The organism is Neobacillus thermocopriae (genome assembly GCF_010975035.1).
Classification (GTDB): Bacteria; Bacillota; Bacilli; order Bacillales; family Cytobacillaceae; genus Neobacillus; species Neobacillus thermocopriae.
The window spans coordinates 1-57671 of sequence record NZ_JAAIUV010000009.1; the positions used below are offsets into that span (position 1 = coordinate 1).

At 35.7% G+C, this 57671-nt stretch carries 59 protein-coding genes, 4 pseudogenes and 3 riboswitches (1 of these 66 running past the window's edge); of the genes and pseudogenes, 51 read left to right on the plus strand and 12 right to left on the minus strand.

Going from position 1 to position 57671, the window contains the following annotated elements; translation table 11 throughout:
* The 3 genes from G4Z05_RS07320 to G4Z05_RS07330 all read right to left on the minus strand — a co-directional run.
* The coding region (locus G4Z05_RS07320; protein ID WP_205597402.1) for a transposase at positions 1-478 on the minus strand (478 nt) is incomplete at its 3' end.
* A 181-nt stretch (positions 479-659) separates the two neighbouring features.
* Positions 660-836, minus strand: coding sequence for a DUF2759 domain-containing protein (locus G4Z05_RS07325; protein WP_038536131.1), 177 nt, complete (start codon positions 834-836; stop codon positions 660-662).
* 87 nt (positions 837-923) lie between these two features.
* Positions 924-1415: a hypothetical protein gene (locus G4Z05_RS07330; protein WP_163251211.1), complete on the minus strand. Its 492-nt coding sequence runs from the start codon at positions 1413-1415 to the stop codon at positions 924-926.
* Between the two features lie 94 nt (positions 1416-1509).
* Here G4Z05_RS07330 and G4Z05_RS07335 point away from each other — a divergent pair, with 94 nt between their 5' ends.
* Positions 1510-2145 carry an MBL fold metallo-hydrolase gene (locus G4Z05_RS07335; protein ID WP_163251212.1) on the plus strand — a complete coding sequence of 212 codons (636 nt, stop codon included), beginning with the start codon at positions 1510-1512 and terminating at the stop codon, positions 2143-2145.
* Between the two features lie 214 nt (positions 2146-2359).
* Positions 2360-3454 carry a class I SAM-dependent methyltransferase gene (locus tag G4Z05_RS07340; RefSeq protein ID WP_163251213.1) on the plus strand — a complete coding sequence of 365 codons (1095 nt, stop codon included), beginning with the start codon at positions 2360-2362 and terminating at the stop codon, positions 3452-3454.
* Between the two features lie 128 nt (positions 3455-3582).
* Here the strand turns inward: G4Z05_RS07340 and G4Z05_RS07345 are convergent, their stop codons facing one another.
* Positions 3583-3831, minus strand: a complete 249-nt coding sequence (locus tag G4Z05_RS07345) for a DUF2626 domain-containing protein (protein ID WP_038536121.1) — start codon at positions 3829-3831, stop codon at positions 3583-3585.
* Positions 3832-3916: 85 nt separating this feature from the next.
* Positions 3917-4615, minus strand: coding sequence for a helix-turn-helix transcriptional regulator (locus G4Z05_RS07350; RefSeq protein WP_163251214.1), 699 nt, complete (start codon positions 4613-4615; stop codon positions 3917-3919).
* Between the two features lie 581 nt (positions 4616-5196).
* Between G4Z05_RS07350 and comGA the strand changes: the two genes are divergently transcribed.
* The 8 genes from comGA to G4Z05_RS07390 all read left to right on the plus strand — a co-directional run bounded on the left by comGA (position 5197) and on the right by G4Z05_RS07390 (position 9455).
* Positions 5197-6273, plus strand: a complete 1077-nt coding sequence (comGA, locus tag G4Z05_RS07355; protein ID WP_338036749.1) for a competence type IV pilus ATPase ComGA — start codon at positions 5197-5199, stop codon at positions 6271-6273.
* Complete coding sequence (gene comGB, locus G4Z05_RS07360) at positions 6263-7297, plus strand: competence type IV pilus assembly protein ComGB (RefSeq protein ID WP_327990089.1); 1035 nt, start codon at positions 6263-6265, stop codon at positions 7295-7297. Before comGA ends, comGB begins: the two co-directional genes overlap by 11 nt.
* A 16-nt stretch (positions 7298-7313) precedes the next feature.
* Entirely contained in the window at positions 7314-7652 is a 339-nt protein-coding gene (gene comGC / locus G4Z05_RS07365; protein ID WP_163251216.1) for a competence type IV pilus major pilin ComGC, read from the plus strand.
* Positions 7649-8089 carry a competence type IV pilus minor pilin ComGD gene (gene comGD, locus G4Z05_RS07370; RefSeq protein WP_163251217.1) on the plus strand — a complete coding sequence of 147 codons (441 nt, stop codon included), beginning with the start codon at positions 7649-7651 and terminating at the stop codon, positions 8087-8089. Before comGC ends, comGD begins: the two co-directional genes overlap by 4 nt.
* Positions 8073-8408, plus strand: a complete 336-nt coding sequence (gene comGE / locus G4Z05_RS07375) for a competence type IV pilus minor pilin ComGE (protein ID WP_163251218.1) — start codon at positions 8073-8075, stop codon at positions 8406-8408. Before comGD ends, comGE begins: the two co-directional genes overlap by 17 nt.
* Positions 8353-8832 (plus strand): competence type IV pilus minor pilin ComGF, encoded by a 480-nt coding sequence (gene comGF, locus G4Z05_RS07380; protein ID WP_240465342.1) that lies wholly within the window; start codon positions 8353-8355, stop codon positions 8830-8832. Before comGE ends, comGF begins: the two co-directional genes overlap by 56 nt.
* Positions 8829-9209, plus strand: a complete 381-nt coding sequence (gene comGG, locus G4Z05_RS07385) for a competence type IV pilus minor pilin ComGG (protein WP_163251219.1) — start codon at positions 8829-8831, stop codon at positions 9207-9209. Before comGF ends, comGG begins: the two co-directional genes overlap by 4 nt.
* Positions 9210-9272: 63 nt before the next feature.
* Entirely contained in the window at positions 9273-9455 is a 183-nt protein-coding gene (locus tag G4Z05_RS07390; protein ID WP_163251220.1) for a YqzE family protein, read from the plus strand.
* Positions 9456-9509: 54 nt separating this feature from the next.
* Here G4Z05_RS07390 and G4Z05_RS07395 read toward each other — a convergent pair whose 3' ends face one another.
* Both G4Z05_RS07395 and G4Z05_RS07400 read right to left on the minus strand, forming a co-directional pair.
* Positions 9510-10304 carry a YqhG family protein gene (locus tag G4Z05_RS07395; protein ID WP_163251221.1) on the minus strand — a complete coding sequence of 265 codons (795 nt, stop codon included), beginning with the start codon at positions 10302-10304 and terminating at the stop codon, positions 9510-9512.
* Positions 10282-11970 (minus strand): DEAD/DEAH box helicase, encoded by a 1689-nt coding sequence (locus G4Z05_RS07400; protein WP_163251222.1) that lies wholly within the window; start codon positions 11968-11970, stop codon positions 10282-10284. The genes G4Z05_RS07395 and G4Z05_RS07400 overlap by 23 nt, the downstream gene beginning before the upstream one ends.
* A gap of 150 nt (positions 11971-12120) precedes the next feature.
* A riboswitch (glycine riboswitch) is annotated at positions 12121-12209 on the plus strand.
* A 3-nt stretch (positions 12210-12212) separates the two neighbouring features.
* Positions 12213-12290: riboswitch (glycine riboswitch) on the plus strand.
* A 130-nt stretch (positions 12291-12420) separates the two neighbouring features.
* Between G4Z05_RS07400 and gcvT the strand changes: the two genes are divergently transcribed.
* From gcvT to gcvPB, 3 genes are read left to right on the plus strand one after another with little or no spacing between them, the layout of a single operon-like run.
* A complete protein-coding gene (gene gcvT / locus G4Z05_RS07405; RefSeq protein ID WP_163251223.1) occupies positions 12421-13527 on the plus strand; it encodes a glycine cleavage system aminomethyltransferase GcvT in 1107 nt (368 codons plus the stop codon).
* A 17-nt stretch (positions 13528-13544) separates the two neighbouring features.
* Entirely contained in the window at positions 13545-14891 is a 1347-nt protein-coding gene (gcvPA, locus tag G4Z05_RS07410) for an aminomethyl-transferring glycine dehydrogenase subunit GcvPA (RefSeq protein ID WP_163251224.1), read from the plus strand.
* Positions 14884-16347 (plus strand): aminomethyl-transferring glycine dehydrogenase subunit GcvPB, encoded by a 1464-nt coding sequence (gene gcvPB / locus G4Z05_RS07415; protein WP_163251225.1) that lies wholly within the window; start codon positions 14884-14886, stop codon positions 16345-16347. Before gcvPA ends, gcvPB begins: the two co-directional genes overlap by 8 nt.
* A gap of 264 nt (positions 16348-16611) precedes the next feature.
* Here gcvPB and G4Z05_RS07420 read toward each other — a convergent pair whose 3' ends face one another.
* Complete coding sequence (locus tag G4Z05_RS07420) at positions 16612-16995, minus strand: rhodanese-like domain-containing protein (RefSeq protein ID WP_163251226.1); 384 nt, start codon at positions 16993-16995, stop codon at positions 16612-16614.
* A 182-nt stretch (positions 16996-17177) separates the two neighbouring features.
* On the opposite strand from G4Z05_RS07420, the gene G4Z05_RS07425 reads away from it, so the two are divergent.
* From G4Z05_RS07425 to G4Z05_RS07480, 12 genes and pseudogenes are all read left to right on the plus strand, one after another.
* Positions 17178-18014 carry a lipoate--protein ligase family protein gene (locus G4Z05_RS07425; protein WP_163251227.1) on the plus strand — a complete coding sequence of 279 codons (837 nt, stop codon included), beginning with the start codon at positions 17178-17180 and terminating at the stop codon, positions 18012-18014.
* 354 nt (positions 18015-18368) lie between these two features.
* Positions 18369-19166 (plus strand): annotated as a pseudogene (locus tag G4Z05_RS07430) (ribonucleotide reductase N-terminal alpha domain-containing protein); the annotation flags it as partial.
* 319 nt (positions 19167-19485) lie between these two features.
* A pseudogene (locus G4Z05_RS07435) lies at positions 19486-20649 on the plus strand (vitamin B12-dependent ribonucleotide reductase); the annotation flags it as partial.
* Positions 20650-20989: 340 nt separating this feature from the next.
* Positions 20990-21592: pseudogene (locus G4Z05_RS07440) on the plus strand (hypothetical protein); the annotation flags it as partial.
* A 547-nt stretch (positions 21593-22139) separates the two neighbouring features.
* Positions 22140-22709 carry a nucleotidyltransferase family protein gene (locus G4Z05_RS07445; RefSeq protein WP_163251229.1) on the plus strand — a complete coding sequence of 190 codons (570 nt, stop codon included), beginning with the start codon at positions 22140-22142 and terminating at the stop codon, positions 22707-22709.
* Between the two features lie 538 nt (positions 22710-23247).
* The gene (locus G4Z05_RS07450; RefSeq protein ID WP_321175681.1) at positions 23248-23790 is read left to right on the plus strand and encodes a histidine phosphatase family protein; all 543 of its coding nucleotides are present in this window, start codon (positions 23248-23250) and stop codon (positions 23788-23790) included.
* A gap of 483 nt (positions 23791-24273) precedes the next feature.
* A riboswitch (cobalamin riboswitch) is annotated at positions 24274-24451 on the plus strand.
* A gap of 146 nt (positions 24452-24597) precedes the next feature.
* Positions 24598-26886, plus strand: a complete 2289-nt coding sequence (metE, locus tag G4Z05_RS07455; protein WP_163251230.1) for a 5-methyltetrahydropteroyltriglutamate--homocysteine S-methyltransferase — start codon at positions 24598-24600, stop codon at positions 26884-26886.
* Between the two features lie 360 nt (positions 26887-27246).
* Complete coding sequence (locus tag G4Z05_RS07460) at positions 27247-27948, plus strand: response regulator transcription factor (protein ID WP_163251231.1); 702 nt, start codon at positions 27247-27249, stop codon at positions 27946-27948.
* Positions 27945-28934 (plus strand): sensor histidine kinase, encoded by a 990-nt coding sequence (locus tag G4Z05_RS07465; protein WP_163251232.1) that lies wholly within the window; start codon positions 27945-27947, stop codon positions 28932-28934. The genes G4Z05_RS07460 and G4Z05_RS07465 overlap by 4 nt, the downstream gene beginning before the upstream one ends.
* A 164-nt stretch (positions 28935-29098) precedes the next feature.
* Positions 29099-29873, plus strand: a pseudogene (locus G4Z05_RS07470) (ABC transporter ATP-binding protein).
* Entirely contained in the window at positions 29848-31722 is a 1875-nt protein-coding gene (locus G4Z05_RS07475) for an FtsX-like permease family protein (RefSeq protein ID WP_163251234.1), read from the plus strand. The pseudogene G4Z05_RS07470 and the gene G4Z05_RS07475 overlap by 26 nt, the downstream one beginning before the upstream one ends.
* 27 nt (positions 31723-31749) lie before the next feature.
* On the plus strand, positions 31750-32091 hold the full coding sequence (locus G4Z05_RS07480) for a YxeA family protein (protein WP_163251235.1): 342 nt from the start codon (positions 31750-31752) through the stop codon (positions 32089-32091).
* Positions 32092-32415: 324 nt separating this feature from the next.
* Here the strand turns inward: G4Z05_RS07480 and G4Z05_RS07485 are convergent, their stop codons facing one another.
* Both G4Z05_RS07485 and G4Z05_RS07490 read right to left on the minus strand, forming a co-directional pair.
* Positions 32416-33756 (minus strand): HAMP domain-containing sensor histidine kinase, encoded by a 1341-nt coding sequence (locus G4Z05_RS07485; RefSeq protein ID WP_163251236.1) that lies wholly within the window; start codon positions 33754-33756, stop codon positions 32416-32418.
* Entirely contained in the window at positions 33753-34445 is a 693-nt protein-coding gene (locus G4Z05_RS07490) for a response regulator transcription factor (RefSeq protein WP_163251237.1), read from the minus strand. The genes G4Z05_RS07485 and G4Z05_RS07490 overlap by 4 nt, the downstream gene beginning before the upstream one ends.
* A 346-nt stretch (positions 34446-34791) precedes the next feature.
* Here G4Z05_RS07490 and G4Z05_RS07495 point away from each other — a divergent pair, with 346 nt between their 5' ends.
* The 8 genes from G4Z05_RS07495 to G4Z05_RS07530 all read left to right on the plus strand — a co-directional run bounded on the left by G4Z05_RS07495 (position 34792) and on the right by G4Z05_RS07530 (position 42033).
* Positions 34792-35583, plus strand: a complete 792-nt coding sequence (locus G4Z05_RS07495; protein ID WP_163251238.1) for an ABC transporter permease — start codon at positions 34792-34794, stop codon at positions 35581-35583.
* A gap of 26 nt (positions 35584-35609) precedes the next feature.
* Positions 35610-36653 (plus strand): taurine ABC transporter substrate-binding protein, encoded by a 1044-nt coding sequence (locus G4Z05_RS07500; RefSeq protein WP_395534575.1) that lies wholly within the window; start codon positions 35610-35612, stop codon positions 36651-36653.
* Positions 36654-36675: 22 nt separating this feature from the next.
* Entirely contained in the window at positions 36676-37509 is an 834-nt protein-coding gene (locus tag G4Z05_RS07505; RefSeq protein WP_163251240.1) for an ABC transporter ATP-binding protein, read from the plus strand.
* The gene (gene tauD, locus G4Z05_RS07510) at positions 37499-38428 is read left to right on the plus strand and encodes a taurine dioxygenase (RefSeq protein ID WP_163251241.1); all 930 of its coding nucleotides are present in this window, start codon (positions 37499-37501) and stop codon (positions 38426-38428) included. Before G4Z05_RS07505 ends, tauD begins: the two co-directional genes overlap by 11 nt.
* Before the next feature lie 13 nt (positions 38429-38441).
* A complete protein-coding gene (locus tag G4Z05_RS07515) occupies positions 38442-38804 on the plus strand; it encodes a DMT family transporter (protein ID WP_163251242.1) in 363 nt (120 codons plus the stop codon).
* Between the two features lie 868 nt (positions 38805-39672).
* Positions 39673-40179, plus strand: a complete 507-nt coding sequence (locus G4Z05_RS07520; RefSeq protein WP_163251243.1) for a hypothetical protein — start codon at positions 39673-39675, stop codon at positions 40177-40179.
* A gap of 33 nt (positions 40180-40212) precedes the next feature.
* Complete coding sequence (locus tag G4Z05_RS07525; RefSeq protein ID WP_163251244.1) at positions 40213-40623, plus strand: hypothetical protein; 411 nt, start codon at positions 40213-40215, stop codon at positions 40621-40623.
* Between the two features lie 525 nt (positions 40624-41148).
* Positions 41149-42033, plus strand: coding sequence for a patatin-like phospholipase family protein (locus G4Z05_RS07530; protein WP_163251245.1), 885 nt, complete (start codon positions 41149-41151; stop codon positions 42031-42033).
* 167 nt (positions 42034-42200) lie between these two features.
* Here the strand turns inward: G4Z05_RS07530 and G4Z05_RS07535 are convergent, their stop codons facing one another.
* Both G4Z05_RS07535 and G4Z05_RS07540 read right to left on the minus strand, forming a co-directional pair.
* Entirely contained in the window at positions 42201-42581 is a 381-nt protein-coding gene (locus G4Z05_RS07535; protein WP_163251246.1) for an SA1362 family protein, read from the minus strand.
* Between the two features lie 68 nt (positions 42582-42649).
* Entirely contained in the window at positions 42650-43594 is a 945-nt protein-coding gene (locus G4Z05_RS07540) for a DUF1385 domain-containing protein (RefSeq protein ID WP_163251247.1), read from the minus strand.
* A 256-nt stretch (positions 43595-43850) separates the two neighbouring features.
* On the opposite strand from G4Z05_RS07540, the gene G4Z05_RS07545 reads away from it, so the two are divergent.
* The 18 genes from G4Z05_RS07545 to xseA all read left to right on the plus strand — a co-directional run.
* Positions 43851-44348 carry a YqhR family membrane protein gene (locus G4Z05_RS07545; RefSeq protein ID WP_163251248.1) on the plus strand — a complete coding sequence of 166 codons (498 nt, stop codon included), beginning with the start codon at positions 43851-43853 and terminating at the stop codon, positions 44346-44348.
* A 77-nt stretch (positions 44349-44425) separates the two neighbouring features.
* A complete protein-coding gene (locus tag G4Z05_RS07550) occupies positions 44426-45487 on the plus strand; it encodes a M24 family metallopeptidase (protein WP_163251249.1) in 1062 nt (353 codons plus the stop codon).
* A 21-nt stretch (positions 45488-45508) separates the two neighbouring features.
* Positions 45509-46066 carry an elongation factor P gene (gene efp, locus G4Z05_RS07555; protein ID WP_038536074.1) on the plus strand — a complete coding sequence of 186 codons (558 nt, stop codon included), beginning with the start codon at positions 45509-45511 and terminating at the stop codon, positions 46064-46066.
* 456 nt (positions 46067-46522) lie between these two features.
* The gene (locus G4Z05_RS16610) at positions 46523-46969 is read left to right on the plus strand and encodes a PCYCGC motif-containing (lipo)protein (RefSeq protein ID WP_276207632.1); all 447 of its coding nucleotides are present in this window, start codon (positions 46523-46525) and stop codon (positions 46967-46969) included.
* A gap of 432 nt (positions 46970-47401) precedes the next feature.
* Positions 47402-48319 carry a stage III sporulation protein AA gene (spoIIIAA, locus tag G4Z05_RS07570; RefSeq protein WP_163251252.1) on the plus strand — a complete coding sequence of 306 codons (918 nt, stop codon included), beginning with the start codon at positions 47402-47404 and terminating at the stop codon, positions 48317-48319.
* Entirely contained in the window at positions 48320-48835 is a 516-nt protein-coding gene (gene spoIIIAB / locus G4Z05_RS07575) for a stage III sporulation protein SpoIIIAB (RefSeq protein ID WP_163251253.1), read from the plus strand. It begins immediately after the preceding gene.
* An 11-nt stretch (positions 48836-48846) separates the two neighbouring features.
* Positions 48847-49050, plus strand: a complete 204-nt coding sequence (gene spoIIIAC / locus G4Z05_RS07580; protein ID WP_007084610.1) for a stage III sporulation protein AC — start codon at positions 48847-48849, stop codon at positions 49048-49050.
* A gap of 26 nt (positions 49051-49076) precedes the next feature.
* Positions 49077-49457: a stage III sporulation protein AD gene (gene spoIIIAD, locus G4Z05_RS07585; protein WP_327989864.1), complete on the plus strand. Its 381-nt coding sequence runs from the start codon at positions 49077-49079 to the stop codon at positions 49455-49457.
* 30 nt (positions 49458-49487) lie between these two features.
* A complete protein-coding gene (spoIIIAE, locus tag G4Z05_RS07590; protein ID WP_163251254.1) occupies positions 49488-50687 on the plus strand; it encodes a stage III sporulation protein AE in 1200 nt (399 codons plus the stop codon).
* Between the two features lie 16 nt (positions 50688-50703).
* Entirely contained in the window at positions 50704-51324 is a 621-nt protein-coding gene (gene spoIIIAF / locus G4Z05_RS07595) for a stage III sporulation protein AF (RefSeq protein ID WP_163251255.1), read from the plus strand.
* Position 51325: 1 nt separating this feature from the next.
* Positions 51326-51985 carry a stage III sporulation protein AG gene (gene spoIIIAG / locus G4Z05_RS07600; protein ID WP_163251256.1) on the plus strand — a complete coding sequence of 220 codons (660 nt, stop codon included), beginning with the start codon at positions 51326-51328 and terminating at the stop codon, positions 51983-51985.
* A 14-nt stretch (positions 51986-51999) separates the two neighbouring features.
* Complete coding sequence (locus tag G4Z05_RS07605; protein ID WP_163251257.1) at positions 52000-52560, plus strand: SpoIIIAH-like family protein; 561 nt, start codon at positions 52000-52002, stop codon at positions 52558-52560.
* A gap of 251 nt (positions 52561-52811) precedes the next feature.
* Positions 52812-53327 carry an acetyl-CoA carboxylase biotin carboxyl carrier protein gene (accB, locus tag G4Z05_RS07610; RefSeq protein WP_163251258.1) on the plus strand — a complete coding sequence of 172 codons (516 nt, stop codon included), beginning with the start codon at positions 52812-52814 and terminating at the stop codon, positions 53325-53327.
* A 13-nt stretch (positions 53328-53340) separates the two neighbouring features.
* Positions 53341-54696 (plus strand): acetyl-CoA carboxylase biotin carboxylase subunit, encoded by a 1356-nt coding sequence (gene accC, locus G4Z05_RS07615; RefSeq protein ID WP_163251259.1) that lies wholly within the window; start codon positions 53341-53343, stop codon positions 54694-54696.
* A 21-nt stretch (positions 54697-54717) separates the two neighbouring features.
* On the plus strand, positions 54718-55125 hold the full coding sequence (locus tag G4Z05_RS07620) for an Asp23/Gls24 family envelope stress response protein (protein WP_163251260.1): 408 nt from the start codon (positions 54718-54720) through the stop codon (positions 55123-55125).
* Between the two features lie 171 nt (positions 55126-55296).
* Entirely contained in the window at positions 55297-55695 is a 399-nt protein-coding gene (gene nusB, locus G4Z05_RS07625) for a transcription antitermination factor NusB (protein ID WP_163251261.1), read from the plus strand.
* Positions 55696-55727: 32 nt separating this feature from the next.
* Positions 55728-56582 carry a bifunctional methylenetetrahydrofolate dehydrogenase/methenyltetrahydrofolate cyclohydrolase FolD gene (gene folD, locus G4Z05_RS07630; RefSeq protein WP_163251262.1) on the plus strand — a complete coding sequence of 285 codons (855 nt, stop codon included), beginning with the start codon at positions 55728-55730 and terminating at the stop codon, positions 56580-56582.
* 106 nt (positions 56583-56688) lie between these two features.
* On the plus strand, positions 56689-57671 hold the 5' portion of the coding sequence (gene xseA / locus G4Z05_RS07635) for an exodeoxyribonuclease VII large subunit (RefSeq protein ID WP_163251263.1). 376 nt of this gene lie beyond the right edge of the window; only the first 983 of its 1359 coding nucleotides appear in the window; it begins with the start codon at positions 56689-56691; its stop codon lies beyond the right edge, outside the window.

The window sequence follows — 57671 nt, forward strand, 5'->3', positions numbered from 1 at the left end:
ATTTACGTTTATTTGCACTTGCTTTAACATGCGTAGAATCAATAAATACATGTTCAGCACTAATCAACTTTTTATCAGAAGCTTCTTTTAGAATGCGGTAGAAGATTTTTTGAAATAGATCTGTATCCTTGAAACGTCTTTCATAGTTTTTTCCGAAGGTTGAGAAGTGGGGGACTTTATCATGAAACCCAAAACCTAAGAACCAACGATAAGCAAGGTTTGTTTCAATTTCTTCAATAGTTTTGCGCATAGAGCGAATACCGAAGGTATATTGAATAAAAGCCATCTTAATTAATACAACAGGGTCAATACTTGGACGACCACGTTCAGATGAATACATATTCTCAACTAATTTATATATAAATGAAAAATCAATAGCAGCTTCTATCTTACGAACCAAGTGATTTTCAGGAACCAGCTGGTCTAAAGTAATCATTTCTAATTGATCTCGATTTACTTGTGTATTTTTAGTAAGCATTTCAATATCACCTCGATATTCTATGACATAATTATACAAAAAATGTCGACAAAATCCTTTAAAAAAGGATTTTGTCGACAGTCTGAAACCTGTTTCATTACAGGTTTTTTTTCTTTTAAGGTAAGAAAGTAAAAATTCGTAAACTTTCCTTCTATAAAAAAAAGACTGTCTATTGACAGTCTTAGTGTGTACCAGTAGGGTAACCAGAATTAATGAAGGTCATAACTGTAAACCAGCCGAAAACTGCGAATGATGCTAACCCCCAAAATGCACCTAAAAGATTTTTATTTTTTAATGCACTGAATGTACCATATCCAGCTAGTAGAGTCACTAACGCAAAAATAATAACCAATCCCATGAATAGTCCCCCTTTTTTGTTAGTTGCAAATCGTTTAATCCTACTTTAGACCATTATGTATCATATTATTTACAATCCTATATTATTTTATATTTTTTTCTCTCGTTTGTCGAGGGTAAAAAAGATGTTGATATGATAGGCTATAGCAATATTTTGCATTAATTCTTTGTTATGTAATTCAATGAAAAAAATATCTTTGTCATTTTCAGATGTTGAAAATACTAAATGCTCTTCGAATTGGTACTTTGCCATTAAGAGTTCATTTTTATTTTTACCTGTTATGTAAAACGAAATCAAATCATCTGTAAACAAACAATACGTTTCACGATCAAGCTGAATTGCATAATCTTCAAAGTATGGGCCTTTCGTTCCTTTGGAAACAATTTGTGCTAGATGAAGATGTTCAAATAGATTGGTAGTATGCAAAATTTCTTTTGCGAGCAATGCTTCTTCCCTTTGTAGATAAATAAACATATTATTTGAATGCCAATCAATAGCTGTTTCCGAAAATAGTAAATGAATCAATTCCGGAAATTGTTCGATTTCTGCTTTCGCTTCAACTGCAATGGCTGATTTCATCTTATACAACCCTTTCAAACAAAGTGATTTCTTCTCTTAATCATAGGTAATGGTGTAAAATAATTGTAGCGCAATTAGTTTGGAGGTAAAAGAAATGAAATGGCAGCAAATACCTTTAGGAATTATTCAAACAAATTGTTACATAATTGAAGGCACGAATAAAACCTGCTTAATTGTGGATCCGGGCGATGAAGGGAATAAATTGATAAATCTTATAAAAAGCAAGGGGCTAACACCTTTGGCAATTCTGTTAACTCATGCTCATTTTGATCATATTGGTGCGGTTGATGACATTAGAAATACATACAAAATACCGGTTTATGTTCATAAGCTAGAGGAAAAATGGCTCGAAGATCCGATTCTGAATGCATCACAGTCTTTTCCATCAATTGGAACAGTAAAAATACATCCTGCTGATCATCTGATAATGGATGAAGGGGTTATGAAAATAGGAGATTTTGAATTCCAAGTTTTTCATACACCTGGTCATTCACCTGGCAGTGTATCCTATTATTTTGAGAAAGAAGGATTTGTGATTTCTGGGGATGCCTTATTTCAAGGGAGTATTGGCAGAACAGACCTACCAGGTGGTAATCAATCACAACTATTACAAAGCATCCATAATAAATTGCTAACCCTTCCAGAAGATACCTATGTATTATCGGGACATGGTCCAATTACTACGATTATCGATGAAATGGATAGTAACCCTTTTTTAAATGGTTATTAAAGTGGGTTTGAATAAATCGTTTATCATGGTCAACGGATAAATGGGTCCAAATGAGTGAGCGGGTTATAAAATAAAGAAAGTCTCTTCTCAGCGAGAAGAGACTTCCTGGGGGATGTTCTATTCATATAATGGGAGGGGATATTGTTAAGCTACTATACTAACAATATAATAAAGTTTACACTATGTCAATAGTGTTTAATCGTGAGGAGTTCATATGATTTCATATATTCATCAATTAATCACCAATTCACCGAACCAATTGATTACATATGCTGAATTTATTTATACCTCCCTATATCACCCTGAGTTTGGCTATTATATGAGGGATAGGAAAAAAATAGGAAAACAGGGGGATTTTATTACTACAAGTAATATTTCTGATATTTATGGTCGACAAGTAGCAAAGTGGGCCTCCGCGATATACCAAAAAACTGGCCTCCCAGCCGTCTTCTGTGAAATAGGAGCCGGTAACGGTCGGTTTGCTGAGGCATTTCTTCGTGAGTGGGAAGAATGTTCAAATGTACCATTAAAATATTATATGGTGGAAACGAGTCCCTATCATCGAGAACGGCAAAGAGAATTGCTCCGAAATAATCCAGTAATCGTACAGTTTGAGTCTCTTAAAGAAATGGGACCGATCGAAGGTATTGTATTTTCCAATGAACTTTTTGATGCACTGCCTGTGCATGTTATCGAAAAACATGATGACCGACTATTTGAAGTGATGATTGGGATAGATGAAAATGGACTTTATGAGAAAAAAATACCATTATCCAACCCATCGATTTTAACTTTTTTGCAAGAAAGCGGGATAACCTTAATGGATAATCAAAGGATTGAAATTCCGTTAGCCATGGAGAATTTACTCTTTGACATTTCTCAAAATCTGATCAGTGGTTTGGTCGTGACAGCAGATTATGGCTATACAAATGAGGAATGGATGGATCCAAGAAGGATGGAGGGAAGTTTAAGAGGATATTTCCAGCATAAAATGGTAGGAAATATTCTGCAAAACCCAGGAGAAATGGATATAACGACTCATATTCATTTTGATTCTTTTATTCAAAAAGGGGAAAAAGTGGACTTGCAATTTGTAACAAAGCTGAGACAGGATGAATTTTTGATAAAGACTGGAATTCTTCAGGAATTAGAAAATCATTACGATCCTAATCCTTTTTCAGAAATTAGTAAGCGAAACAGGGCGATACGAAGTTTAATTATGCCTTCCGGAATAAGTAGTTTTTTTCATATCATTATTCAAAAAAAACAGCTACCTGTCTCTGAACAACAATTATTTAATATAAAATAATGAAAAAAACGCCGAAATATTGACGGCGTTTTTTTAATGAAAAGATTTAGAGTACAACTTTTTGGTTCGCGCCAGCCAATTTTCATTTTAAGTAACTTTCTGTTTAATAGGCGCTTTCTTTTTACTTATTAATGACCACCGGCTCCACCAAGCGGCATCATAAACGTAGTCCAATATGTGAAACCAGCGAAGAATATAGTTAAATATGCTCCGAACACATACATGTACATACGTTCAGAAAGTTTTAGATAGCTAAGTAATACGAAAAATCCTGTTTGGGCTAAGAAAAGCATTGCTGTTTTATCCATGTCTCCAAGGTAGAACATGATTGTAAAAATGCCCGTCCAGAAACCACATACTCTGAACATGCGATCCATATGTATCCCTCCTTGTATCTCTAAGAATCCCATCATTACCATATTATAAAGTAAAAGGTTACATCATGTAAATAATGGTTTCAAATTAGTTTGAGACAAGTGCTTGATAGGAGCAAGTGTCACATCCAGTAAACATATTTTCCATTTCAATTAATTCAACTGAATTAAATAGGGATTCAAACATCCCTTTCAAAAATTCTTGATGCATGTTGCAAACGATATTTGGATGTTCTCCAGCTATTTCTTTAAATGGACAGTTATAAATCCGGAAGAAAATTTTTGTTTTTTCGCCATTTACTTCAAATTCGGGGTAAAAACCTGCTAGTGTAGCTGCATTCTTTAATATACTTAGCTTTTCGTCAAAATCTAATTCATCCCCGTTTTTTCTTTTTGCCTTTTCTTGCTCGATTAATTCCATGCCAAATTTTTTGCCTGTTATAAAAAGTGCCTCTCTTCCCTTATCTCCAAGAGTGAGCATCGTTTGAATGGCTACCTTTGATAAAAGCATGTAATCGCGGAATGGAAAATACAATTGGATAACATCGTTAGATAATCGATACAGTCTACTAGGTCTTCCACCTTTTCCAGTTTTTTTTGTTTCTGATATAAGCATGTTCACATCTTCAAGCTTTGAAAGATGTAATCGTGCAACATTTGGGTGGATTTGAAAATGATCAGCAATCTCTTGAACAGTTACCTCTTTATGACTTTTAATAATGTATTGATAAATATAATATCTAGTTGGATCTGACAAAACATTGGTTATCTTTAAAGTTTGTTCCATCTCGGTTCACCTCGGACCCCCTTGATTTATTCCATTATAATATAGCTAATGGTATGAGGGAATGACGTTTATAACGTAACCACTATAAGTTTAGAAAATGTTCACAATTTCCCACGATTGTCGGAAAAAAATAAGAAGGTTCGACCAATTCATCCTATCTTTTGACTTAACATTGATTCGCCTCATCTCTCGTGTTTCCTTTATCTCAGTTGGAGGCCACTACAAGGAAGGGCTCGGAAGGAATAGCATCGCACGACCGAAATTGATAGCTGTTAGGATGAGGTCATACGCCGCTGCGCAGGGGGCTTACGCTTTTCTATCAAAGATAAGTAAGCACTATCTTGACCTAGACGAATGTCTAGCTCCAGCCCCCTAGCGTCTAGTGCCCTTCGGTCTCCGCCCTACGATAAGTCAACATCGAGTCGCCTTGGCTCCTCGTGTTTCCTTTATCTCAGTTGGAGTACCTCCAGGTCATACGCCGCTGGGCAGGGGGCTTATGCTTTTCTTATAAAAATTTTTTCGAAAAAAGGAGGAAATGAATGAATGGTGTCGAATATCAATAATGACAAAGTAAAAAGGTGGTGGTAGCTATTGTTAGCTCAATTGAAATTTTAGCAAATAGGATTATTACAGATGCAGCTAGAAATCACGCAACAGACATTCATATCATCCCCCGCAAGGATGACACCCTAGTTCAAATCCGTTTAACAAACAAACTTATTCCTCGCTTAACTCTTCCTAAAGATGAATGTGACAAACTTATTTCCCATTTTAAATTTACAGCTAATATGGACATCGGCGAAAGAAGACGTCCTCAGAGTGGAGCAATTTTTTGTAAGGTGAACGGACAATTAATGGGTCTTAGGTTATCTACTCTTCCTTCTAACAATCGGGAAAGTCTTGTGATCAGGCTTTTGCCTCAGCAGGAACAAATCCCATTTCATCAACTATCACTTTTCCCTTCAATGACTCGCAAACTATTGGCACTCCTCAAACATGCTCATGGTTTAATTATTTTTACCGGACCAACTGGCAGTGGTAAAACAACTACCCTTTATTCCTTATTAAATGAAACTGCCCACCTATTTCATCGGAATGTAATTACTCTTGAAGATCCGATAGAAAAAAATTATGACTCGGTACTCCAAGTACAGGTAAACGAAAAAGCAGGTGTGACATATGCAGCAGGGTTAAAGGCGATTTTGCGCCATGACCCAGATATTATTATGGTGGGTGAAATCCGTGATGCTGAAACAGCAAGAATCGCAGTCAGGGCTTCTTTAACGGGACATTTAGTGCTTAGCACAATGCATACAAGGGATGCAAAAGGCGCAGTTTTTCGTTTGCATGAGTTTGGGGTAAATTGGTTGGAAGTGGAGCAAACCTTAATAGCAGTTACAGGACAAAGATTAGTTGAATTAACATGTCCATTTTGTAATGGGGAATGTTCTCCATTTTGTTATTCCTATGGGAGATGGAAGCGTGCAAGTGTCTTTGAGTTGTTGTCGGGGCGAAATTTAAGTGCAGTAATGAAGGCAGCCAGGGGAGAAGAGTCAGAAACGAATTATCGCACATTAAAACAAGTGATTAATAAAGGAATTGCCTTAGGCTATATTAAAGAATCTGAATATGATCGGTTGGTTTATGATGATGCGTAGACGTAAATGGACAATGAATGAACAAGCTAACTTTTTGAAAAGAATTGGTGAACTTCTAGCCCGAGGATACCCAACCGCTGAAGCCATTGAATCCATATCATTGCATTTCCCTCCTAACCGTAAGGAGGAGTTACATAGCTGCTTAGAAGATTTAAGGAATGGGTTCCCATTTCATGATTGTTTAGAAAAAATGGGATTTCATAGAGATTTAATTGGTTATGTCTATTTCGCTGAGCAGCATGGTAGTTTTTCTGAGGCACTTATGGAAGGTAGCAGCCTTGCATTAATGAAGGATAAAGATTTACGCAAATTAATAAAGTTGTTGCAATATCCTTTGCTGCTAATGTGTATTACTGTTTTTTTATTTATATTTGTTCAGAAAACACTATTGCCGCGATTTACTACACTGTTTAGTACACTGGGGCTAGAAGCGAATTTCTTTACTAAAGTGATTTATGCTTTTGATGTATTTTTCCCCGTTATGATGCTCATCTTGCTTGCCATTATTATATTAATGGCAATTTATTACTATTTTTTCTTCAAAAAATACTCCATTTTAAAGCAGCGTTCGTTGCTTATTCGACTGCCAATTATAGGTAGAATCTTCAAATTGCTGTTTACCCATTATTTTTCCATCCAATTAAGTTTTCTGTTATCCGGAGGTATTTCTGTTTCTGAAGCACTTAAGATTTTTGAACAAAACAAAAAACAGCCTTTCTATAGTCAGCTTGGAAAAGAGATTAAATGGAGACTGGTTAGTGGCAATCATTTAGATCAAATATTGGCGTCATTTTCTTTTTTTGAAAAGGAATTTCCGATGATTGTCAAACACGGTCAGGAAAACGGAAAGTTGGAACAGGAATTACTATTTTTCAGCAAGCATTGTGTGACCATGATGGAGGAATTAATTGAAAAGAGGCTAAAAACAATCCAACCTATTTTATATTTGTTTATCGGTGTACTAGTTGTTTCTATGTATTTAGCAATCTTATTACCAATGTTTCATTTACTTGATGGAATGTAATGATGGAGGTATACAAATGAAACGGATTTATGTAACAAACGAACATGGTTTTACATTAATTGAGATGATGATCGTTATGCTGGTTATTTCCATCCTATTAATCGTAACCATACCAAATGTGGGAAAACATAATTCGAATATTAATAAAAAAGGCTGTGATGCCTATGTAAAAATGGTCCAATCCCAGGTGGAAGCATATAAAATGGATAAAAACAAGGTGCCCACACTTGAGGAACTTAAATCTGAAGGATATTTAAACGATACAAAGGGTTGTCCAAATGGAAAACAGATTGAAATAGATGCGGAAGGTAATGTTTCTGTTAGCTCAACAGGTACTGGCGCTGGCTCATCATGAAGAATGACCAGAGAGGATTTACTTTAGTTGAATCATTAGTAGTTTTATCGATATTTATCCTGCTTTCATCAGTAACCGTTTTTTCTTTAAAACCACAATATTCTTCTATGGATGAAAAAGCATTTTTCACCCAATTAAAGGCTGATTTATATTATGCTCAAACCTATGCAATCTCTCATCAACAGGAAGTATCCGTTTCGATTTTTCCAAATCAATTTCAATACATTATTTGGGTGAGGCCGAACGAAAAGCCTATAATTAAAAGAAACTATTCCACAAATTTATATCTTAAAGAAGGATCAATTCCTTTGGCATTCAAGTTTCTTCAAGATGGAAATATTGATAAATTTGGTTCATTTTATATTCAATCGGAAAAAAAGACATATCGAATGACATTTTTAATAGGAAAAGGCAGATTTTATGTTACAGAGCAATAAAGGTTTCTTCTTACTTGAACTACTATTATCATTGTCCATCATATTTATGATTTCATTGTATTTTATTCCACTTTGGATAAATCTAAAGGAACAATCAAAAAAGCTTGAGATTGAAAATAAGCTTCGTCAGATTGTTTATGAACAGCTGCAAGCAAAAATCATGGATGATCAATTACCACAGAATTATAGGATAAATGAAAATGGTGTTGAATTTTATGTATATTGGCGGGAGGCATCTGGCCTAATGGAGGTGTGTGTAAGAGTTGAGAATCATCCACCATATCCCGTTACGAAAGAAATATGCGGTTTACTCGAATGAAAAGGCTTTTACATTAATTGAAGTCCTTTATGCCCTCGCTATTTTTTCAATTATTATCTTTTTTATACAACCTGTATTGCAAATGATTCTAGATCATCGAGATTCTGATGTTACCTTACAGAATATGGAGTGGCAGGTCTTTTGTGCACAATTGAAAAAAGAGATCCGCTTTGCAAGTCATGTAGAGGTTGTCTCTGGAAAGCTATTTTTAAAAAAGGATAATGAAACGGTCATATATGAGCAATATGGTTCAAATCTAAGAAGGAGAGTTAACTTTACTGGCCATGAAATCGTCCTTCAGAATGTGGACCAATATTCTTTTAGTCTCCAGAGAAATGCCGTGAAAGTGACAGTTAAGCATCTCAATGGAAAAGTCCAATCATTTATTGGTTATTCTCTAATTAATAGGGATACATCCGCATGATAAACAATGAAAAGGGATTTACCTATCCAATCACATTATGCCTGCTCATCATATTTCTGCTGTTTTTTTCTATGCATACACAAAAATTGCTAACTGAAAGAAAAATGAGTGTAGAAACGGCATTAATTCTCCAACAGGAATATTATTTTCTGTCATCAGTAAAAAAGGTTGAAAATATGTATCAAAGCACGGGAACCATTCCGCCAAGTGGATCAATACCATTTCAGAAAGGAATCATGAAATATCAAACGGAACCACCTATGGAACATTTACTAAAGGTAAACTTCACACTTTCACTTCAATCAGGTGAAACCCTCTTAGGCAAAGGGTATTTTGATATGAGGACAAAAAGATTAACAAGATGGACTGTATTTTAGTAACCGTTTAAAATTCACAGAAATGGGCATACTTGTTAATGTAAATTAAAGGCAGGTGTGTCTATGAAAACAAACGATTATATTAAATACATGACTCAAACTATTGTTAAATATGTGGATCAGCCAAAAGATGAACGCAGGCGGATTCGATTAGAGAAAAAACAGAGAAAAGCGTCATTTTGGTATCGTTGGTTTGGGATATTACCTTATATTCTCTATTCTGAAATTAAAAGAGGAAGAAAATAAGAATGAATGAGTGAACCCGCAAGTTTACAAGACAGAACTTGCGGGTATTCTTGTTTATATGGCTTTATCCGTTAAGTAAAAAAGGCCTCCATTAATAAATGAAATATGAATCTTTGGTTCATATTGCTCCTGTAATGCCTTTTTTTCTATTTCATAACTTTCTGCTGCTTCTTCATTGGCATCTTCATAAAAATGGTCTAAAAGTTTTAAATCGTTGTCCCATCGTTCTATTGCTTCGTCCGCCCATGTGTGATCTTCACTATCGATAGCCGATTTTAAGTATCGTTCAATTCTCAGCATACCGCTTTTTGGTTTCACAAGCGGTGATAAGGTAAAAGAGTAATCAGGGATTTTTGGGGTTAAAGGTATATTTAATAGCTGATCATGAAAATTTTCTACCATTCTTCCGTTAATTAATTGAAGGCCAATGGATTTAAACACATCACGCTTTCTGTCACATTGATAAGAGATTTTCACATTTATGCAAAGCCAGGGATATAAAGCAGTTTGTTGATTTCGGTTCTGATGATTTTCATAAAGCCGAATATACCTGGCCAATTTTTTGGTTGATTCAAAAATTTGATGAAGCCGGGGAGAACCGAAATGAATGACTTCTCCTTTAATTTTTTCTGGTGCCATTTTTTGATCGGTAATAAGGGTAAGTCTCATTGGATTAGGGATTCCCCCTGTTTTCTCTAAATAGTGCCAGTAAAAGGGACGATTCATTAATTCTTTATCCATTTCTACTGTTAATTGGACAGTCATATAGCCGGGCTTATTATCAATGATAGGACATTCATTTGCACGAAAGTAGCTTAAAAGAAAGTTATGAATTTCCTGCTGCTGCATGATTATCACCCTCCTTTAATTGTTGGGCAAATTCGATCATTGAAGAGAGGTTATCCATTTTAATTCGCATTTCTCCTTCAGAATGGGAATTGCTGAAGATATCTATTAAATGATCTTCAATATTGCCGAATTCTAATTTTGTTAATATATCATCTAACTCTCCAATCACTTTCTCAAATAATTCAATTTTCTCATATAATAGTTTTAAAATATGTTCTTCTACTGTATTTTTGATGGCAAAATTATAGATCATAACATCTTTTTCTTGTCCTAAACGATGGATACGGCCAATTCGCTGTTCCAGCCTCATTGGATTCCAAGGCAAGTCGAAGTTGATGATATGATTGCAAAATTGCAAATTAATTCCCTCGCCTCCTGCTTCCGTTGCAATAAGGACTTGTGCATGTTTCTGAAATAGTTCACGCATCCAATCTTTTTTTCCCCGCTTGAAACCACCGCGGAAGGGAACAGAGGTAATGCCGTTTTGTTTTAAAAACCATTGAAGATAAAGTTGGGTTGCCCGATATTCAGTAAAAATAATGACCTTATCATTAATTTTTTGAATCAATTCAAGGGCTTTTTCCGCTTTAGAATTCCGTTTAACGGCTTCTACTTTTTTAATTAAGAAATCAATTTGATTTTGAAAGGATTGGGATGGATCCTCTTTTTTTTGTAGCATGTTTTTCAATGTATAAAAAACAGCCTCTCTACTTGAGCATGCTTCTCGCTGTAGTGTCATAACAGAGAAACTACTTGTTTGAAACCATTCCCCTATGTCCTTTAGTTGTGAAATAGAGTTGTAAAGATCCCATTCTTCATCCGAAAATTCAATCGGTATCGTTTCAACATGCCGCTTCGTCCATTTAATTCCCGTATCAGCCCTCCGATTCCGGATCATCACCTTATTTACAAGTTCTTTTAAATGCTCATCATCATTTAAGGAACGTGAGTCTCGTTTGTATTTTTCATAAAACACGCTCTCACTCCCTAAATGTCCCGGTTTTAACAAAGATACGAGATTAAAGATTTCTTCAATTCGATTTTGAATGGGTGTAGCAGTAAGTAATAAACAAAATTTCTTTTTTAAATTTTGTACAAATTCGTAGTTTTTTGTTTTATTATTTTTTAATTTATGGGCTTCATCGATAATAACAAGATCATAATTTTGCTTGTAAATAATATCTCGATGGGGATTCCGCTTCGCAGTGTCGATCGAAGAAACAATCACATCACATTGGTCCCATACATAGCTTTTTCTTTGGGTGACTGCAGGGATATAAAATTTATTGTTTAACTCTTGTGCCCACTGTGTGACTAAGGAAGCTGGAACAAGAATGAGTGCTTTCTTTACTAAACCGCGAATCATATATTCTTTTAATATTAAACCTGCTTCAATTGTCTTACCGAGTCCAACTTCATCAGCAAGAATAGCTTTTCCGTTCATATTTTCAATCACTTGTTTAGCAGTTTCTAATTGATGAGGTAACGGGGTGAGATTTGGTAAATAATTTGGTGCCTGTAAACCTTCAAATTCAGGTATGACCAAATGCTTTTCTACCATGATAGCGAGTTTAAATAATTCCCAATTTCCCCATGGACCGTCATGGTCTATTTTATGCAAAAAATCATCCTGCCAGGTGGAATCAAATTGAATTTCAATTGTCATTTTTTCAGCTCCTTTTCACCCAAAAATTATTGCCCAATATAATGTTTTAATGGTAGGATGATAATAGTGAAAGTTTTAAATTTTTGAATAAGAAAATCTATATGTAACGTATAGTTAGTATGACCCAATTGGAAAATATTATAATAGCGAATGAAAACAAGGGGAGAGACTACCTTTGTAGCGCCGAAGGAGCAAGCATCTGTTGTGAATCTCTCAGGCAAAAGAACTCTTGTTGGACGCAGCTCTGGAGAGTGCTGGTAAGTTAAGCAGCCACCAAAGGGGAAAGCCAATTAGGTAAACTTTCAGGTGAAAGGACAGAGACCTTCTATATTGATAAAGGGGGTTTTCTGTCCTTTTTTGTGTTAATAGTTTCCCTTAAACAAATTGGGCTTACCTTGTACTTGAGACTTTATTTCAAATTTTGCTTATAGAACGAAGGGGGATTTTTAAATGACTGAGTTAAAACGAACTCCGCTTTTTGAACTTTATAAGGAATATGGTGGAAAAACAATTGATTTTGGGGGATGGGAGCTTCCAGTTCAATTCTCAAGTATAAAAGAGGAGCATGAAGCCGTCCGTACAAAGGCTGGTTTATTCGATGTTTCCCATATGGGGGAGATTGAAGTCAAAGGTTCTGATAGCCTGGAATATTTACAAAAAATGATGACAAATGATATTTCAAAAATCAAAAATGGTGGCGCTCAATATACGGCTATGTGCTATGAAAACGGTGGTACGGTTGACGATCTTTTAGTCTACAAAATAGAAGATAATCATTACTTACTAGTCGTGAATGCGTCGAATATTGATAAGGATTATAAATGGCTTGAAAAGCATCTAGAAGGGGATGTAACTCTCGAAAATATATCAGAGAAAACAGCTCAGCTAGCTCTGCAGGGGCCACTTGCTGAAAAAGTGTTACAAAAACTTGCAGGCGAACAAGATTTAAGTCAAATCGGTTTCTTTAAATTTAAACAGGATGTAGTCTTAGCTGGCAAAAAAGTTCTCATTTCTAGAACTGGTTATACCGGTGAAGATGGTTTTGAAATTTATTGTGATGCTAAAGATGCCGAAGAATTATGGAGAGCAATTTTAGAGGCTGGAAAAGAAGAGGGTGTTGTTCCTTGTGGTTTAGGTGCACGAGATACCCTTCGTTTTGAAGCAAACTTAGCCTTATATGGACAAGAATTGACTCCGGAAATTTCACCGCTTGAGGCAGGGATAGGCTTTGCTGTCAAAATAAATAAAGAAGCCGATTTTATTGGTAAAGAAGCTTTAAAACAACAAAAAGAACAAGGTTTAACTAGAAAAATAGTAGGTATTGAGATGATTGATCGAGGGATTCCACGTCATGGATATCCAGTGTTTAAAGGTGAGGCTCAAATTGGTGAAGTGACTACAGGTACCCAATCTCCAACATTAAAGAAAAATGTGGGTCTTGCTCTTATTTCCGCGGAATATGCAGGGATTGATTCCGAGGTAGAGGTAGAAATTCGTGGAAAACGATTAAAGGCAAAAGTAGTTCCAACACCTTTTTATAAAAGAGAAAAGAAATAGCTGAAAGGAGAATTGGTATGCAACATCGCTACTTACCGATGACAGAACAAGATAAGAAAGCCATGCTTGAGACAATTGGTGTTTCTAGTGTTGAAGAATTATTCAGCGATATTCCTGAAAAAGTTAGATTTAAAGGTGAGTATAAAATTAAGCCAGCAAAATCAGAGACAGCTCTAATGAAAGAGTTATTTCAGTTGGCAGGGAAAAATGCAGACTTAAAAACAAATATTTCTTTTTTAGGTGCGGGAGTATATGACCACTATATGCCGGTGATTGTGGATCACGTGATATCAAGATCTGAGTTCTATACAGCATATACCCCATATCAGCCGGAAATTTCTCAAGGAGAACTGCAAGCCATTTTTGAATTCCAAACGATGATTTGTGAACTAACAGGAATGGATGTTGCAAACTCCTCTATGTATGACGGTGGAACCGCTCTTGCTGAGGCAGCAATGCTGAGTGCTGGTCATACAAAACGGAAAACGATACTGGTTTCAAATGCGGTTCATCCGGAGTCTCGTGAGGTTCTTAAAACATATGCAAAGGGCCAATATCTTGAAGTAATCGAAATCCCAACAAAGGATGGAATTACAGATATAGAGGCATTAAAGGGTCTTATCAATAATGATGTAGCTGCTGTTATCGTCCAATATCCAAACTTTTTTGGCAGAATTGAACCTTTGAATGAATTTGAAGAGGTTATTCATGAAAATAAAGCGATGTTTGTTGTATCGAGTAACCCGTTATCTTTAGGAATTTTAACACCACCAGGAAAATTCGGTGCTGATATTGTTGTAGGGGATGCCCAACCGTTTGGAATCCCAACTGCTTTCGGTGGACCACACTGTGGTTATTTTGCCGTAACCAGTAAGTTAATGCGTAAAGTTCCAGGGCGTTTAGTTGGTCAAACAACAGATGATCAAGGCCGTCGTGGCTTCGTTTTAACCCTTCAGGCACGTGAACAGCATATTCGCCGTGATAAAGCAACTTCAAATATTTGCTCTAACCAAGCATTGAATGCTCTAGCCGCTTCAGTTGCGATGACCGCTCTTGGGAAAAAGGGAGTACGTGAAATGGCTGCTGCTAATTTGCAGAAAGCTCATTATGCAAAAACAGAGCTTAAAAAAGCGGGCTTTACAATTGTATATGATGGTCACTCTTTTAATGAGTTTATAGTGAAATTAAATAAACCGGTTAAAGAGGTAAATGCACAGTTGCTACAAAAAGGAATCATTGGCGGTTATGATTTAGGTCGTGATTACCCTGAATTGTCCAATCACATGCTTCTTGCTGTTACAGAACAAAGAACAAAGGATGAAATCGATACTTTAGTGAAAGAATTGGGGGATTTGCATGCATAACCAAGATCAGAAGCTGATTTTTGAAATAAGTACTCCAGGACGAGTCGGCTACAGTCTTCCTGAGATGGATGTTCCAGAGATAGATGTGAATTCTCTTCTACCAGAAGGATATTTACGTGAGGAGGAGCCGATGCTCCCAGAGGTTTCCGAGTTAGATATTATGCGTCACTATACGGCTCTTTCAAGAAGAAATCACGGGGTCGATTCAGGATTTTATCCTCTTGGTTCTTGTACAATGAAATATAATCCAAAAATCAATGAAAATGTCGCCCGCTATAATGGATTTGCTCATATTCATCCACTTCAGGATGAAAGTTCCGTTCAAGGGGCACTTGAGCTTTTATACGATCTTCAGCAACATTTAAAAGAGATTACTGGTATGGATGAAGTTACACTCCAGCCAGCAGCAGGAGCTCATGGGGAATGGACCGGTTTAATGATGATTCGCGCTTACCATGAAGCGAATGGTGATTTTAAACGTACAAAGGTTATTGTTCCTGACTCTGCACACGGAACAAACCCTGCTTCAGCTACAGTGGCAGGTTTAGAAACAATAACCGTTAAATCAAATGAAGATGGTCTTGTAGATTTAGAGGATTTAAGAAGAGTGGTTGGTGAAGACACAGCTGCACTAATGTTAACTAATCCGAATACACTTGGATTGTTTGAAGAACATATTGTGGAGATTGCTGAAATTATTCATGAAGCCGGCGGCAAGGTTTATTATGACGGTGCAAACCTAAACGCAGTGCTTTCTAAAGCAAGACCAGGAGATATGGGTTTTGATGTAGTGCATTTGAATCTTCATAAAACCTTTACTGGTCCTCACGGAGGAGGCGGTCCGGGTTCCGGCCCTGTTGGTGTAAAAGCTGATCTTATTCCATTCCTGCCAAAACCAGTTATCACTAAACGTGGTGATGAATATGTGTTAGATTATGACCGTCCTCAATCTATCGGACGAGTGAAACCGTATTATGGAAACTTTGGAATTAATGTCCGTGCCTACACATACATTCGTTCTATGGGGCCGGACGGTTTAAAAGCTGTCACAGAACATGCGGTGTTAAATGCAAACTACATGATGAGAAGGCTAGCTGAATATTATGATCTTCCATTTAATAAACATTGTAAACATGAATTTGTTTTAAGTGGAAAACGTCAGAAGAAGCTAGGGGTCCGTACGCTAGATATTGCCAAGCGCTTGCTTGATTTTGGATTCCATCCGCCTACCATCTACTTCCCATTAAATGTCGAAGAATGTATTATGATTGAACCAACCGAAACAGAATCAAAAGAAACGCTTGATTCATTTATTGATATTATGATCCAAATTGCGAAGGAAGCGGAAGAAAGTCCTGAAATCGTTCAAGAAGCCCCTCATACTACGGTCGTAGGCCGATTAGATGAAACAACAGCTGCTCGAAAACCTATTTTGAAATATCAAATGGCTGAATAAAAAAATGGGGATGATTCCTTGTTGAATCATCCCTTTTTAGTAGAAGAACTACTAATTTTTTGGGGTTAAATAGAATAGAAAAGTAAATATTTACGTTCTGTCTAAATATGTTAAAAAAGATGATGAGAATAACTTCAAAAAAATCTACTGATTTGATGTAGACCTTTTTTGCAACGCTTTACTAAATTATTTTCAAAGTTAATAATATACTTCGTTATGTTATGAAAAAAAGGTTCCTCGACGTAATGGGAACCTTTTTTGGCATTATTTTTTAGTTTTGATCTTTCCTGTCCATTTTTTAAATCCGCCCTGAAGCTGAGTGAGGTCTTTATAGCCTTTTTTATATAAAAACTGAGCTGCACGAGCACTGCGCAAACCACTTTGGCAGTACAAATAAACCGGCTTATCAGGACGAATCTCCTTTAGTCGCATGCGGAGCTGTGACATTGGGATATTACGAGCTCCTAAAATGTGACCGCCCTCAAACTCGTTTGGTTCACGTACATCAATTAGCTGTGCTTTTCGGTAGCCTGCACGAAATTCTTCCTCCGTAACCGTTTTTACAATTTTCTTTTGATAAAAATACGTAAAAATGGAATAGAGGATAATTACTCCTAAAATAATGAATAAAACATAAAGTGAATTCAACTTCTTCTTGCTCCTTTCAAGCTTGGCTGCACTAGTAATTATTATATAAGTCCTTCACTTAAATATAAAGAAAAATAGACAAAATTCTGGGAAAAAATATACCAAAATCTTCTCATTTTGAAATTGTTTTTTAATTTGGTAGACTAAAAAACGGATTATATTTTTTTAAATGGGGTTTTGGAATGAAAAAGGAAATTTGGCGTTTTATCGATTCCGGAAACAGCTCGCCATCTTTTAACATGGCATTGGACGAAGCGTTGCTTGATTGGCATAGTCAGGGGAGAATACCACCTGTGATTCGTTTTTATGGTTGGGACCCACCTACACTTTCAATCGGTTATTTTCAGAAGGTGGAAAAAGAAATTGATATGGATGCCGTTAAAGAGCATAAGCTTGGTTTTGTAAGAAGACCAACGGGAGGAAGAGGTGTTTTGCACGAACATGAGCTTACCTACAGTGTCATTGTTTCGGAAGAGCATCCAAAGATGCCTAAAACGGTAACAGAGGCTTATCGTGTTATTTCGGAAGGCATTTTAAAAGGTTTTCATCATTTAGGGCTTGAAGCTTATTTTGCGATTCCAAAAACATTAGAAGAGCGGGAATCATTGAAAAATCCACGTTCTGCTGTATGTTTTGATGCCCCAAGTTGGTATGAGCTTGTGGTAGAGGGAAGAAAAGTTGCAGGTAGTGCACAAACTAGGCAAAAAGGAGTCATTCTTCAGCATGGTTCCATTCTCTTGGACTTAGATGAGGAAAAGTTGTTTAGTTTATTCAAATATCCAAATGAGAGGGTTAAGGAACGAATGAAAAAGTCCTTTAAGGACAAAGCAGTTGCTATTAATGACATCAGTCCAAGTAGAATTACGCTTGAGGAAGCGAAAGATGCTTTTTATAAGGGCTTTGCTGAGGGATTAAATATCGAACTTGAACCATATCAATTATCAGATGAAGAACTGGAATATGTGAACCAAATAGCGAAGAATCGCTATGAAAATGACGAATGGAATTTTAAAAGATAAATAAAAGCGGCTGCCCCCGTTATCGTTTTACCAAGTGGTGGCCGCTTTTTCGTTTTTTTCATTTTTAAAATCAAGGTGCGAAATTTGTTAAAATTACTCAGTTTTAATGAAAAAATCGTTCTTTACTATGCCATTCTTTAAAATCTAGTATTTTTTAAGTTTGACAAAATCAGTGTTTTTTGTCTTAGATACAATATATAGGGGTACATAATACATTTTGTGTACTATATATTGATTTTTTAGTTGCTTTTTATTGTTTCTGTATGTTAATTTAGTTTTATTAACTAACAAGAACTAGAATAGCTTACTAGAAGGAATATAGCTATAGAATTTATTGATAAAGGAGTTGTATTCATGTCTGTAGTATTTAGGCAAAATATGAATATTGATTTTGGGAGGTTGAATGAGGACATTCGCTTATTTCCTCAGGTGCACCCGGTTACACCAGATATGAAGATAACTCACAAGGGTGTTTCGCGCTTAGTCATGTTAGATCGTTACACCTTTAAAGACACCGAAAAAATAACCCTTACAAATGGAGATTTTGTTGTACTTACGATTAAAGAAGATCCAAAATTCCCTGCACGCGGCTTAGGATACATTCAAGAAATTGACTGGGAGAATAAGAAAGCGAAGGTGTTGGTTGAAGAGGAATTTCGAGGCGTACTCGATGGTGATGCAGCCGACACAGGAATGATTTGGTGTTCCCTTGATGTAATTGAAAAGCCTTTGGAACTGTTCTATGAGCAGATTGCCAAACGAGTTGCCACGGGTATTGCAGCAGTCGAGGAAACAGAAGAAAAACGGAAAGAATGGGCGGAGAAGTTTTATCAAGAGCTGGTAAACTTAAACTTCATTCCTGCTGGCCGAGTTCTTTATGGGGCTGGTGCAAACACTGAGGTGACCTATTTCAATTGTTATGTAATGCCTTTTATTCCGGACTCACGTGAAGGTATTTCAGACCACCGAAAGCAAGTAATGGAAATCATGAGTCGCGGTGGCGGTGTAGGTACGAATGGATCAACATTAAGACCGCGCAATACCTTGGCAAGAGGTGTAAACGGAAAATCTTCTGGATCGGTTTCATGGTTGGATGACATTGCAAAATTGACACACCTTGTTGAGCAAGGCGGGTCAAGACGTGGTAAAGAAGCTTAAGTGCCTCGTCTATAAAAAAACCTCGTGAATTGCTGGGAACTCTTTAATGACTAGTTGGCTACAACGAAACCGGAAACGGTAATCGTGAATGCTTAAAAACAACAGTGGATAAAGACAATCAGCAGCCAAGCTCCTACGTCTTTGAAAAAAGATATGGAGAAGGTTCAACGACCATCGAAAGCACACGAATTGTGGAAGCGAGTAGAGTAGGGACCAAGTGGTTCCGAAGCGCGAGGGCACTCAAAAGAGTGTAAGAAATGGTCTGAACTCTAGGGCGACCTAGAGAGTTGATGTAACGAATCAACGCAACATATTGGCACAGATGATCATGCTAGCAGATTGGCATCCAGACATTATTGAGTTTATTATCTCTAAAATGCAAAATCCAAGAATCCTAAGATTCTTAATAGAAAATTCATCTGATGAAACCATTAAAAAGCTTGCTAAAGATAAACTAAAATTCACACCTCTTACTCTTCAAGAAGAAGCAATGTATCAAGGGATTGTAAATTATAAAAACATTCCTGGTTATGGTGGATTCAGTTCTACTATCATAGCTGATGCAGAGGAAAAGCTGGCAGAAGGTGGTACTTATTCGGTCCATAATCCTGATTTTCTAACAGGAGCAAATATTTCTGTCTGCTTGACGAAAGAATTTATGGAAGCTGTTGAAAATGATGAGGAATATGAACTACGTTTCCCAGCAGTTGAAAGCTATAATGAAGAGGAAATGAAAATCTACAATGAACAGTGGCATAAAGTCGGTGATGTTCGTGAGTGGGAACGTATGGGTCACAAAGTTCGTGTATATAAAAAGATTAAAGCAAAGGAACTTTGGAATTTAATCAATATTTGTGCAACCTATTCAGCAGAACCGGGAATATTCTTCATTGATAATGCCAATGACATGACCAATGCAAAAGCATATGGTCAGAAGGTGGTAGCAACGAATCCATGTGGTGAACAGCCACTTGCACCATATTCTGTATGTAACCTTGCAGCGGTTAACCTTGCAGAAATGGCTAACAAGGAAACTAAAACAGTTGATTTCGAGAAGCTAAAGAATACAGTTGCTATTGGTGTGCGTATGCAGGACAATGTGATCAACGCTACTCCATACTTTTTGGAAGAAAACAAAAAACAAGCGCTTGGTGAACGCCGGGTGGGCCTTGGAGTAATGGGATTGCATGACCTCCTGATCTATTGTGAGACTGAGTACGGTTCACCGGAAGGAAATAAGCTGATCGATCAAGTTTTTGAAACTATTGCTACAACTGCCTATCGTGAATCGATTAACTTAGCAAAAGAAAAAGGAAGCTTCCCATTCTTAGTAGGCGAAACGGAAGAAGAAACGAATCGTTTACGTCAAGCTTTCATTCAGACTGGATATATGAAAAAAATGCCTGAAGACATTCGTCAATCTATTTTGGAACACGGAATTAGAAATTCTCATTTGCTGACTGTTGCACCAACGGGTAAAGTATTTGCCCCCAGTGTTCGTAAGAATGCTGCGTAAACTTAGCTATATGCGGGAAACTCTGGCGTATCTCTTACTACCTTGTCTTGCCAACAATGAATGGGTAAAAATGTAAGAGTGTTGGCATAAGCCTACCAGACAATCCGCAGGGAAGTCGTGGCTGACCCCTCAACGACTACACGCTAAGCAACCATATTACTAGATTTTCGGTGAATATCTTTTTCATAGAAAAAGGGATTCATTAATGGTTGAAGATATAGTCTGACCCATATGGCGACATATGGAGCGGGTACTAATAATCCCGCCCTCTATAAATGAATGATAGAGAGTAACAAACGTGAGTACTGGTACAATGGTCGGCGTCTCAACAGGTTTAGAGCCATATTTCTCTTTCTCTTATTACCGGAGCGGACGCCTGGGCAAATTTATTGAAGTGAAAGCTGATATTGTTCAGGAATACTTAGAGCGAAATCCAGAGGCAGATCCAAACAACCTTCCACATTGGTTTGTTACTGCGATGGACCTTACCCCTGAAGCGCACGCTGATGTACAATGTGTTATCCAAAGATGGATTGACAGTTCTATTAGTAAAACAGTGAATGCACCAAAAGGTTATAGCGTGGAACAGGTTGAAAAAGTATATGAACGTCTATATCGCGGTGGTGCAAAGGGTGGAACAGTTTATGTTGATGGTTCCCGTGATACCCAGGTATTAACATTGAAAGCGGAAGAGAACAAAACGGAACAATTATCAATTTTTGACAAGGATGAAAAGCAGCCAGTAGTCCTAGTGGATACGATCACTGATCTTCGTTCCACTGATGTAACGATTGGTTCAGAAGTCGGTAATACCTGTCCTGTATGCCGCAAAGGAAAGGTAAAAGAAATTGGAGGCTGCAATACTTGTACGAATTGCGGAGCACAATTAAAATGTGGATTATAAGGATTTTTTAGAAGTAAAATTGTAGATTTATAAAAAACTCGTACGGTTTTACCCCTTTAGAATATTATCGTCTAAAGGGGTGTTTTTTTGTCTATATGAGTGGAATTTCATAAGATGAGGTGTAGATTTTAAAAAAAGTTGTACTGTTTTAGAATTATTGTGGATTGGAGAGATTCAAACTGTTAAAATTTTACACAGAAGAATATATTTAGAAAAAACAAAACAGAAAGGATTATAACCTATAATTGGTAAAATTAAAGTTTCTTAGAATATGCGGTTGTTTGAATTCTTGCTTCTAATTATCTAACTTATTAACTTAAATAGGCGATTTTATATATAAATAGGACGATTCTCAAGCAACTTGATGAAAACATTTCTACTTTCGGAAGAAGAAAATAAGTAATTAATAATGCAACTGATTCCCTACGCAAGTGTTTGTATTCAATTAATGGGCAGGATTATGGAATTAGAATCTCCTTTTGAATATAAAAATTTTTTTATAATAAAGTTTATGTACTATACACAGCATTAGGGAGAGATTGTTTCAATGAAGGAGCTAAACGCGACTGATTATGAAAAACAATTAATAGAAATAATCAAAAGTGACAAATATATTATGTCAATTCTGAAAGTGATTGAGAATTTACATTTAAACGATGCTTGGGTATGTGCTGGACTTATTAGAAATAAAGTTTGGGACATTTTACATAACACAGTAACTCCTTTAAATGACATTGATGTTATTTATTTTGATGCTTCGGATACTTCGTGGGAAATGGAAAAGCAATTAGAGAATGAATTAAATGTTTTGCTTCCCAATCAGCCTTGGACAGTAAAAAATCAAGCCCGTATGCATTTGAAAAGTGGCTTTAATCCCTTTTCTTCGACATATGATGGTGTAGCTCATTTTCCAGAAACACCAACTGCAATAGCTGTAAGGCTCTGTAATAAGGAACTTGAGATTATGGCTCCATATGGAATACAGGATTTATTTGAAATGAAGGTAAGACCTACACCATTTTATCAAAAGGATAGCGAATTTTATTCCATTTATGTTGAACGTGTTAAAAAGAAAAAATGGGATGAAATATGGAGAAGTTTATCTATAGAACTTTAACATGAATATCTAATTTCATATTCTACTAACTGGAACGATTGAGAAGATAGGTCAGCGAAAATGATCAAACTTTTTTACAAAAGTTGTGCAATGTTTCACAAATAAATGTCCCGTTTTGATCAATCTTTTTTTCAAAAGGGGTTCTTTTAACTTCGCGTAAAATGTGGGTTTGTGAGGTATTTTTGATTAAACTTTTTTAAAACCAACAGAAGTGGATTAGCGAAGGTCGAGGTCTGGATGAGGCTCTGCTTATAAGTCATGGCTAACGATTCAAGATGTTTCTGACAGTAAAGCGTGAAATTTTAGAAGAAGTTGGTTTGAAAGTAAAAGATAGCTTAACGTATGTACTCAGTACATAACAGTTACTGGTGAAAATGTAGTAAATATTGTATTTTTTTGCGAATATGAATCAGGTGAGGCAATTCCTAATAGTCCTGATGAGGGTGAAGATGTGTTGTGGTTAACGACTGAAGAAAAGAGTATCAGACATGCCGAATTGTTGATTTCAAGATCATAATTAGTACTGGGGTGGTGGTTAATGTTGAAGAAAATATATGTGGTTAGGCATTGTGAAGCAGTAGGACAATCCCCTGATGCACAACTTACAGATAAAGGACTTAAACAAGCATTTGAATTATGTGAGTTTTTTTCCAATATTAAAATAGATCAAATTATTGCAAGTCCGTATAGGCGTGCCATTGAATCTATTCAACCACTGGCAAAAAGATTAGGTTTAGAAGTTGAGATCGATAGGAGATTGACAGAACGTATTCTTAGCACTAAAAATCTTTCTGATTGGTTTGAAAAACTTAGAAGTACATTTGAAGATATAGAATTGAAATTTGAAGGTGGAGAGTCCAGCAGAGAAGCGATGAACCGAATTGTTGAGGTTGTAGATGAGATTTTTAGTAGAAACAATGATCATACAGTCGTTGTTACACATGGTAATTTAATGTCCTTACTTTTCATGTTTTATAGTAAAGATTTTGGGTTCGATAATTGGAAAAGTCTTAGTAATCCTGACGTATTTCTCTTAATTAAAGAAGGTAATCAGGTAACTTTTAAAAGGATATGGAAATAAAAAAGGTACCCACAATGAAGATTTGTAATTAAGCTAATGGGGATGTGTAAAGGAGGATTTTTGGACTATACGTATAAGAACTATTCAAAATATGAATCGAGATACTTATTAAAGATTCTCTATTACAGCGAATTATACACGGAGAAAAAGTATTCGAGAAACAATATAACTTTGATAAAGACAAACAAATGCCTTCGTAAAATTGTCTATAATTATTTCACGAAACTGATGAAACATTTGAAAATTATTATTTGTGAGTGCCATTGATAGAAATTGATTTTATGGGTCGTCTAGTAATTTATGCGGTAATTGATGATATTCTAGATTGGTTTTACGTATTTTTGTAGGATTAGAAGGTTGTTTGGTGCGGTAATGTCATTAAAGTATATGGGAAAAGGAATGTAAAGTATAATTCGTAAATTTTATCTTTTCTGAATTATTTATTGTATTTTATTAATTATTATGATATAGTGGATAAAAATTACATACCGTGTAAGAAGAGGTACCACGTAAAGTGTGTTTAAAAGGGAAACTGGTGCAAATCCAGTACTGTCCCGCAACTGTAATTCGGAGCGACTCTTATTATTGCCACTGAGTAATTGGGAAGGCAAGAGAAGCGATGATGATAAGTCAGGAGACCTGCCTCATTCTAGTACACACCAAAGCTCACGGGGAAATGGGCGGTGTTTTGTGCGATTCTATCAGCGTGTTTTCACGCTTATTTGAGTATGCATAGATTAATCCGAAGCTGTTTCCTACATGGGAAACAGCTTTTTTAGTTGTTATATAAAAAGGAGGATTATCAATATGAATGTCATTAGTACTGTAGTAGGGTATCCGTATATCGGGCCGAAAAGAGAATGGAAACGAACAATTGAAAGATTTTGGAAAAAAGAATTAACTGAACATGAATTTGAAGCGGAGTTAAAGCAACTTCGTATTGATCGCTTAAAGCACCAGCAAGATTTAGGGCTAGAATACATCACAGTCGGTGATTTTACAAAGTATGACCGTATGCTTGATTTGGCTGTTATGTTTAATTTAATTCCAAAGCGTTACGATGTATTAGAAAATCCGACAAAGAATGAATTGTATTATGCTATGGCTCGCGGGGCAAAAGATGTAGTCGCTTGTGAAATGACGAAATGGTTTAATACAAACTATCACTATATTGTGCCAGAATATGAAGGGCAAAAATTAACCTTACAAAGAAATGATATTTTAGATCAATTTTTAGAGGCACGTAATGAAGTAGGAATTTATGCGAAACCGACAATTATAGGTCCTTATACGTTTGTTGATTTAGCGAAAGGTTATGATGAAAATGAAAAAGCATTATTTATTCTTCAACTCATTCCATTATATGCTCAAGTAATTAATGAATTAACAGAAGCCGGGGCAGAATGGATTCAGATTGAAGAACCATCATTTACAAAAAACCTACCAATTGAAGAAATTCAATTAATTGAGGAAATCTATAAGCAACTTTGTAAGTTAACACCACACGCTAAATTACTTGTACAAACATACTTTGAGTCATTATTTGCCTATGAACGTTTAATCCAGCTACCAGTTGATGGTTTTGGATTAGACTTTGTTCATGATAATAAACAAAATTTAAAATCCATCCAAAAATTTGGGTTTCCAAAAAATAAAACATTAAGCATTGGTGTTATTAATGGTCGAGATATTTGGTCAGTTAATTTTGCGGAAGCAGTTTCAATCATTAATTCAGTAAAACAGTTAACAAATATAGAAAATATATGGATTAGTTCTTCTTGTAGTTTACAGCATGTGCCTGTGTCAAAAAATATGGAAGAAAAGCTACCAAAAGAGTTATTTGATCATTTAGCCTTCGCTGATGAAAAAATACGTGAAATTGCACATATTACGCACTTTATGCAAAAAGGAAGTTGGTTAAAAGAAGGATTAGTTGCAAATAGCATGAAGGTAATTCAAGCACTTGCGACGCATCCGGTTCGTCAAAATAAACGTGTTGAAAAAGCTTTAGCCAATTTGACACCAATGGATTTCAAACGTTCTGTTTCATATAAAGAGCGTCAGCAAATTCAAAAGGAGGCATTAAAGTTACCAGATTTCCCAACAACAACGATTGGTAGTTTTCCTCAATCTACCGAAGTAAAGAAAACACGTAGTGCTTGGCGTAAAGGTGAAATCAGTGATGCACAATATGCTCAATTTTTAAAAGAAGAAACAGCTCGCTGGATACAAATTCAAGAGGAAATCGGATTAGATGTTCTTGTCCATGGGGAATTCGAGCGTACAGACATGGTGGAGTATTTTGGTGAGCATTTAACAGGATTTGCCTTTACAGACTTTGGATGGGTGGTTTCTTACGGTTCACGTTGTGTGAAGCCTCCGATTATTTACGGTGATGTTGAATGGACGCATCCAATGACAGTAAAAGAAGTCGTAGAAGCACAAAAACTTACTGATAAGTATGTAAAAGGCATGTTGACAGGTCCAGTAACAATTTTAAATTGGTCATTTGTTCGAAATGATCTTTCTCGAGAAAAAGTGGCACTACAAATTGGCTATGCACTACGTCAAGAGGTAGAGGCTCTTGAGAAAGCAGGTATCAAAATTATTCAAGTGGATGAGCCAGCATTACGTGAGGGATTGCCATTACGTAAAGAAAATTGGGCCGATTATTTACGCTGGGCAGTTGATGCTTTTAAGCTTACCACATCTAATGTTGCTCCGGATATACAAATTCATACACATATGTGTTATTGCGAATTCAATGATTTCATCGAACCAATTAAATCACTTGATGCAGATGTCATTTCACTTGAAACATCACGTAGCCATGGGGAATTAATCCATTCGTTAAAAGAAAATCCATATGAACTTGGTATTGGATTAGGAGTTTATGATATTCATAGCCCACGAGTACCAAGTGTAGAAGAGATGCTTACTATTTTACAAGAAAGTTTAGCGGTTATTCCAAAAGAACAATTCTGGATTAACCCGGATTGTGGACTCAAAACACGTCAAGAATCAGAAACAGTTGCTTCCCTAAAAAACATGGTAGCTGCTGCACTAGTACTGAGAAAACAAGTCGTATCTATCTAATAAAGAAATGGGCAAAGTAATGATTGTTACTTTGCTCTTTTTAATACAAATAAATCTTTGAATCGAGGGAAAACAAGAATTCAACAAATATAGGTTTTCGTTAAAACGGATTGTTTAAGTACCGCCAAATTATCTTACAAAAATGTAATGTTCATATAATGAAATTCGATTGTTACAAACTCTTTTATTTTTTACAATAATATCAATAAGTTGCTAAAAATAATGGAGACGCTTTTCAAATAATAATTCCTATTGTTTAGATACTTAAGGATGGAAAATGAGCTCGAGCAGGATGTAATATGAAACTGGTAGCCTTTTCCCATACATAGGATGAAATAAGCCGAATAGGAGTAATATTTTATGGAAAAGATAATGATTATAGAAGATAATGTCGACCTTCGTTGCTTATTAACCAAACATCTAGAGAAGTATGGATTTAATACAGTAGTGGTGGAAAATTTCGATGTTATATTAGAAAAATTTCTTGAAGAAGGACCTGACTTAGTCCTATTAGATATTAATCTTCCTTCTTTCGACGGCTATTATTGGTGCAGGCAGATTCGCAAGCATTCTACCTGTCCGATCATTTTTATATCTGCACGTGAAGGTACAATGGATCAAATTATGGCATTAGAAAATGGGGGAGATGATTATATTACTAAACCATTTTCATATGAAATGGTCATTGCCAAGATTAAAAGTCATTTGCGCAGAGCCTATGGGGAATATGCATCGTCCCATGGTGAACGAGAAATATCTTTTTTTGGATTAACCTATTTACCAGAGAGAATGGAGCTTAGATTTCGATCACATTCCATCGAACTTTCGAAAAAAGAAGCGTTACTTTTAGAGGTATTATTAAAGCGCGGAGAAAAAGTAACGAGCAGAGACCGTTTAATAGAAAAAATGTGGAATACAGATATGTTTGTCGATGAAAATACGTTAAATGTATATATTACACGTGTAAGGAAACGACTTTCTGAACTTGGAATTCATGATGCCATTGAAACGGTTCGGGGTGTAGGATACAGAATGAGACATACTTGGGAGGGGACAGAATGAGATTATTTTTACGTTCACATCTGTCCCTTTTTTTTATTACTTTTATACAGGGAATATTTGTTTTTGGCTACTACTGGTTTTTAGGCTTCCAAGAGTTGGACCATTTACTCTATGTTTTTTTCATACAGATTTTATCTATTTGTCTCTATCTTGTATATCGGTGGATACAAGATGCACAACTATATCGTTGGGTACAGGAACATCAAAATGAAAAATTACATATTCCACATATGGGAAAAAGTGCATTTAGCGAATCGTTTTATGAGAGATTGCGTATCATTACACAATTATATGAAAACAAGGTACATCAAGTTCAATCAGACTTAAATGAGAGAATAACATTTATCAATCAATGGGTTCATCAAATGAAAACTCCCTTATCTGTAATCCACTTGTTGATTCAAGAACATGACGAAGAAGTATTTCAAGACATCCGAAAGGAATTATATCGTTTAGAAGATGGATTTAAAACCGTTTTGTATTCATCAAGATTGTCTTTGTTCGAGAAGGACTACACAATTGAAAAAATTCCTCTTCAGGCTTTTATGGACGAGATCATCATGGAAAACAAAAGATTGTTTATTCAATATAAAATCTATCCAAAAAAAATGTTTCCAAAAGAGACCCTTTTTGTGTTTTCAGACAAGAAATGGTTGCAATTTGCTATCGGTCAAATTATTTCTAATGCAGTTAAATATTCTTCAAATAAAAGTAACAAATTACTTTTTAAAATAGAAAAACAAGGGCAACACATTATGCTTGAAATTCAGGATTTTGGTGTTGGTATTCCTTCACAAGACATGAGAAGAGTTTTTGACCCATATTTTACTGGAAAAAATGGCAGGCTGTATCATGAGTCAACAGGAATGGGGCTTTATTTAGTTAAAAATATAATGAGCAAGCTCCAACACGAAATCGAGCTGGAATCAGAGGTAGGCAATGGTACTACATTTAAAATATACTTTTCGAAATATATTTCTGAATAAAAAAACGCTAGAAGGGAAGATAAAATCCTTACCTACCTTAATAGGTAAGGATTTTTTTCTTTCTTTTCTTACAAATATGTAATGTTCATTTAAGGTGATCGCATTTTTTCATATTTTTATTTTTTATAAAATGAATGCATGATCCAATGATAGGAGGCAATCAAATGACTGAAGTACTACAAGTGAAAAATATAAATAAAATTTATGACGGAAAGGCACCATTTCAAGCTTTAACGAACGTTTCGTTTATGGTAGATAAAGGAGAGTTTATTGCAATAATGGGTCCATCCGGATCAGGAAAAACGACACTATTAAATCTTATTTCAACTATTGATAGACCCACATCAGGGGAAATTCTCATAAATGGTCGGGAACCTCACAAGTTAAAAAAGGCAGAACTGGCAAATTTTCGACGTAGAGAATTAGGATTTGTTTTTCAAGACTTCAATTTGTTGGACACGTTAACATTGGAGGAAAATATGATTTTACCACTAACGCTAGAAAGAACCAAACCTTCGATGATGGATGAAAGGGTAGAAAGTATTTCAAAAAAATTAGGTATTCATGGGATATTAAATAAACGAACATATGAAGTTTCAGGTGGCCAAAAGCAACGTACAGCGATTGCAAGAGCAATTATTCATCAACCTTCACTTCTGTTAGCTGACGAGCCTACCGGAAACTTAGATTCCAAGGCTTCCAAAGATGTCATGGAAACATTGCAATCCATAAATGAAAAGGACCAAACTACTATGCTAATGGTCACTCATGACCCTTATGCTGCCAGTTATTGTCACCGTGTCATTTTTATTAAAGATGGAAAACTATACAACGAAATTTACAGAGGCACGAATCAAAAAGTGTTTTTCCAACAAATTATGGATGTTCTTTCAATGCTTGGAGGGGATGGCAGATGAATTTTCCACAGTTCGCCTATAAGAATGTAACACGCAATTTGCGTGCATATTTAGCTTTTTATTTAAGTAGTTCATTTGCTGTTATGATTTTTTTTATGTTTGCAATGTTTATCTTCCATCCTGCACTTGAGACGGGCTATATGATGAATATTGCTAAAAAAGGAATGGTGTTTGCTGAATGGATTATTTTCTTCTTTTCCATATTATTTATTCTTTATTCTTTTAGTGCATTTTTAAAAACACGAAAAAAAGAATTTGGAATTCTTACGATCCAAGGTGCAAAACCACAACAAATTCGCCTGTTGATCACCTTAGAAAATATTTTCATTGGACTAGCTTCCATTTTTACAGGAATCATCGGTGGAACGATACTTGCGAAACTGTTTTATATTGCTGGATCTTATATTGTCGAGATGGAACCCCTACAGTTATATTTCCCTTGGAAAGCACTAGGATTAACCACTGGAGTTTTTTTAGTTTTGTTTATCATCCTTTCTCAATTTACATTATTTCTTATCCATACTGAACAAACGATTTCATTACTAAAGGGGTCACAAAAACCGAAAAAAGAACCGAAGCCATCTAAATTGTTTTCATTTCTAGGAGTAGTTTTTTTAGGAGCTGGATATGGAATGGCGCTAGTTGCCGGGATTGATATGGGTAGCGCTGTAATTATTACGATTTGTACAATAATTGGGACGTACTTGTTTTATAGTCAGTTAAGTGTATGGTTACTTAAGCTGTTGAAGCGAAATAAAAGATTTTATAGAAAAGGTACAAATCTCCTTTGGATATCTGATTTAATGTATCGCGCTAGAGATAATGCTCGCCTATTTTTTATAGTTAGTATTGTTTCTGCAGTTGCCTTTACAGCAACAGGCACATTGGCTACGTATAAATCTATGTTTTCTATCGCGGACACACCGTTTGGGATGGAGTTTTTATCTTCTTCGAATAACAAAAATGAAAGTGAGCAGTTAACATTTATTGAACAACAGCTTAGTCAAGAAAATGTAGATTACAAAATGTTCAAAATGCTAGCGTTAGAAGCTAAACAAGGACCAATTCACTACCCTGTTTTGGTACTATCATACAAAGATTGGGTGGAGAATTTTCCTAAATTAAATACCTTTCATCTTGAGAAAGGAGAAGGGATTTACTATGGGGAGACGAAACGGGGAAGTTATACAATTCTCCCAAGTAATCATACGGAATTACAATTAGAAAACAAACATGTGATGATCGATTTAAAATCCATTGAAAAACCGATTTTCTCTTTATCCGATGTGATCGTTGTAAATGAAGAAAGTTTTAATCAATTAAAACAAGAGGCTAAAGAATCTATTTGGTATGGGTACGGTTTTGAGAATTGGAAGGACAGTCTCGAAATAAGTCAAAAGATAAAAAACTATATTGAAGGTGAAACATACAATCCGGATGCACAATACTTTTCGAAATCTATTCTTTATTTTCTGACTGTACAAGTACCAAGTTTGAGTTTATTTATTGGACTTTTTATTGCTATTATCTTTTTCTTGGCTGCTGGTAGCTTTTTGTATTTCCGGCTGTTTACAGACTTATATGAAGAAAGAGAAAAGTATAAATCACTGGCGAAAATAGGACTAAGTGAAAAAGAAATGGTAAAAAGTGCAACTGTTCAAATGGCCATACTGTTCTTTTTGCCATTCTTGTTAGCTGTTATTAACACGGGGTTTGCATTGCAAGTGTTACATCGAGAAGGAGGAATTCCACATGTATTACAGTTAGGAATTGTGACAATTTTAGGATTCTTCCTGATGCAAGTTCTTTACTTTATTATCATTCGTTCTAGTTATATTAAAAATTTAAAAGAGTATGTCTTCCGGCAATAAAATTAGAAATAGGGAGTTGATAAAACCATGAAAAAGTTAGCTCTAGTTTTTCTTTTGTTCGTTGTTTTACTTATTAGCATTTTTACTGTTGTTCCTAAAGAAGATAGGGATCATATGAATCCTTTTGTTCCTAAAGAAGAGGTATATGTGAAAATTAATGAAGATGCAATTTCGAAGGGGGGAAGATATGAATATACTCTGTCAGGTTTTAATAAAGTGGGGGAAGAAAGGGAAATTACTTTTGACTCAGGGAAAATTTTAAAGCAAAATGCCATTTTAAAAATTTCAGTAAAAGGTGCTTTTGTAGAAAAGTGGGAAGAAGTAAAAGCTAAAGATTTACCTGAGAAAGTAAAAGTAAAGTTAAATTAGTATTTTTCTTATTCCTGCTGTTTTTCCAAAAAAGGGTTGTTTGTGAAGAGTTAATCACGGATTTCGCAGAAAGCTCTCATTTTGATTAATCTTTTTTAGCAAAGAAAATTTTAGGATGGAATCAAAGTTAATCCAATATTATTTTTAAACGATGTTCGTTGAAATAGAGACTCAATTAGTTGTGTGATTATTTCTCTTCATAAGAAAATCCTCCTTAGCAAAATGTATAACTAGCTAAGGAGGATTGAATTCAAAAAGAATGACATTATACGGTCATTTTCCATGAAGTTGAACTATATTCGTAAAGGAATGGGCTATAAAATCTTAATTTGCTTCATTATGATATGGAAGATATACAATGAAACTAGTACCATGATTCACTTTACTTTTTACTTCTATTTTTCCATTATGTGAGACAACATATTGTTTGGCAATGGCAAGACCTAAACCCGTTCCACCACTGTATCTTGTTCGTGCTTCATCAGTACGATAGAATCGTTCAAAAAGGTACGGTAAGTATTCAGGTTCTATTCCTTTACCAGTATCTTCAACAATGATCTTTAAAGCATTCTTTTCTTTAAATAATCGAATGTAGATCTTTCCTTGATTAGGAGTATACCTAATTGCATTCGTTAATAAATTAAGAAAAACTTGTTTCATTCGGTTCTCATCAACAAATACTGTTGTTTCGTTTGTTTGAACATCTAAAGTCATTGAAATATTTTTTTCTTCAGCTAGGGGCTCTAAACTGGAAATGAGCCTGCAAGAAAGGTCCACCATATTTGTTGGGGTTTTATTTAACTTTAATTTCCCAGCTTCAGCTAAAGATAAAACTCTTAAATCCTCTACTATTTGATTCAGTCGTATGAGTTCATCTTGTATGGGTAATAAAACTTCCGGACGAATCATTTGCCCTTGTTGTTGTAAATAATCTAATTTTCCATTGATAATGGTCAGTGGGGTTCTAAGTTCATGAGCTACGTCTGCGGTAAGATTTTTACGGACGATCTCTGCTTTTTCCAATTCCTTTGACATATGATTAAAGGCTTTTGCTATTTTCCCATATTCATCTTTTGTATTAACTGGAACCCTTATTCCAAATTCTCCTTTTCCTAGCCTCTTAATAAATGGTAATAATTCTTGAAGGGGGGAAGCTAACCATTTAGACAATCGATAGGCGATGAAAAGAGAAATGATAATAAGTATAGTGCTGGTTATTAAAAGTATAATGATTACTGATATGGGTATTCCTATCATAATTTTTGTGAAATTAGCCATCTCTGGATCATAATAAATAAATTCCCCTACTTTACTATTGCTTATGGTGATATCTCTTTTTATCCCTAAATTTTCAACTAATTTTAAGGGCGAACTCCCTTTATCATAAATGACTTGTTCACGGTTATCTTTTACCACGAGTTCTGGATGATCTTGTGTAATATCTTGAAGTAAATCTATTTGTTCAATGTTTTTCCAAGAATTATTATTCTCAACATAATAGGTAGTTAATCTTTTATTAATTAAATGTATTTCTTGACTTCTTGTTTGCTCTAGCCCAGCTTCTATAGTCCCTTTTACCGTAAAGTGGGTTAGTAATATAAAGACAGTACTAATCCCGAGAATGGTTAAGGCTAATGTATAAAATATCTTTCGATGAAAGCTCATAGTTGATCACCAAAGCGATAGCCAAAACCATAGACTGTTTGAATATATTTCGGGTGGGAAGGATCATCTTCAATTTTTTTCCTTAATCGGCTAATATGAGCATCGACTGTTCGTTCCACGTTTAAAAGCTCATCTTCTAGAGCAGATTTTAATAATTGAAGTCTACTGTATACAATTCCAGGTTTTTCAGCTAAGGTTAACAATAACTTAAATTCAGTTGGAGTTAGTGTAATTTCTTGATTGTTTTTCCATACACGACACTGCGACACGGACATTATAATCTCATCTCGTACTAACTTTTCATCATCCTTCGTAATAGAGTTGTCCCCAATTCTACGAAGGACTGAACGAATTCGAGCTAATAACTCTCTTAATGAAGATGGCTTTGTTATGTAATCATCTGCTCCTACCTCGAGACCAATAATTTTGTCCAATTCATCTGATTTGGCAGTTACCATAATAATGCCAATCTTGCTGCTTTTTCTTATTTCACGGCAAACATCAATTCCGTTCATATCAGGCATCATCCAATCTAGGACGACTAATGAAGGATGAAAAGTTTTAATCTTCTCTAGTGCTTCTTTTCCTGATTGAGCTGTTGCAATATTGAACCCCTCATTTCTTAAGAAGGAACACATAAAATCTAGTACTTTTTCTTCATCATCCACTAGTAAGATTGATTCGGCCATTATTTTTTTCTCCTTCCAATATTCTTATTTTCCTATTATACATGAACGATAAATGACGGTTGAATATTACACTGAACCGTAATAGACCACAACAACTCTTTATTTGATTTCTAAAACGAGGGGACGTTTCTATCGTTTCATTCTTCGTTTTGGAACAGCAAACCGTCCCCTCGTTTTAGACCTGCTATTGACGAATAATTAACAATATTGTTGACAATCAATAGAATTATCGTTACTATATTCTTACTAAACTTATAGGATTAATCAAGATAACCGACCAGACTACTGGAGGCTCTCTTTATATAAAGAGGGCCTCTTTGTCTTTTTCTGAAGGGAGGAGGAAAAAATGCAAAGTAATCAGTTGCAAAAAAGTAACTATTTAAAAGTTAAGATTATCTCTTTGTCAACTGTTTTTGTATTAGTAATTGTTTGGGCGCTTGTTACCAATTTGGAATGGATTGATCCTTATTTCATTCCAAAACCGCAGGACGTTTGGGCCGCATTTATTGAGTTAACTGTCGATGGATATAAAGGAATCTCCCTTTTTGCTCATATTTCGAGCAGCCTGTATCGACTATTTATCGCCTTATTGCTCGCTTTTATATCAGCTATTCCATTAGGGCTTTTATGCGGATATTCAAAGATAATAAGAGCGATTTTCGATCCCATCATTGAATTTTATCGCCCGCTCCCTCCGCTTGCATATTATGCAGTCCTGGTTTTATGGCTGGGCATTGAAAATGAATCAAAAATAGCTTTGTTATTTTTAAGTGCTTTTGCACCATTATTTATTTCTACAGCTGCATCAGTACAAAAAGTGCCGGTTGACCGTATTAATGCTTCTCTTGCACTCGGAGCTACAAAATGGAAGCTATTTCGTTATATTATATTGCCTTCATGCCAACCTGATATTCTCACTGGATTGCGAACATCAATTGGAATTACCTATGCAACATTAGTGGCTGCCGAAATGGTAGCAGCTACTAGCGGAATTGGTTGGATGGTACTCGATGCTAGTAAATATTTAAGAAGTGATATTGTATTTGCAGGCATTATCTTGATGGGAATAATTGCTATCGTCTTAGACAGTTTACTTCGCTTATATCAAGCACGCCGATTCTCTTGGGTGGGCAAATAAAAATAACGAATGAAAATAAGGTGAATATGATGAAGACTTTACATAGGAAAATTTTATTAACATTAACAATCCTGTATATAGCATTTGTTACCATTGCTTGTTCAAATCAAAGTACCGCAACAGAGAAAGAAAAGGATGAAGTAACAACTCAATCTAAGAAAGTTCCAGAAAAAATTGTACTGGGTTATCAAGTATCTCCCAATGGCGAATTACTTGCAAAAGCCCTTGGACTTTTAGAGAAAAAGTACCCGGACACCAAAATTGAATGGGTAAAATTTGAAGCTGGCCGTGATGTAAATAATGCCATTGCAAGCGGCAGCATCGATTTTGGTCTGGTAGGAACGCCGCCGGCAGCCATTGGTATTGCGAGTAAATTACCATATAAAGTCTACTATTTACACGATATTATCGGCGAAAGTGAAGCACTCGTTGTGAAACAAGATTCAGAAATTCAATCTTTAAAAGATTTGAAAGGGAAAAAAATTGCTACGACATTTAATTCCACATCGCATTTTAGTTTGCTGGGTGCTTTGAAAGCAGAAGGAATGGATCCGAAAAAAGGAAACATTCAAATTTTAGATATGCAGCCGCCTGATATTTATGCAGCATGGCAACGTGGAGATATTGACGGAGCTTATATATGGCAGCCAATGCAATCTAAACTAGTTGCAGACAATGGAAAAGTTATTATCCATTCAGGTGAACTGGCAGAAAAAGGAATTATCACTGCAGAAATGGGAATTGTTCGTAACGATTTTGTAGAAAAATATCCAGAAATTGTTGAAGAGTATATAAGTATTTTGGACGAATCCGTTAAATATTACCACGAGAATCCAGAAAAATCTGCTGAACTACTTTCAACGGAACTGGGGCTTACACCGGAGAAAAGTTTGGAAACTATGAAACAAATTGTTTGGTTAGATGAATCCAAACAAAAAGAATATTATGAGGGACCATTAGCAGAAACATTAAAGGAAACAGCGGATTATCTTGTAGAACAAAAATCCATTACAAATGCACCTGATATAAAAACATTCGAGCAATCCCTGCTTCAACATCCATACCAATAATACGGAAAGGGAGACAGAAGATATGCCACTTACTACTACTCTATCATTAGAGTCTAACTACCAAGAACCGTATGAGAAACAAAAAGTCATTGAATTGAAAGATGTTTGTTTACAATATTCAATAAATGAGAGTCCTGTTCTCAAAAATATCGGACTGTCACTCTATGAAAACGAGTTTGTATGTGTTCTTGGCCCATCTGGATGCGGCAAATCTTCTTTATTAAATATTATTGCCGGATTCCAAAAACCGACAACTGGAGAAGTTTCCATAAATGGAGTGAAATACTCTAAACCCACTAGAGAAATTGGCGTAGTTTTTCAAAAGCACAATTTATTTCCATGGATGAAGATAAAAGATAATGTTAGCTTTGGTCTCAAAATGCAAGGTGTAGCGAAAAAACAAAGAGAAAGCTTGGCTGAATATTATATAAATCTTGTACAGCTTGAATCTGTGGGAGATTTACTCCCACATCAGCTGTCAGGCGGTATGCAGCAACGAGCATCTATTGCTAGGACACTTGCAGCTAATCCAAAAGTAATTTTAATGGATGAACCGTTTAGCGCCCTTGACGCTATTACAAAAGAAACTATGCAGCAACATTTGATATCCCTATGGCAAAAAACAAAGAAGACTATTTTTTTCATTACCCATGATGTCAATGAGGCCTTAATTCTAGGGACTAGGATATTGGTCATGCAATCAAACCCAGGAAGGGTTGCAATTGATATGAAAAACCCATTAAACCAATCTAATAAGATTCAAATTGATTTTAGCAGTAAACAGTTTCAAGATTTAAGAACATATTTAATCTCCACAATTAAAAACAATGGAAAGGATGATAGAAATGGCTATTAACTTAGATAAATATCCGAGACCAACAAGTTTTGAAGGAAGAGAAGATAAGGAAGGATTGAGAATACTAAGGAGGAGAATTGATAAAGAAAGTGGAAATTATACCTTTTTTAACGTCAAGCCGTTAAGTCCTATTATTGGTGCAGAAATTGAGGGAATTGATTTATCAAAGCCATTATCTCCAGAATTGAAAGAGGAATTAAACGAGGCATTGCTTGAATGGAAAGTTATTTTCTTTAGGGATCAAAAGATTACTTCCGAACAGCAGATAGCTTTTGCACGGAACTTTGGAGAGCTTGAAGTCCATCCATTTTACCAAGCTCCGGAAGACCGCTCAGAGGAAGTCGTTCAGTTCCATAGAAACCAAAAAAATCCAGGATTTGAAAATGTATGGCATCATGATGTTTCCTTCCGAGAAAAACCTGCAAAAGCGGCTGTTCTTCGTTTAATTGAAGCGCCGCCAGTTGGAGGAGATACCATTTGGGCAGATATGGGAGCTGCCTATGATAACTTACCTGAAAAGGTGAAAGAGAAAATTGATAAATTACAAGCAATTCATGACTTTACACCATCATTTAGTCATCTATTAAGCCCTGAAGAACTTGTAAAATATCAAAAAAAATTCCCAGCAGTCGCTCATCCAGTAGTTCGGACTCATCCAGAAACAGGAAGAAAAGTACTTTTTGTCAATCCTTCTTTTACTACTAGAATTATTGGGATTGATAAACAAGAAAGTGAAGAATTACTAAACTTCTTATTCCGTCAAGCCCATATCCCTGAATATCAAGTCCGTTTTCATTGGGAGCCGAATTCTATTGCTTTTTGGGATAACAGAGCTACACAACATTATGCCGTTTCGGATTATTTCCCCTATAAAAGAATAGTAGAACGTGTTACCATTGCAGGGGATCGTCCTTATTAAAAGGAGTATAAGAATGGGCTGGTTATATTTAATTTTAGGCATATTAGCCGAATTGATCGGAACGACATCGATGAAACTATCTGAAGGATTCACTAAATTAACCCCTTCAATTTCTATTTTTATTTTTTACGGATTAAGTTTGACCCTTGTCACACTTTCACTCAAAACGATAGATATAAGTATAGCATATGCCATATGGTCTGGAGTCGGGACTGCTTCTATTGCTGTTATTGGAATTTTATTCTTTAGAGAAGATCTGTCCCTTCTCAAAATTCTTTCAATCTCCTTTATCATCATTGGTGTAGTAGGATTAAACTTAGGAGAAAATACACAAGAAAATACAATAAACATTTCAACCTCTCAAAAAAGTGACTGAAACGAGGGGACGGTTCTTTCGTTTTTCATTCCAAAACGACAGGACCGTCCGGAGCTTAACAGTATCTAAAAAATGTAATCCACTCTATTGGCGCTGTTTGCTTGATTTTGTGAAAATTCGGCCATTAGTTCATCATTCATTTTCATAATGTTTAAGTCCTCTAATGATTTGTTGATTTCTTCATTACCTTAGAGAAATCCGGAAACTGTTTAAGACAGCCGTTAGATTTCACCCGTTACACTAGATCCAAGCCGTTCTGAATGTTTAAAGGGTATCATTTATAGGAATATAACCCTGGTTTATCTGGTCGGCAGCATATACTTCACTTTTCGTCATTTCCTCCTTCTCTCCACGAGCCATCACAGTTTCTCTATCTGGCGGACCATATGCACTAAGTTATTATTTTTTATCCCTACCTAATTGCATAATAGAGCCTTTCCAAATTGAAGTCGTTTTTCGTTCTATCTCCTTAACCGTTATTGGTTCACTTATTCCAATTAATTAGCCATACTGTATAAATCCAGGGTTTTACAGCTATAACTTAAGATTAGTTGGAGTTAGTGTAAAGAATTAATCTACTCTATTGCTTCTTTCTCCGATTGAGCTGTTTCGATATTGACCCTCCCTCATTTTTTAAGAAGGAACACATTAATCTACTACTTTTTCTTCATCCACTAGTAAGATTGATTCGTCCATAATTTTTATTCCTTCCATTACTTTTATTTTCCTTTTATACATGAACGATAAAAGACGATTGAATATTTCACTGAAACCGTAATAAACCACAACAAGTTTGCAACATTTGTTTGTTATTATCATAATGCACTTCATTGAGGGAAAAATGAACAATAATGGGAGGATGATTTTTATGACATATAGACTAAATCAAAAGAAAAAAAGTATATTGGTTGCTATTCATGTACTTGCAGTTGCTTCCTGGATTGGAGGAACACTGGCAATGTTGCTACTAGCAATATATTTGCAAAGCGGTGCCAATGGTGAACAACTATTATATACGATGGCAAGCATGGAAGTAATAGACGAAAACTTACTAAAGTATCCTGCATTACTGTCACTAATTACCGGAATTATGCTTTCTGTATGGACACAATGGGGGCTAACTAAGTATTACTGGGTAATCATTAAACTCGTATTAACTATTTTGACCATATTAATTGGTATTTTCTTTTTAAACAAATGGACAGCAAGTTTAGGAATATTAATTGAAGATATGGGATTTATTGCGCTGAAAAATGAAGAATTTCAACATACATGGACTCAGATTGTAACTACGTCTAGCTTTAATATACTGTGCTTAGCATTTATGACTTTTATTACTTATCTTAAACCTTTTGGGAAAGTGAAGAAAAAATAGAAAACAACTTATTATGGGAGGAACAATAAAATAATGATAAATAAGGAAGTTATTAGACAAAATATAGGATTAATTTTAAGTTTGGGTGCCATAGCCCTAATTAGACCTATAATGAAAATAACAGGGATTATTCATTGGTTTGGAAGTGAACGGTTTGGAAGCATATTCATGACGATTCTCATTTCATTAATATGGTTAATAATCGTTGTAATGAAAAATTGTCAGCATCCCGTTCAAATTTTAGTATTTGCTGGGATTAGTTATGCAGTATTTGCAACGATTCTTAGTGCAATATTATCTCCAATTCTCCATGGACAATTACAAGGTCCGATTACTAATCCATTAGCACTTATAAGTATAATAGTTACAAATAGCATTTGGGGCTTATTAATAGGTGTGTTGGCCATGCCCTTTATTAAAAAGAAAACATTAACTGAAATGTAATTTATGGAATCTATTTATTTGCTCTGTCACAATCGATCTCATCTGTAGTGTAGTGCAATAATTCGTAGAAAATTTACATCTTGTATAATATCTAACGAAGTAAGAATCCGTTTTGGTGATTTGTTTATCAATACGGGTTCTTTTTTTATGTAAATTTAAGATTTTGTTGTTATTGAACCATCTTTGTTTTAATTTACAGTAGTATGAATATCTCCATCCTTGTATTACGAACTATTTGAGATCCTATAGTCATACAAAAAAATTTACAGTCTGTCTACTGTACTATTTTACCTGGTCGCTGCTTAAAGATGTAATATGAAAAGGAAAGCGACGTGATTGACTGAGGTGGGAGAATGTTGTAGTACTACCAACAAATTTGACCACGAGCTTAACAATCATCATTAATAAGTGAACTCATGGAAGCTTCCTTAGGATGAAAGGCGTTTTATGTTGACGTTGGAACAAGGCATTTCTTGAAGAGATTAATTGGTTTTTTTATAAATATCTTCTTTGGGAGTGGCTGCCATGAATATAGACGGAGTATTCTCCGGAGGAGGAATTAAAGGATACGCCTTAATAGGAGCCTGTGAAGAAATTGAAAAGAGAGGTCTAAAATTTGTACGAGTCGCAGGTACTAGTGCAGGTTCCATCATAGCTGCCTTAATAGCTGCCGGTTATACGAGCAAAGAAATTTATCAGCTAATCGATGACATAAATATTTCAGACATGTTGGACGCTCGTAAGACATTCCTGCCCCTAAAAATTACGAAATGGCTGTTGCTTTACTGGAGAATGGGACTTTATAAAGGAAATGCCTTTGAAGCATGGATAAAAGAGGTTTTAGCAGAAAGAGGGGTGCGAACATTTTCGGATTTGCCTCCTAATACCCTTCGAATCGTGGTGTCTGACCTTTCAAATGGTCGTATGATTATACTTCCCGATGATTTGGTGAAATACGGAATTTCCCCTGGCTCATTCCCTATTTCAAAAGCAATTCGAATGAGTTGCAGTATACCATATTTTTTTGAACCGGTAAAATTGCGTACAAAAAATGGAGTGAATATTCTTGTAGATGGAGGGGTTTTAAGTAATTTCCCAATGTGGCTGTTTGATAAAGAGAATATAAAAAAAGTTAGGCCTGTACTGGGAATTAAGTTGAGTTCGAATGAACTAGAGCATGAAAAGCATAAAATTAATAATGCGATTGAACTTTTCGGTGCCTTATTTGAAACAATGAAGGATGCTCATGATGCAAGGTATATTTCACGAAAACATGAGAAAAATATTATTTTTATTCCAGCAGATGGTGTAGTTCCAATCGATTTTCATTTAACTAATGAGAAGAAAAAAGAATTAATTGAATTAGGAAAAAAACATGCGCGGTTGTTTTTAAATAAGTGGTGTTATTAGTGACAAAGAGAGAAAATTTCTGCATAAAACTAAAATGATACAATGAGGGGACAATCTTTAAAATAGATTTATTTGAAGAGAAAATAGAAGGCTATTCGATCCCTAGACAAAGGTCAAAATATAAACATTTATATGACCATCATCATTAAAAGAAAAAAATCGAGCATTCAAAAAGAAGCTCGATTTTTCTTTTTCCCTTTTTTTCCGTCTATTACCGTAAGATGAGAAGGAGGTTTCTTTTTTAACCTGCCTTTTTTCAATGTGGATAAATTCCCTATGGAAGAAGTTTTAGCAGAAGAATCTCCATTTTTTTGTAGGAATCGTTTTTTTGACTTTCTAGCTGCTCTAAGAAATGCACGCTGCTCTTTTTTCTGAGGGCTTGAATTTGAAAATCTACGAACAACATAAAAAATAATCAAACCTATCACAACAAAGACAGCTATTTTTTGAATAAAACCAGCCGGGTTCTCAGTTACTTGACTTATGATGCCTATTAAGGCAAGGGTAATTAGCGCCCCTATAACAATTACGGATGTCCGATTTTTCAAGAAAAGCCACCTCCCTAAGAGCATGATAAGCATTTTTTTTGCCTTTTAAACACTGGAAAAGCAAAAATTTAGACAATTCCCTCATTTTCAATCAGTTGATTTGTTTCTTCCTCTTTCTTTAGCAGTTCTTTAAACGAAAGTATGGCTACTTCTACTTGATCATCATCTGGTTCTTTTGTTGTTAATAATTGCAACCAAAGACCAGGGAGTCCGAGATATTTTAATACAGGAATGTCTCTTAATTTATTGGTAATTTGGAGAATTTCAAAAGATATTCCCAAAACAACAGGAATTAATAAGAGCCGGTCTAAAATTCGAAGCCAAAGTGGAGAAGTAGGAACAAGCATATAAACAAACACCCCGACAATGACTGTAAATAAAATAAAGCTGCTTCCACATCGGTAGTGAAGCCGGGAATGAGCCTGAACACTTTCGACCGTTAATTCGGCACCAGCCTCATATGTATTAATTACTTTATGCTCTGCTCCATGATATTGAAACACTCTTTTTATTAATTTAGTTAATGAGACGAAGTAAATATACAATAGCAAAAGCAATAGTTTAAAAAGCCCTTCAATCATCACTTGGGCAAAATCTGACGGAAATATGGACCTTGTTAATTCAGCTAAAAATACAGGTATTAAGGTAAAAGCAAATTTTCCAAATAAAAAAGAAATGACACCTATCACAGCTACTCCAAGGTACATTGTTAATTTTGAGACTTCTTTATCTTTAATAGTTTCATCATCTTTAGGGTCAATATCATAGCGTTCTGTGGAGAAGTTTAAATGCTTAGAACCGTTCGCGCTTGCTTCAATAATAGCAATAATACCGCGGATAAACGGAATTTTTTTGAATTTGGATAATAACGGATTTGTTTTTCGTGGTAAATGAAAATATTCAATAGAATGATCTTTTCTACGAATTGCAGTCACATAATGATGTTTTCCGCCAAACATAACTCCTTCAACTACAGCTTGGCCGCCATAGACATTTTTTGTGGTAGTGGACATGTATGATAACACCAGCCTATTACATAGTTGTTCCATAACAGAAAAGTTCTGTATGTATTTACATGTATTTTACAAGAAAAATGAAAAAACCTCTAGGAGGTGACATAAAATTTCCATTTAATTTTCAAGAAAATTTTTTAATGCAAGGGATTGGAAATTTAAGGGCATAATAATTATGGCTTAAATAGATGAAATACAGAGATACAGCCTGTGCAATTATGTAATGGATATAAAAGGAAATGGAGGTATGAATGATATGTCTAACGAATCAAATTATGGTAAGTATCCCAAACCCATGTCTATGCCTGTCATGGTTTTTTGGACAGGATTATTTGGAGGTATTTTTTGGGGAATCATGGGATTTTTCTTATCTTTTTTTCATTTAACGGAAATTCGGCCAAATGTAATCCTTGAGCCTTGGCTTCTGGGAAATTGGAAGAATGAATGGCAAGGAACGGTTGTATCCATTCTATTATTTGGTGTTTTGTCTATTGGAGTAGCGTTTATTTATTATGCCTTATTAAAAAAGTTTAGCCATTGGTTGGTTGGAGCCGCATATGGAGTCGTATTATTTATCATTGTGTTTTTCTTTCTGCATCCATTTTTTCCAGGTATTAAACCATTAACTGAACTCAAGTGGAGTACTATCATTTCATCTATATGTATATTTATTGTATATGGAATTTTCATCGGGTATTCCATCAGTTATGAATATCAAAATAAAAAAGCACAAGAAAAAGAAACAGCTACTTAAGTTGCCATTAGTCTGAAAGATAAGGTTGTGATAAAATATTTTTTGTCGTGACCCGAAGAAAAAGGAGAGTGAAACCGATGGAGAAATTAGAAAAATTAAGATCAACGTTTTCAGCTCAAGGTATTGACGGAATTTTGATCACCAGTCCCTATAACCGACGTTACATATCAAATTTCACCGGCTCATCAGGTGTTATCTTGATAAGTGTAGATCAAGCACTGTTTATTACGGATTTTCGCTATGTTGAACAGGCACAAAAACAATGTGTAGGTTTCGAGATTATAAAGTACTCAGAAAGCTTCCCTAATGAAGTAGCCAAGCAAGCTAAGAGATTAGGAATCCAAAAGCTTGGTTTTGAAGAAGAGTATGTGACCTATTCCTCATTTAAATCATATGAAAAAGAAGTAGAAGCTGAACTTATCCCTATTTCTGGTGTTATTGAAAAGTTACGCTTGATTAAGACGAATGCAGAGATTAAGATATTAAAGGAAGCGGCGGATATAGCTGATGCTGCTTTTAAGCATATTCTAGACTTTATTCGTCCGGGAAAAACGGAACTTGAAGTCTCTAATGAGTTAGAATTCTTTATGAGAAAAGCAGGAGCTACATCTTCTTCCTTTGATATCATTGTTGCTTCGGGTTATCGTTCCGCCCTACCGCATGGTGTCGCAAGTAATAAGGTTATTGAAACAGGGGATATGGTTACTCTTGACTTTGGTGCCTATTATAAAGGGTATGTATCAGATATCACAAGAACAGTTTCCGTTGGTGAGCCTGATGCCAAACTTAAGGAAATTTATCAAATTGTTCTTGAAGCCCAACAACGAGGGATGGATGGAATTAAACCAGGTATGACTGGTAAGGAAGCAGATGCCCTAACCCGTGACTACATATCAGAAAAAGGGTATGGTGAATATTTCGGTCACTCAACTGGACATGGTATTGGTTTAGAGATTCATGAAGGTCCGGCACTTTCATCAAAATCTGATATTGTTTTGGAACCGGGGATGGTTGTAACTGTAGAACCGGGTATTTATATCCCAGGTCTTGGTGGCGTAAGGATTGAAGATGATACGCTTATTACGAATGACCATAATGAAACGCTGACTCACTCAACAAAAGAGTTAATTATTTTGTAAATGATTTAGGAGGATTTTTGCATGATTTCAGTTAACGATTTCCGTACTGGATTAACAATCGAAGTAGATGGCGGCATTTGGCGCGTCATTGATTTCCAACACGTAAAGCCAGGAAAAGGAGCAGCATTTGTTCGTTCTAAATTACGCAATCTGCGCACTGGCGCTATTCAAGAAAAAACTTTCCGTGCTGGTGAAAAAGTAGAAAAGGCACAGATTGATAATCGCAAAATGCAATATTTATATGCAAGTGGCGATCAACACGTGTTTATGGACATGGAATCTTATGAACAAGTTGAACTACCAGCATCAAGCATTGAATATGAGTTAAAATTTTTAAAGGAAAATATGGAAGTTCAAATTATGATGTTCCAAGGTGAAACGATTGGGATTGAACTGCCTAACACTGTTGAACTTGAGGTAATTGATACAGAGCCTGGTATTAAAGGAGACACCGCTTCAGGTGGTTCTAAACCTGCAACACTTGAAACAGGTCTTGTCGTTCAAGTTCCATTCTTCGTAAACCAAGGTGACAAATTAATTATCAACACAGCAGAAGGTACGTACGTTTCTCGTGCTTAGTTAACTTAAAGCCTGCATCCTATCTTTTTAGAGGATGACGGGCTTTTTTTATTTCAAAAATTTTTTTCCACTTCAGGAATAATATAGGAGCGAGATGTCTTTGTTTTCCTCTTTAAGTTACATTCCCAACTATTTTCGAAATATCGCCTGGTTCCGAAAAGAGGTCTTCTCGGATCTCTAAACAATTTATTATCCGTTTTCTGATAGTGAGTAGAATTTTTTGTAAATATTCGAGCCAAGCAATATCATTTAAGCCCTTTTTTCGTCAATTTTTTTATCCTATAATTTAGAAAGTCTTAGATAACAATAATCTTCACGTAAAAAGTCTTACAAATAAAGGTATTAGTTTACTATCTATTAATTCACAAAATAGTTAGAATTTGAATTCTTTCAAAAGATAAATTTTTGTTAATATGGATTCGTAATCATTAATATAGAAAAGGGGTGACACAGATCTTGAAGAAGCTATCTACTCTTTTTCTTTCAAGTATTGCTGCGGTCCTTATCACTACAGCCTGTAGTTCAAATAAACCGAATTTAACACTTGATAAAAAACATAAATCATTACCTGACTATGTTTTAAATTCTTCTAAAGAAATTCAAGAAACATATATCATGGTGTCAAATTATCCTGAGGTGGTTGCGGGCGTTCCATGCTATTGTGGCTGTTATGTACAAGATAATCATGAGAGTAACTTAGATTGCTATATCGATCATTTTGGTGAGGATAACGCGGTTGAAGAATGGGACTCCATGAGTATAGCTTGAGGAGTTTGTATTGATATCGCCCGGGAGGCGATCGAATTGCATCTTGAAGGTAAAAGTCCAAAAAAAATTTATGAAATAATTACAAAGAAATATGAAAATTATGGGGAACCAACCCCAACTCCTGAACCATCTTGAGAAAATTATCGGTAATATAAACAATATAAAAATAGAATAATTTGATAAAGGATTGAACCCGATAGTAGGGTACAATCCTTTTTTATTTAGAGGAAAAATTAATCTTGACTTCGAGAATGGTCTATCTCCACCCCCTAGCTGCTAATGTCCTTTGTTCACCCCCTACGATAATTCAACATCGAATCGCCTTTGGCACTACGTGTTTCCTTTATTTCAGTTGGAGTCCCTCCACAAGGAAGGCTTCGGTAGCATCCACATCTCACGACCGAAAGCGATAGCTTTTAGGAGGTGGCCATACGCAGCTGACCTGGGGGCTTTTGCTTTTCTATCTAGTAAAAAGTAGTAGAGGATTTAACAGATTTGATAGTCATAAAGTGTTCATGAAGGCATACATTTTAATTAATGAGATATCAGAAAAAAGGAGGACGTTTCGTGGAATCGATTCTAAACTTTTTACCTAATAACATTGCCACTATGCTCACCAAAATCCCTCCTAAACAAAAAGAAGAACTCGAGGAAATTAGAATTCGGATTAATCGGCCGATTGAATTAACACTTCAGGGAACCCCCAGATTCTTGTCCTATATCATTCAGCCGGAAGATGCATTTCATCTAATGAATAAAATTAGCCAATATTCCATTTACGCACTCGAGGAAGAACTAAAACGTGGATATATCACTGTTTCAGGAGGGCATCGGATTGGACTTGCCGGTAAAGTCATTCTTGAAGAAGGAAGGGTAAAGGCGATACGGGATATTTCCTCATTTAATATTAGAATCGCAAAAGAGAAGATTGGGAGTGCAGAGCCTATTCTACCGTATATTTTCCATGACAATTGGATGAATACAATGATTATAGGTCCACCGCAGACCGGCAAAACAACCCTTTTACGAGATTTAGCCAGGATTATCTCGACAGGAAGTAAAGGCATACCCGCTAGCAAGGTAGGGATTATTGATGAACGAAGCGAGATAGCTGGCTGTGTAAATGGAGTTCCACAATTAACTTTTGGTCATCGCTTAGATGTACTGGATGCTTGTCCAAAAGCCGAAGGAATGATGATGATGATTCGCTCCATGAGTCCAGAAGTTTTAGTTGTCGATGAAATCGGGCGCAAAGAAGATGCTGTGGCCATCCAGGAAGCAATTCATGCAGGGATAAAGTTAATCATGACTACACATGGGACGAGCCTTGAGGAAATAAAAAATCGCCCCTCATTAAAAGAAATACTTCAACAGAAGGTCTTTCATCGTTTTATTATACTCAGCAGAAGAGACGGACCAGGTACGGTTACTCAAATTTTAAATGAAGACGGGAAAGAATTGGATACAAAAGTGAGCGTGATGTAAATGGTGAAGCTAATCGGTGCCATTTTCATTATTGTTTCAACGACTGTCATTGGTTTTGAAGCGGCAAGGCATTTAAATGAACGTCCAAGACAATTAAGAGCCTTAAGATCCGCACTTCAATCGCTCGAGGCAGAAATCATGTATGGTTATACACCTTTGCATGAAGCTTCAAGGCGATTAGCGGCACAGCTATCAAAGCCAATCGCAACCTTTTTTGAATCTTTTTCTAAAAGATTAACAGATTCAGAAACAACGGTAAAAGACGCATGGGAGGCAAGTTTAAAAGACGTTTGGAAATCAACGGCTTTAAAACAGGCTGAATTTGAAATCATGAAGCAATTTGGTGAAACACTTGGGCGCCATGATCGCTTTTCCCAGCAGAAACATATTATGCTTACACTTTCCCATCTGGAAAGAGAGGAAGCCGAAGCCATAGAAGCACAGGGAAAGTACGAAAAAATGATGAAGAGTCTTGGGTTTCTATCAGGATTGTTACTGATTATTTTATTATTTTAGGGGGAAAAGCAATGGGTTTAGAAGTGGATATTATATTTAAAATAGCTGGAGTTGGAATTGTTGTTGCGTTTTTGCATACCGTTTTGGATCAGGTCGGTAAAAAAGAATATGCACAATGGGTAACTCTTTTTGGATTTATCTATATTCTGTTCCAAGTTGCTTCCATTGTTGATGACCTCTTCCAAAAAATTAAATCAGTATTTTTATTTCAATAGAAGGGAGGCTATTTGCCATTGAAATCATAAAAATTGTCGGAGTTTCTCTAGTAGCCACTTTTCTAGCATTAATCATTAAAGAACAAAAACCAAATCTCGCCTTTCTATTAATTGTTTTTGTCGGTTGTGCTATTTTTCTGTTTTTAATAGATAAAATTTATGAAATTATCCATATGCTGGAACGTTTAGCCGTAAATGCGAAAGTGAATTTGGTTTATGTAGAGACCATCCTTAAAATTATTGGAATAGCTTATATCGCAGAGTTTGCGGTCCAAGTTACGAAAGATGCTGGTCAAGGGGCTGTTGCTTCAAAAATAGAATTAGCCGGAAAAGTCATTATCCTTGCAATGGCTATCCCAATCCTGACGGTTTTAATCGAAACAATCATTAATCTTATTCCGAATTAAAGGAGAGTCTCTAAAAAGAGGTGTAAATCAATGAAGCAAAGGCTCGGGATTATACTAATTATGATTCTTTTAATCTTTTTTTTGCATAGTCCAAGTGTACAAGCCTCACTAGAGTCAGAACATAAAACGAATTCACTTTCACCACAGGAACTTGTTGATCAGCAATTGGAAAATATGGATTTGTCTGAACTAAAACAATTTTGGGAGGATATAAGCCATAAATACGGAGGCTACCTTCCCGAAAGTCAAAAAGGGAGCCTCTACGATTTTATTAAAGGTGAAAAACAATTCTCTATTAAAGAATGGGGAAAAGGATTTTTAAAATTTCTATTTCATGAATTTGTTGCTAATGGTAAACTGTTAGGTTCATTGATATTACTGGCCATTTTTAGCATGTTTTTACAAACAATGCAAAATGCTTTTGAAAAAAGCAATATTAGTAAAGTGGCATATGCGATTGTTTATATGGTACTTGTGATTCTTGCTTTAAACAGTTTCCACATCGCGATTAGCTATACGAATGAAGCGATAGGAACGATGATTTCGTTTGTACTGGCACTCATTCCACTCCTCCTTGGATTGATTGCCGCTTCAGGTGGAGTAGTCTCAGCAGCATTTTTTCATCCCGTGATCCTATTTCTTATGAACACAAGTGGAATGCTCATGCAATATATCATTCTTCCTTTGCTCTTTTTAGCCACCTTACTAAGTATTGTCAGCACATTGTCTGATCATTATAAAGTAACACAGTTGGCTCAGCTTCTTAGGAACTGGAGCATCGGATTAATGGGACTCTTTTTGACGGTATTCCTTGGCGTTATTTCCGTTCAAGGTGCTTCCGCAGCAGTAACAGATGGAATTACCATTCGAACGGCTAAATTTATTACGGGGAATTTTATACCTGTAATTGGAAGAATGTTTACTGATGCGACGGATACAGTCGTAAGCGCTTCAGTGTTGTTGAAAAATACAGTAGGAATTGCCGGTGTTGCCATTTTACTCATAATTGTTGCCTTCCCGGCGCTCAAAATATTAATGATTTCCTTTATTTACAAATTTGCTGCCGCCATTCTTCAGCCATTAGGAGGAGGACCAATTATTACTTGTCTAGATATTATTAGTAAAAGTGTTATTTATGTTTTTGCAGCACTTGGTATCGTTTCATTGATGTTCTTTTTAAGTATTACAGTTATCATCGCTGCAGGAAATTTAACCATCATGATGAGATAGGGGGGGAAGCAAATACATGGACTTTTTAAAAGAGTGGGTAACTAATATCATTCTTTTTATCTTACTGGCAACCATCATTGATATGTTACTCCCTAATTCAAGTATGCAGAAATATACCAAAATGGTTACAGGGCTACTTTTAATTGCAATCATCTTATCCCCTATCTTTAAGCTAATCTCTAAGGACTTTGAGTCGGCAATTTCGGAAATCCCTTCTTACCAATTATCTAGTGAAAATAATATGAAAAATTTAATTGATAATAAGAAAAAAGAAATACAAGCCTCCCAACACGCATATATTTTAAAGGAAATGGCTGTCCAGCTAAGAAAGGATGTAGAGGAGGAGTTGAAGGATCAATATGGATTGGAGATCACTAACATTGATATCAGTTTAAAGGATGAAAATAATACAGCCACCATAGAAAACCTCCAAAAGGTAACAATCCAACTTAAGCAGCCGGAGACAGGAGTTAAGACTGTCGAAGCAGTAAAACCAATAGTCATAAATACAGATAAACCTCTTCCATCTACTAAAACAACAGAAGAAACGGAACAGGTAGCCGCATTTTTATCAAAGAAATGGAATGTAACAGACAAAATTATTGAAGTTTCGATAGAAGGGGGGATCGATTCATAGAATGGAAAAGAATCAAGGACCACAAACATGGATTCAAAAACTACTTAAAAAGGATGAAAGAGAGGGGAAATCTGGTAGCAAGTCAGGGAAATATCAGTATATGCTCCTTGTATTATGTATCGGAGCTGCATTTATGATAATTGGAAATATGGTATTTAAATCTGACGATAGTTCCTCTGTCATACCTGCAGCAACAAATGTACAGACAGAAACAGAAGATGTCCCAGCCTTTGGTTTGAAAAAAAACACGGGTAATAAGGAAATTGTTGAATATGAAGAAAAGTATGAGGACCAATTAAGAAAAGCTCTCCAAGAAGTCCTGGGAGTGGATGATGTAACCGTTATGGTTAACATTGATTCAACAGATAAAAAGGTACTGGAAAAAAACACAGTAACGAAATCTCAAACTACAGAAGAAGAAGATCAGGAAGGTGGTAAACGAAAGGTAACCGATGTTTCAACTGATGAACAGCTAGTGATTATCCGAAATGGAGAAAAAGAGGTTCCTGTTGTAGTTGAAACGAAAAAACCAGAAATTCGAGGTGTCTTAGTCGTTGCCAAAGGTGCTGATAACATTCAAGTGAAAAAATGGATTGTTGAAGCAGTGACAAAAGTATTAGGCGTACCAAGCCACCGTGTTGCGGTCATGCCGAAAAAATAAAGGGGGAATTAAATATGTTATTAAAAAAACAAACAGTTTGGTTATTGACAATGTTGAGTTTAGTAGTCGTATTATCTGTCTACTATATTACTTCTCCTGAACAGACAAAAAATGAACTTGCTTCTGTAGAAGAAAAAGCAAAAACTGAAAAAGAAAATAGTCCATCAAACAGCAAAACAGAAGCCAAAGATGGAAAGACAGTTGTTTCAACGGTAGCAGGTGATGCAGAGTTCGAAAAGCTTCGTTTAGAGTTGGATGAAGCACGTGGGGAAAAGTTAGAGGAATTAACTGCGATCATGGCTACTACTGATCTCCCTGCAGATGAAAGAATGAAAGCAAAAGATCAAATGGAAAAACTTAATGATATTGCGCGAAAAGAAGACCTTCTTGAAACAATGATTCGTTCCATGGGATATGAAGATGCCTTGGTTAGAGCAGATGGTGAGAAGGTAAGAGTTACTGTAAAGTCAAATAAAAAACATTCCAAATCAGAAGCTAACAAAATTATCCTTGAAGTGAAAAAAGAAATGGAGGACATCAACATTGTTGCTGTAGAATTCCAGCCATCAAAATAACAATAACAAGCCCGAGGAAAGCTAACATTAGCTTTCCTTTTTTGCTAGATAAGTAAGCATATTGTTAATGTGTCCCAAAATGCTTAAACGATTAAAAAATTCACATTTCATTCAAAAACCTTTAAGATAATGGAAAAGGGTAAAATGAAATTGTATTTAGCTTTTATTTAGATTATTGAACTGATACATGGTATTATCGTATAGTTATAGTAGCTAGTCATAAATAAAGAGGTCCAAGGGGTGTTACTTAAATGTTAAAGGTACAAGAAATTCGTGAATTGATAAAATTAGTTGACCAATCAAGTATTGATGAATTTGTATATGAAAATGAAGGTTCGAAAATTCAAATGAAAAAAAATGGAGGGGTTACTCAAACACTCGTTCAACCTGTGGTTCAGCCAACAGTTACACCAGCGCCAGCTGCTATTCAAACAACTCCATCTCCGGCAGCTGCCCCAGTTAATGAAGTGGAAACAAAGCAGGAAGCACCGAAGAAAGAAGAAGTTTCCGTTGCAGATTCAGCTAATTTACATAAAATTACTTCACCAATGGTTGGAACATTTTATTCTGCACCAAGCCCAGATGCAGAAGATTATGTCAAACCGGGTTCAAAAGTAACAAAAGACACGATTGTTTGTATTGTAGAAGCGATGAAATTATTTAATGAAATTGAAGCTGAAGTTAATGGCGAAATTGTAGAAGTTCTAGTCAAAAATGGACAATTAGTTGAATACGGGCAGCCATTATTTTTAGTAAAGCCTGAATAAGGAGCGTAACTGGATGTTGAAAAAACTGTTAATTGCAAACAGAGGAGAAATTGCAGTAAGGATCATTCGTGCCTGCCGTGAGATGGGGATTGAATCTGTGGCAGTTTATTCCGAAGCAGACCGCGATGCCCTGCATGTTCAACTGGCTGATGAAGCTTACTGTATTGGTCCAACACCATCAAAGGACAGTTATTTAAATATTACTAATATTATCAGCATTGCAAAGCTAACAGGATGTGATGCGATCCATCCTGGCTATGGCTTCTTAGCAGAAAACGCTGATTTTGCTGAGTTATGCAGGGAATGTAATATTACATTTATTGGCCCTAGTCCTGAAGCTATTACAAAAATGGGTACAAAAGATATTGCCAGAGAGACGATGCGGGAAGCTGGGGTTCCAATTGTTCCAGGTTCTACAGGAATTATCAATGATATCGACGAAGCTTTAGAGCTTGCTAAAAAGATCGAGTACCCAGTCATTATTAAGGCGACTGCAGGCGGAGGCGGAAAAGGAATCCGCGTGGCCAGAAATGAGCAGGAATTAATAAAAGGCATTAATATTACTCAGCAAGAGGCGGCGACCGCTTTCGGAAATCCTGGTGTATATATTGAAAAATATATTGAAGATTTTCGTCATGTTGAAATCCAGATTCTTGCGGATAATTACGGCAATACTATTCACTTAGGAGAAAGAGATTGTTCCATTCAGCGTAGACTTCAGAAACTGTTAGAGGAAACCCCATCACCAGCTCTTGATGGTGAAATTAGAGCAGAAATGGGAGAAGCTGCGGTCAAAGCGGCAAAAGCCGTTAATTATTCAGGTGCGGGTACAGTAGAATTTATCTATGATTATCGTAATCGAAAGTTTTATTTTATGGAAATGAATACAAGGATTCAAGTAGAGCATCCTGTAACAGAAATGGTTACCGGAGTGGATCTCATTAAAGAGCAAATTCGGATTGCTAACGGTGAAAAATTATCCTTAAGCCAGGCAGATGTGACATTTAATGGATGGTCGATTGAGTGCCGAATTAATGCAGAAAATCCGGAAAAGAACTTTATGCCTTCTCCAGGAAAAATCAATATGTATTTGCCGCCTGGTGGATTAGGAGTCCGTGTCGATTCAGCTGCATACCCTGGATATACAATACCGCCATATTATGATTCCATGATCGCAAAGGTTATAACGTACGGTAGTACAAGGGAAGAAGCAATTGCTAGAATGAAACGAGCTTTAAGTGAGTTTGTAGTTGAAGGTATTCATACAACGATTCCATTCCATTTAAAGCTTCTGGAACATGAAAAATTCGTAGAAGGCCAATTTAATACGAAGTTTCTTGAAATGTATGATGTAATGAAACCCGTATAATCATAATGGAGGTGTAAGTTGATGAATGAAATGAATATTTTAGAAATGGAACAAGGAAATAGCGGGCTCGGAAAAATAGAGATTGCACCTGAAGTTATTGAAGTAATAGCCGGCATTGCAGCCTCTGAGGTGGAAGGGGTAGCAGGAATGCGCGGGAATTTTGCTGCAGGAGTTGTAGAGCGTTTAGGGAAAAAGAATCATGGTAAAGGTGTAAAAGTTGAGCTAACTGAAACAGGAATAAAAATTGACGTATATTGTTTGATGAAATTCGGCATTTCTATCCCATCTGTTGCTGGAAAAATTCAAGAAAATATTCGTCAAGCATTACTGAATATGACTGCATTAGAACCAGAGGAAGTAAATATTCATGTGGTTGGAGTTCAGTTTGAAAACGTGAAACAAGAAACGGTAATTGAAGAGGAAGTATAGAACAAAAAAGCCAAAGGAATTACTCCTTTGGTTTTTCTGTTTATTTTTATCAATTCTTGAGTGCGAATCATTTTTACTTATGCTATTATCTTTTTATGTGTAAGCTAAAATGATTGTTTAAAAATAATAGTATATATATTATTTAATTTCTCTAAAGGAGTTAAAGGCATAATGAAAAGAAGAACAGCAAGGGAAAAGGCATTACAAGCTCTTTTTCAAATTGATGTCGCAGGTAGCGAACCAAAAGCAGCAATTGAACATGTTTTGGAAGAGGAGGCAGGAGATGATTATTTATCCAGACTTGTTTTAGGAGTAGTGGAACATAGAAGTGAAATTGATCAATTGATTGCTGACAATCTTGAAAAATGGACCCTTGACCGGTTAGCAACTGTCGATCGAAATATTTTAAGAATGGCTGTCTATGAATTAAAGTTTTTACATGATGAAGTTCCAGAAAAAGTAATAATGGATGAGGCTATTGAAATTGCCAAAAAATTTGGTGATGACCAATCAAACAAATTTGTAAATGCAATACTCTCAAAGGTGAAACAAAAACTTCATAAGGAATAGAATCATTAAAAAACTAGGGGAGGACATGTAAGATGACCGCTGTAATTATTAACGGAAAAGAAATTGCTGAAAAGAAAAAACAGGAAATTGCTGAAGAAGTAAAAAGGCTTAAGAGTCAAGGAGTAACTCCTGGTTTGGCTGTTATTCTCGTTGGTAATAATCATGCATCACGAACTTATGTAACAAATAAACAAAAAACATGTCAAGAACTTGGGATGAATTCTGTGTTAATCGAAATGCCAGAAGAAGTCTCAGAGAATGAATTGCTTTCAAAAATTGAAGAATTAAATCAAGATCCCCAAATTCATGGTATTTTGGTACAACTCCCTCTGCCAGCACATATTAATGAAACGAAAGTCATTGAGTCAATTTCACCTGATAAAGATGTTGATGGATTTCATCCAATAAATATTGGACGGATGATGACTGGACAGAATACGTTCTTGCCATGTACACCTTATGGAATTATGGTTCTTTTAGAAGAATCTGGAATATCTGTAGAAGGAAAGCATGTGGTAGTAGTTGGAAGAAGTAATATAGTTGGTAAGCCTGCTGGCCAGTTATTTCTCAATCAACATGCAACAGTAACCTATTGTCATTCCCGAACAAAAGATTTAATGGTACATACCAAACAAGCTGATATTCTTGTGGCAGCTGTTGGAATACCAAATTTTATTACGGCAGAGCATGTGAAAGAGGGAGCTATCGTAATAGATGTGGGTATTAATCGTAACGAAGCTGGAAAGCTTTGTGGAGATGTTGCCTTTGATGAGGTAAGTAAAAAAGCGAGCTTCATTACTCCTGTACCAAAAGGAGTGGGCCCAATGACAATCACAATGTTGATGTATAATACCCTTAAATCAGCGGCTGAAAGTATTAATCGCTAAATGAAAAATTGCCCTTATCTTTTATAAAAAGTATCATCCTGACGATAGGATTGGCGTTTATTTGGATAAGGGCAATTTTATTCTAACGGTCCGAAGAGGAGTAACTATGCAGGAACAAAGGTATTTATCTGTTAGTGCTTTAACTAAATACATAAAAAGAAAGTTTGATGCGGATCCGCATTTACGCGATATACATGTCCAAGGAGAAATATCTAATTTTAAACAACATTCCAGCGGTCATATGTATTTTACCTTAAAGGATGAGAAGGCAAGAATTCTAGCTGTTATGTTTGCTAGCCATTCAAGAACGATGAAGTTTTCCCCTGAAAATGGAATGAAGGTTATTGTTAAGGGAGAAATTACCGTTTACGAATCGAGTGGACAATATCAAATATATATTAAAGACATGCAACCCGATGGTATAGGTGAATTATTTCTCGCTTATGAACAATTAAAAAAACGATTAGAAGAGGAAGGTCTTTTTGCACCTGAAGCAAAAAAATCTCTCCCATTATATCCTAAAACGATCGGTGTTATCACTTCCCCTACTGGTGCAGCTATTAGAGATATTATTACAACGACTAAAAGGCGATACCCAATCGGAAATATCCTCGTTTTCCCTGTACTTGTACAAGGTGAAAATGCGGCTCCTTCCATTGTAAATGCGATTGAAAAGGCAAATAGTATCGGGGATATTGATGTATTGATTGTAGGGCGTGGTGGTGGTTCAATTGAGGAATTATGGGCATTTAATGAGGAGATCGTCGCTAGAGCTATTTATGCCTCTAAAATTCCCATTATTTCTGCAGTTGGTCATGAGACAGATTTTACGATTGCTGATTTTGTTGCTGATATGAGAGCCCCCACTCCTACCGGAGCAGCTGAACTTGCCGTTCCTCATATTGAAGAACTGATGGAACGGGTCTTGCAAAGACAAACCCGGTTACTAAGAGCCATGCAGGAAAAATTTAGGTATGAAAAAGAAAGGTTTAACCGTGTTCAAAAATCTCCTATTTTTCGATATCCAGAGCGTCTCTATGAACAAAAGCTTGAGCATTTGGATAAACTGACTGAAGCTATCAATCGAGA

Coding starts and splice junctions, on each gene's coding strand:
- G4Z05_RS07335 (WP_163251212.1), top strand. CDS start 1,510: ATGAAATGGCAGCAAATACCTTTAGGAATTATTCAAACAAATTGTTAC.
- G4Z05_RS07460 (WP_163251231.1), top strand. CDS start 27,247: ATGGAAAAGATAATGATTATAGAAGATAATGTCGACCTTCGTTGCTTA.
- comGD (WP_163251217.1), top strand. CDS start 7,649: ATGAAGAATGACCAGAGAGGATTTACTTTAGTTGAATCATTAGTAGTT.
- G4Z05_RS07500 (WP_395534575.1), top strand. CDS start 35,610: ATGATGAAGACTTTACATAGGAAAATTTTATTAACATTAACAATCCTG.
- G4Z05_RS07545 (WP_163251248.1), top strand. CDS start 43,851: ATGTCTAACGAATCAAATTATGGTAAGTATCCCAAACCCATGTCTATG.
- G4Z05_RS07400 (WP_163251222.1), bottom strand. CDS start 11,970: ATGACAATTGAAATTCAATTTGATTCCACCTGGCAGGATGATTTTTTG.
- accC (WP_163251259.1), top strand. CDS start 53,341: ATGTTGAAAAAACTGTTAATTGCAAACAGAGGAGAAATTGCAGTAAGG.
- G4Z05_RS07605 (WP_163251257.1), top strand. CDS start 52,000: ATGTTATTAAAAAAACAAACAGTTTGGTTATTGACAATGTTGAGTTTA.
- G4Z05_RS07530 (WP_163251245.1), top strand. CDS start 41,149: ATGAATATAGACGGAGTATTCTCCGGAGGAGGAATTAAAGGATACGCC.
- G4Z05_RS07490 (WP_163251237.1), bottom strand. CDS start 34,445: ATGGCCGAATCAATCTTACTAGTGGATGATGAAGAAAAAGTACTAGAT.
- G4Z05_RS07345 (WP_038536121.1), bottom strand. CDS start 3,831: ATGGATCGCATGTTCAGAGTATGTGGTTTCTGGACGGGCATTTTTACA.
- folD (WP_163251262.1), top strand. CDS start 55,728: ATGACCGCTGTAATTATTAACGGAAAAGAAATTGCTGAAAAGAAAAAA.
- gcvPB (WP_163251225.1), top strand. CDS start 14,884: ATGCATAACCAAGATCAGAAGCTGATTTTTGAAATAAGTACTCCAGGA.
- G4Z05_RS07485 (WP_163251236.1), bottom strand. CDS start 33,756: ATGAGCTTTCATCGAAAGATATTTTATACATTAGCCTTAACCATTCTC.
- G4Z05_RS07550 (WP_163251249.1), top strand. CDS start 44,426: ATGGAGAAATTAGAAAAATTAAGATCAACGTTTTCAGCTCAAGGTATT.
- G4Z05_RS07540 (WP_163251247.1), bottom strand. CDS start 43,594: ATGTCCACTACCACAAAAAATGTCTATGGCGGCCAAGCTGTAGTTGAA.
- efp (WP_038536074.1), top strand. CDS start 45,509: ATGATTTCAGTTAACGATTTCCGTACTGGATTAACAATCGAAGTAGAT.
- G4Z05_RS07395 (WP_163251221.1), bottom strand. CDS start 10,304: ATGCAGCAGCAGGAAATTCATAACTTTCTTTTAAGCTACTTTCGTGCA.
- comGC (WP_163251216.1), top strand. CDS start 7,314: ATGAAACGGATTTATGTAACAAACGAACATGGTTTTACATTAATTGAG.
- G4Z05_RS07330 (WP_163251211.1), bottom strand. CDS start 1,415: ATGAAATCAGCCATTGCAGTTGAAGCGAAAGCAGAAATCGAACAATTT.
- G4Z05_RS07425 (WP_163251227.1), top strand. CDS start 17,178: ATGAAAAAGGAAATTTGGCGTTTTATCGATTCCGGAAACAGCTCGCCA.
- gcvT (WP_163251223.1), top strand. CDS start 12,421: ATGACTGAGTTAAAACGAACTCCGCTTTTTGAACTTTATAAGGAATAT.
- G4Z05_RS07340 (WP_163251213.1), top strand. CDS start 2,360: ATGATTTCATATATTCATCAATTAATCACCAATTCACCGAACCAATTG.
- gcvPA (WP_163251224.1), top strand. CDS start 13,545: ATGCAACATCGCTACTTACCGATGACAGAACAAGATAAGAAAGCCATG.
- metE (WP_163251230.1), top strand. CDS start 24,598: ATGAATGTCATTAGTACTGTAGTAGGGTATCCGTATATCGGGCCGAAA.
- tauD (WP_163251241.1), top strand. CDS start 37,499: ATGGCTATTAACTTAGATAAATATCCGAGACCAACAAGTTTTGAAGGA.
- comGG (WP_163251219.1), top strand. CDS start 8,829: ATGATAAACAATGAAAAGGGATTTACCTATCCAATCACATTATGCCTG.
- G4Z05_RS07350 (WP_163251214.1), bottom strand. CDS start 4,615: ATGGAACAAACTTTAAAGATAACCAATGTTTTGTCAGATCCAACTAGA.
- spoIIIAF (WP_163251255.1), top strand. CDS start 50,704: ATGGACTTTTTAAAAGAGTGGGTAACTAATATCATTCTTTTTATCTTA.
- nusB (WP_163251261.1), top strand. CDS start 55,297: ATGAAAAGAAGAACAGCAAGGGAAAAGGCATTACAAGCTCTTTTTCAA.
- spoIIIAB (WP_163251253.1), top strand. CDS start 48,320: ATGGTGAAGCTAATCGGTGCCATTTTCATTATTGTTTCAACGACTGTC.
- G4Z05_RS07525 (WP_163251244.1), top strand. CDS start 40,213: ATGATAAATAAGGAAGTTATTAGACAAAATATAGGATTAATTTTAAGT.
- G4Z05_RS07505 (WP_163251240.1), top strand. CDS start 36,676: ATGCCACTTACTACTACTCTATCATTAGAGTCTAACTACCAAGAACCG.
- G4Z05_RS07480 (WP_163251235.1), top strand. CDS start 31,750: ATGAAAAAGTTAGCTCTAGTTTTTCTTTTGTTCGTTGTTTTACTTATT.
- G4Z05_RS07515 (WP_163251242.1), top strand. CDS start 38,442: ATGGGCTGGTTATATTTAATTTTAGGCATATTAGCCGAATTGATCGGA.
- comGB (WP_327990089.1), top strand. CDS start 6,263: ATGATGCGTAGACGTAAATGGACAATGAATGAACAAGCTAACTTTTTG.
- spoIIIAE (WP_163251254.1), top strand. CDS start 49,488: ATGAAGCAAAGGCTCGGGATTATACTAATTATGATTCTTTTAATCTTT.
- G4Z05_RS07465 (WP_163251232.1), top strand. CDS start 27,945: ATGAGATTATTTTTACGTTCACATCTGTCCCTTTTTTTTATTACTTTT.
- G4Z05_RS07620 (WP_163251260.1), top strand. CDS start 54,718: ATGAATGAAATGAATATTTTAGAAATGGAACAAGGAAATAGCGGGCTC.
- accB (WP_163251258.1), top strand. CDS start 52,812: ATGTTAAAGGTACAAGAAATTCGTGAATTGATAAAATTAGTTGACCAA.
- spoIIIAG (WP_163251256.1), top strand. CDS start 51,326: ATGGAAAAGAATCAAGGACCACAAACATGGATTCAAAAACTACTTAAA.
- spoIIIAC (WP_007084610.1), top strand. CDS start 48,847: ATGGGTTTAGAAGTGGATATTATATTTAAAATAGCTGGAGTTGGAATT.
- G4Z05_RS07390 (WP_163251220.1), top strand. CDS start 9,273: ATGAAAACAAACGATTATATTAAATACATGACTCAAACTATTGTTAAA.
- G4Z05_RS07450 (WP_321175681.1), top strand. CDS start 23,248: ATGTTGAAGAAAATATATGTGGTTAGGCATTGTGAAGCAGTAGGACAA.
- comGE (WP_163251218.1), top strand. CDS start 8,073: ATGTTACAGAGCAATAAAGGTTTCTTCTTACTTGAACTACTATTATCA.
- G4Z05_RS07495 (WP_163251238.1), top strand. CDS start 34,792: ATGCAAAGTAATCAGTTGCAAAAAAGTAACTATTTAAAAGTTAAGATT.
- G4Z05_RS07445 (WP_163251229.1), top strand. CDS start 22,140: ATGAAGGAGCTAAACGCGACTGATTATGAAAAACAATTAATAGAAATA.
- G4Z05_RS07475 (WP_163251234.1), top strand. CDS start 29,848: ATGAATTTTCCACAGTTCGCCTATAAGAATGTAACACGCAATTTGCGT.
- G4Z05_RS07520 (WP_163251243.1), top strand. CDS start 39,673: ATGACATATAGACTAAATCAAAAGAAAAAAAGTATATTGGTTGCTATT.
- G4Z05_RS07325 (WP_038536131.1), bottom strand. CDS start 836: ATGGGATTGGTTATTATTTTTGCGTTAGTGACTCTACTAGCTGGATAT.